The organism is Bradyrhizobium cytisi (genome assembly GCF_008123515.1).
Taxonomy (GTDB): domain Bacteria; phylum Pseudomonadota; class Alphaproteobacteria; order Rhizobiales; family Xanthobacteraceae; genus Bradyrhizobium; species Bradyrhizobium cytisi.
Genome location: NZ_VSSR01000061.1, coordinates 1 through 54,376 on the forward strand (window position 1 = coordinate 1; position 54,376 = coordinate 54,376).

Here is a 54,376-nt window from a genome sequence, read left to right on the forward strand (position 1 = left end):
CATTCTGGATGCGGCAATACGAGGGGTCAAATTTGCAAGCCGATTGACAGTTCACGCTCGGTCGCAGCGGCCGGCAGTGCGGCGGTGATCCGCCGAAAGAGCCCATCGATCGCCTCCAAGCATGCATCGAAAGTAGATCCCGTAAGATGGTCGAGGGCCCAAAAGACGCCAAGAGCATCCGGTCTGCGAGGTGCATTGTACCGGCCCTTCCAGACCACTACCTGCGTCAGCCATTTCAGGAGCTCTTGTTCTGAGCCAGACATTGCGAGTGACGCCAGCTCGGCGAGAGAGACGAGATCATGCTGGCTGATCTTTTCGGAGATCTTCTCGCGTCCGATTAGAGAGGGGTCGCGATCAACAATGATCGCCTTCAGGCCGTTTTCCAACGCATAGCCGTACAAAAGAAAAATTGAAAAAACGTTTGGTTCATCGCACTCGATTTCTGCGTGCTCCACGTCACCTTTATTTAGTTTCTCGGAAGCTACTGTTAGAGCGGTCTCGTAGCGTAGGACGAGCGCTCTTTCCTCACTCGCAAGCACTCCAGCAGATTTGAAGAGATCGCGCGCTTTGACGTACCACGACCGGGGTCTTTGGAAGGCTTCAAAGTTCTGCTTGAGAAAATCTTCGAGGGTGTCCATGACCCGCCGACCTCATCTGCGATTACTTTCGGAGGTAACTCACTCCATGTAACTTTTGTGAGACCGGCGAATATATTGCACTGCCGTCGCGAAGCTGCGGGGCAACAAGTGGTTGAGGTAAGACCGCCGCGGGAAATAACCGTTACGCTTCAACGGTCCCCTACGGCAGGTAAGACCAGCTAAGCCGTTGAACGGACACGAAAGTCCAATATCCTCCGAGCGCATCAAACGCGTAAGTCATTGAAATATAATGTTTCATTTCAGGAAGTTACCCGAGAGCCACCCTTCTGCCGGCGCAACCCGCTGAGATTCTTCAATGACGGCGTCGCCCCGAAATGAAGGCCGATAGCTTCTCTTCAGCGCGTTCCGCGACGGTCGTCGGCGCACCTTCACGGCGTCAGGCCGATCTAGTCTAAGATGACTTCATTTCGAACGATAGAACAGCGCGCGTCCTGTTGGAATGAGCTGGAGTAGAATGTCGTAGTCGCCGACGTTCGCGGTCAGAACAACTAGGCCTAGCTTTTGCGCTTGAAGGAATAGCACGCAATCCTGAAGCGCGCGAAGCTTGCCGTCCTTCTCGTAGGCTTGGAGGCGGCAGAGTACCCCTGATAACAGCGCAGCACGTCCGAGAATCTCGGTGTCCGGCGCAAAGATACGATGTGGTGGCATTGCTCTGATCTGCTTGCCAATCACCTCAATGACCCCAGCGGTTCGCGCGTCTGACGGGTTCAATACGCCGACCGTGTGCATCAATTCCTGGACGGCGATGGTCGAGTGATTGACCTGTCGCTGAGCGATCAGCTCGTCCAAGATCTGAGGCGAACGATTTTGCATCTGATCGATGTAGACGGAGGTATCAAGCAGAAGTCCTTGGCCGACAGTTAGGTTCGGATTGACGAACGGCAGCTCATTGTCACTTCGTCGCGTCAGCGCCTTTTGCGGGTCGAAGCGCGCCCAGCGCCGGGCAGCGTCGAAATCGAATTCCGTCACCTCAAAAACCGAGCTTCAGTTTTGGATCGACCTCGCCGCGAGACCCCTTGAACACATCTGCGAAGTTGTCCTGAAGCGCTATCGTCGCTAGGGCAAACTCGATCAAGTCTGTATCCGTCTTGATGCCCGTCTGCCGTTTGGCCTGCCTCACCAATGCTGGGCTCACCCTGCCGCCGATACGGCCGCCTTTTTTATTCAGGAGGCCAGATCGTTCCGCCGCCAGCATGACCGCTTCGAATCGTGCCTTGCTCACGACAAGCCCGCTGGATGCGGCTCCCCTCTGTTTCGCCAGGAGCGGTGTGCGCTTCTTCGCTGATGCCTTCGCCATGGAATTTCGCCCGTATGTTAGACAAAAATGGATTTTGTCTAACGTAGCGCTTTGCTGCGCCTTCTTCAAGGGGAAGCCTGGAGGGAAGGGGGTCGGATGCAGGAACTGGTCGGATGCCGGTCTCTATTTTAGTCTTCAAAATGCCGGCGTTGACTATCCCGCGAAACCATTGCTTCGTCACGAGTAAGCAGTCGCCGTGCCCAACGGCTCAGAGAAGAAATGTCGCACTGACCGGCACCCGTGAAGTCGACATAGCGAACTCTGCCTTCGTGACCGCTGAAATTGCCTTCCGCGGCGATCAAGACCGACGCCTGCGAGCGGCTTTGCGTAGATCGGCGACCGCCTGGCGCCAAACGTCGCCGTCGCGTCCACCGAAGCGGCGGGCGTAGGCCGGGTGGAAGGTGATGCGTAGCGGGTAGCCTTCAAACTGGAGCTTTGCTTTGCGCATTAGGCGGATCGATTGCGATTCGCCAAACAGGCGAGACGCGGTGCTGCCAAGAGCAACGATCACGCCCGGCCTGGAACGCCGGATGTCACTCAGCACTGCCGCTCCATAATGATCGACTTCCTCTATTGTTGGGCTGCGGTTACGTGGCCTCCGATCTTTCGAATACGCGATCGGTCGAAAAGGTATGGCGTTTGCCAAACGCACCTGTTGGGGGGCGATCCCGGCCTCATTTAGCATCTCGCGCAACGCCCTGCCGGCTGGCCCGACAAAGGGCCTACCCTGCGCGACTTCCTCGGCGCCAGGTGCTTCGCCAACCACGTATAGCCGCGGTCGTCGGAACGGGCCCTCAGGCGCGACGCGACGATGATCGAGATGTGTCCTGGCGACGCTTTCCTTAGCCATCGGTTCCTGCGTCTGGCCTGGCCTGACTATGCAAGGTTCAGGCTCTATCAACCGCGATCCCGTCCCTGATTTCCAAAAAGCGCGCGGCACATCCCGTCTCGCCTGGCGGCCGACAGGGGCGTTAGGAACAACCAACGCCTGGGGATGTTTGGCGCTTCGCGGGTCGAAGGGTGCAGGCTCGTCGACCCGGGTCGTTGTGCCGACAGCCTTTGCGCCTACAAACCTTGAGTTCGCCCATGGAACAAGGCGGCCTTCGTAATTTCACCATTAATTTCGGACCGCAGCATCCAGCGGCCCATGGTGTGCTGCGGCTGGTATTGGAACTTGACGGTGAGGTTGTCCGACGGGTCGATCCTCACATCGGTCTGCTTCACCGCGGAACCGAAAAATTGATTGAAAACAAGACCTATCTGCAGGCGATCGGGTATTTCGACCGGCTCGATTATGTCGCACCGATGAACCAGGAGCATGCGTTCTGCCTCGCAGCAGAGAGACTGCTTGGCCTCGAAGTGCCGCGCCGCGGCCAATTGATCCGCGTGCTGTTCTGTGAAATCGGACGTCTGCTCTCGCATCTTCTCAACATCACGACCCAAGCCATGGATGTCGGCGCGCTTACGCCGCCGTTGTGGGGCTTCGAAGAGCGTGAGAAGCTCATGGTGTTCTACGAACGTGCCTCCGGCGCGCGCATGCACGCAAATTACTTCCGGTTCGGCGGCGTGCATCAGGACCTTTCCCCAAAGCTGATTGACGACATTGAAGCCTTTTGTGATCCGTTCCTTCGCGTGGTGGACGACCTGGATCGGCTGTTGACGCCAAATCGCATCTTCAAGCAGCGCAATGTCGACGTCGGGAGGGTGACGCTGAAGGAAGCCTGGGAGTGGGGCTTTTCCGGCGTGATGGTGCGCGGTTCGGGCGCGGCCTGGGACCTGCGCAAGGCGCAGCCCTACGAATGCTATCCGGAAATGGAATTCGACATTCCGATCGGCAAGAATGGCGACTGCTACGACCGTTATCTGGTCCGCATGGAAGAAATGCGTCAGTCAGTGCGCATCATGAGACAGTGTATCACAAAGCTGCGCGCTTCCGACGGACAGGGTCCGGTCGCGGTGCAGGACAACAAGGTCTTTCCTCCGCGGCGCTCCGAGATGAAGCGCTCGATGGAGGCCCTGATCCATCACTTCAAGCTCTATACGGAAGGGTTTCGCGTGCCGGCCGGCGAGGTCTATGCCGCGGTGGAAGCCCCCAAGGGCGAATTCGGCGTCTACCTGATCTCGGATGGCACGAACCAGCCCTATAAGTGCAAGATCCGCGCACCCTCGTTTGCGCATCTGCAGGCGATGGATTTGCTCAGCCGCGGCCATTTGTTGGCGGACGTCTCCGCAATCATCGGCTCGCTGGACATTGTGTTCGGTGAAATCGATCGCTGACCTCTCGAAGAGGAAACCGCGATGAAAACTGACAAGCAGTGGAAGGGAAGCAGAAATGGTTCATGAAAAACGACCTTTCATCTGCCGCCGAGCGTCCATCATTGGCAGTGCGATCGCGTCCGCGATCGTGTCGGTTGCGACTATCGAGCCGGCACTGGCCGTCAATCCCGCACAACGGGCCCTATCCGGGGACGTGTCCTTGAACTTCATACGTCAGATCGCGGACCGTGAGAGCAATGCCGGCCCGGCTAACTTCGCAGATCTCGCCGAAAGAGTTGTGCCGGCCGTGCTAGCGGTCAGCTCCAAAGCTGCGACGCCCAATTCGTTGCCCGACCAATCATTCGAATTCGGTCGACCCGACGACGACTCGCCGCAAAGCGAGAATCCCGCGCCGGATGCCCCCGATCGCGGTACCGTTCCAAGAACGACACGCACGGTGAATATCGGATCAGGTTTCTTCATTTCGCCTGACGGCTATGCCGTGACCAACAGTCACATCGTGGAGACCAGTGACACGGCGGAGATCCGCACCAGTGACAAGAAGACCTATTCCGCGAAAGTGGTGGGAAGGGATTCCTTGAGCGACATCGCCTTGATCAAGGTCGACGGTCGCAACGACTTCAGCTACGTGCAGCTCGCCGACCAGCCGCCGCGCACCGGTGATTGGGTGCTTACCGCCGGCAATACGTTCGGGCTCGGCGGCTCGGTTACAGCCGGCATTGTTTCGGCGCGTGAGCGCAACATCGGGACTGGTTCTGCGCAGGATTTCATCCAGATCGATGCGCCGATCAACCAGGGCGATTCCGGCGGGCCGAGCTTTGACACGAGCGGCAAAGTCATCGGCGTCAACAGCATGATCATTTCGCCTTCCGGAGGCTCGGTGGGCGTCGCGTTTGCGATACCCGCCGAAGTCGTCAAGACGGTGCTACCGCAACTCAAGGACAAAGGCACGGTGACGCGCGGTTGGATGGGTGTCGAGGTTCAATCGGTCACTGCGGAACTTGCCGACAGCCTGGGCGGAAGCGATCTCCACGGCGCGATCGTGGCAGGCGTTCAAGAGAACGGTCCCGCGGCGAAGGCGGGGCTAAGGACCGGGGATGTGATTACCTCGGTGAATGGGGAGCAAATCAAGAATGCCAGCGAATTGACCAAGAAGGTCCACGGGACGGCGCCGGGCTCTCGGATTCAGGTCACTGCGCTTAGACAGGGAAAAGTGAACCCGTTGAGCGTGACCGTGGGCCAGCTGCCGAGTGAACGCAACGTCTTCCCTAGCATTCCGAGATAGCGGGATTGTAGTCCGTCATTTGTGAGCCGCTCGGCACAAAGAGATCGATGGTGCAAAAATCAGGAGAGCGCGAATGACATTCAGCTTGAAAAGCCCTGCGTTCCACGATGGCGACCGAATTCCCGCAAAATACACGGCGGATGAACAAGACCTCTCACCTCCGCTGGAGTGGTCGGATCCGCCGGCGGGAACCAAGAGCTTCGCCCTCGTCGTTGAAGATCCGGACGCGCCGTCCGGCACGTTTCACCATTGGGGCCTTTACAACATCATGGGCGAACGAACGCTGCTGCCGGAGGGAATCGGCCACGGCGCGAAGACCAAAACGGAGAGGCTCGGAAAGGGCGTCAATGATTTCGGCGAGATGCGTTATCACGGACCCGCCCCGCCGAAGGGACACGGAACCCATCACTACCACTTCAAGCTGGCGGCGCTGGATGTCGAAGCGCTTTCGCGAGCGCCCAAGATGTCCGTTGCCGACATCTGGAAGTCGGCTGAGAAGCACATGCTCGGGCAGGCCGAGCTCATCGGCGTCTATAGCCGGTGACGCAAACGGCGGTTCGCGATTTGAGAGCGTCTACGACTGCGATCCGGAAGCGCCGCTCGCGCTGGCTGCAAGCACGTTGCTCGTGGCGAAGCCCACCGCTACGAGCGGCCACCCAAAGGAGCGGCGGCGCCGTTCTCGCGCATCGATCGCAGATAGTGCTCTGCGTGTTGAAAGTAGTTCTCCGCAGCAATCCGGTCGCCCTTCAAGGCTTCGGCGCGGGCTAGCGCCAGATAGCGCTCGTAGTGTCTTTGAGCATTCCGGGACGAATTGATCGCGATGCCGTTGCGGGCAGCGTGCTTGGTTTTGCGCATCTGAGACTTGCGCGGCATTTTGATGCTGAAGCGCGGCTCGACCGCCCCGCTGAGTGCAGACGTTGTCATGTCCATCCATAAGTCGCCCGGCTGACGCCGCACGATGTTCATCCAAAGTGGGTTGGGGGCAGACGTGGATTGTGGGACGATCATACGTCACCATCCGTCGAAGCTCGCCGCGGCGAGAACCGAAGCGATCCTCATCGACTGCCAACACAGATATAGGAAACCGAGCTACCAATTCAAGCCGCGTGCAGTCCGAGGGACCGCGCCGAACCGTCCGGTGCAGTTCGCGCGAAACATTGCTTACGAAACGAACGGTACCGCCGCCTGGACGTTGCATGAGAAAGTGCAGCACAGGAGACGCGCATGGACCGTCCGTTGATCGTGCCCGCTGGCAGAGGGCTCCTGGACCCCGGAACCGGCAAACCGACGAGCGACGAGTTTTTCGGCGCGGTCAGGGGCGATCTCGCCGACAAGGGTTTCTTTGTCACCGCGGCCGATGATCTCATCACCTGGGCGCGAAGCGGTTCGTTGATGTGGATGACGTTCGGGCTCGCCTGCTGCGCGATCGAAATGATGCAAATGGCGATGCCGCACTATGACGCAGAGCGGTTCGGATTTGCGCCGCGTGCGAGCCCAAGGCAATCGGATGTCATGATCGTGGCCGGCACGCTGTGCAACAAGATGGCGCCGGCGCTGCGCAAGGTCTACGACCAGATGCCGGAACCGCGATATGTGATCTCGATGGGATCATGCGCCAATGGCGGGGGATACTATCACTACTCTTATTCGGTGACGCGCGGATGCGACCGCATTGTTCCCGTGGACATCTACGTCCCCGGCTGTCCGCCGACGGCAGAGGCGCTCCTTTACGGCGTGATGCTCCTGCAAAAGAAGATCCGCCGAACCGGAACGATCGAGCGTTGAGCGCGAACCGCTCCGGGAGGCAGTAGCATATCGATTGCGGCATCGCTGCGCCGGTATCAATCTCTCAATAATCGAGAACCCGTGGTGACGACCGACGTTGTCCGTTCAGCTGTCTTCGAGCAAAAGGACGTAATCATGAGTGCAACAGGCCTCGATGTATTTGACAGAACGATCCATCTCACAAACACGTGGCTGGATGAGATGATGACGTCGCTGCCGCATGACAGGCAGCTTGCATGGCATGCGTTGGGAACGGTGCTCCGAACCATTCGCGATCGGATCCCGGTCAATCTAGCGGCACACCTCGGTGCCCAGCTCCCGTTGCTGGTCCGAGGCGTCTACTACGATCAGTGGCGGCCGAGTGAAGTCCCGAAGGACTGGCGTTCTGCAGCCGAATTTCTCGGGATCATTTCCGCAGAGCTGAGCTCGTTGCGGCCGATCGGCGCAGGCGATGCCGCGCAGGCCACGTTCCGGGTCTTGAACCATCACCTTGACCCAAATCAGGTCGAGAAGGTCCGCCATGCATTGCCTGAAGAGGTGCGGGCTCTCTGGACGGCCGGTCGTCAACAAGGGCAGTCTGCCGCCTAACTGGAACGGGACCACGCCTTCCGCAGAGACGGACGGCCCGCCGGATTCTTCACTTGGGCTTGCCGTCCGTCGAAAGGCCGCATCGCGGTCACCAGTCCGGGCCGATGCCAAAGCTGAAGCCCGGCCCATAGACCCCGATACCCGGCCGGTCGTAGTAGCCACGATCGTAGTAGTCGTATCGCCGCGGACCGTAATAATAGTCGTTTCCAATGATGACGCGGCGATCGCCTCTGGTGTGCCAGCATCGGCCGGCGTCGTCACAAACGAGCCGCGCCTGATGGAGCAAAGGCGAGCCGTCTCCGACTTGAAATTCGTCGGCAGCATAAGCGCTCGACGCTATGAGAGCACCAGCACCGGCGAGCAGCGTCAGGATCATTCGTCTCATGTCCGTCTCCTCTGACTGCACGCCCCGACCAGCGAACGCTCCAGCCAGATGGCTGTTCCAATGAATTGCCGGCTGCCGATTGGACAGAATCCTTGAGCTGCCCGGGGTGGGAATGGAAGACCCGAAGCATCATTATTGGATACGCTGAATGGGTAGGTATTGCGGCCGTGGACGTCCAGCCACATCACCTGTTGGAACCAAGTGCCATTTGGCGACTTCAGCGTCCATATGCGACATCGGCGGAGGCGAGAGATCATGGCGACATGTGAAACCTGCGGCAATGACTATGACAAGACCTTTCAGGTCTCGATGAACGGGAAAGCGCACACATTTGACAGCTTCGAATGCGCCATTCACGCGCTAGCGCCGAGCTGCGATCATTGTGGAATCCGTATCGTCGGACACGGCCTGGAGAAGGCGGGCACTTTTTTCTGTTGCGAGCACTGCGCCCAGGGCGAGGGTGTCAAAGGCCTGCGTGATCGGATCTAGCCCGCGCCATGCGCATCATGGCCCTTCGTTCTGCATCTCGCCTCGAGCGCTCTGCGTCGGGTGGCGACAGCGAACCGGCCGTACGCGTAACGGCAGGTTACTTAGGGAAATCGGATGTTAACATCCATTCTTGTTCATATCGAACCAGACCACGCATCGCGCAACCGCCTTGAATGCGCCGCGCAAGTTGCGCGTCGCTTTAACGCCAGGCTGATCGGTGTAGCCGCAGCTCAGCTGCGGGCACCAGTGGTCGATAACTACGGCGGGGTTGCCATCGCAGCCGAGATGGAGGCAGAAGAGGAGCGCATCCGGACGGGACTCAAAAACGCGGAGGCGGGGTTCCGGAACTCTCCAGCGGTCGGCGGCCTGCAAACTGAATGGCGCTCAGTGGTTGGGGTGCCTGAAGCGGTATTGGTACGCGAAAGCCGTGCGGCCGACGTCATTGTTCTCGGCCGAGCCCCCGCCCAGCTTGGCGTTTTCAGCTTAATGGACCCAGGCGACGTGCTGATGCACGCTCGCCGACCGGTGCTGGTTGTCCCAGACGGAACACGGAGCCTGGAGGCGAAGCGCATCGTCGTCGGCTGGAAGGATGCGCGAGAAGGGCGCCGCGCGTGTCTCGATGCGCTGCCGTTGCTTCAGAGAGCCGACCTCGTATCGGTTGTCGAAGTCGTCGACGAAACTGAAATCGATGCCGCCAAAGCGAGGGTTGCGGACGTTGCGACGTTTCTTGGCCGTCATGATGTCCGCGCAGAAGCGGAAGCGCGTGTGCGCGCGGAACGGTCGGTGGCGGACGCACTCATGCTGGCGGCGGAACAACACGGTGCCGATTTGACGGTCACCGGTGCATATGGACATACGCGGCTACGCGAATGGGTATTTGGCAGCGTCACGGCCGACTTGCTGACACGCAGTCCAAAATGCTGCTTTCTCGCTCACTGATCGGTCAAGAGGCCTGGAATGATTGGCGACATCGATATGGCGCCGGGGCCGAGCTGGTCGAAACCTGCAGCCGCTGGGGGCGAAAAAATTGCGCCGACAGAGGAACGGCAACCTGCGCGCCTCGTTATTCAGTCAGTGAGCGGTCGACGGAATGACAAAGCCAAACCGAGAGGAATGGCAAATCAAGCCAAAGATCGTTTCACAAGCCCCGTCAGCCTACTTCGGTAGCTGGCGGGGTCGTTTCGCGCGATTTGGCGCGACCCCTCAACAGGCTATCCACAGGGATATACCGACTTGGCGCACAGCGCTGGCGGCGGTCGGAGGGGCACCGGGCAAGGCTCCCCAGTGTAGGATGGTTGATCCGTCGCGCTTGGCGCGAGCATCATGACCGGCCATCGCTCGAGGAAGATGCTCAGATCTCCCTGGCTAGCCATATTCCTCGCCGATCCCGTATTCGCGGTAGATCTCGAGCGGATCGAGGTCGGGGAACAGCCGGCATTTGGCCTGGGCGAGATGCAGGCTCACCGCGGCCGGCTCCTTGCCGCTCGACAGCAGCTTGCGGATGTCGTCCATATGCGCGCACGGCTGGTGCTTGGCCTCGAGCTGCTCCAGCGCCACCAGCGCGGTTGCGAGCGCCTCGGTCAGAACCCAGTCGTCGTGGCCAGTGATTCCCTTCTTCGGCATCGGCAGACCCCAATCCGCTGACCTCGAGTGTGGCAGCGGCAGCAGTCTACCGTAGCTTCGGCCGAATCTCCATCGAGCCGCGGCGCGTGGAACACCGCGAGGGGCTGCGCTCTCGCTTGCATTATGGCGGCGCGTGGCTAAAAGGCGGCGGCACGCGGGCGATGGTATCTTTGTTGAAACGAAGTTGGGCTAGACGGGCCTCGCGCGACCTCTCTCGGCTGGAGCCAGCATGGTCTTTCTAAGCTTCGTCTACCGCTTCCTGACCAACTTCGCGTTCATGGCGCTGGTCTATTTCAGCCTGAACTTCATGGAGAAGTACCAGAACCGGGCGATCCTCGCGATCCTGGTGCTGGTCTATAGCGGCATGCGCGCGGCCTCGACGCTGCGCGCGTTCTACTTCTTCCAGAAGATCGAGAAGCTGGAAGCCGAGACCAAGCGCCTGCAGGCGCCGATCAATGACGGCTCGGGCGGAACGAATACGCGCAAGCAGGTCGTGGCCGACGTGGCCCGGCTGCGCCGTGACGGCGAGCTCAAGTCCTATATGGACCTGTTCTTCCTGGCGCTGATCGTGCTGCTCTGCGTCGCCAATATCATGCGGCAGTAACGGCTTTTACTCAGGCGCGCTTCTTCACGCTGGTGGCGACGCGGGTCGGGCGCGGCGAAGTGCTCTTGGCTTGGGCCGCGTGCTTCGGGTGTGCAGCATGCGCGGTTCGCCGTGCCTGCATCTTGGCCGGCTTGCCCTTGCCGGCATGCGGCGCTTCGGCCGCGATCGCGAGCCGCGTTGCGGCGCGTCGCGATAAGGTCGCCGACAGCAGCACATCGACCGAGCCCTCGGGGATCGCGAAGAGATCGCGCCCGGGCGCGGGCAGGGTGGCGGTGACATCGGCCTGAGCCACGGTCTTGCGCGGCAACACCAGCGGTTGGTGCCCGGTCTGCGTGTTGAGATCGGCGAGGCCAGGCGCAGGCAGCGTCGCGGTCTGCGTGAACGCGAAGTTCGGCACGGAAGGCCAGCGCGCGATCGGCGTCGTTTCCGTCGGCGGATGCAGCAGCCACTCCACCGCCGTGGTCGGCGTCGCCGGCTGGTCGGCGGTCGCGGGCACCACATGAACGATGCGATAGCCGCGTGCCTTCAGGTCGCGGATGATCTTGGGCAGCGCCGCCACGGTGCGCGCCTGGATGTCGTGCAGCAGCAGGATCCCCTTGCCCTTCGCCTCCAGCCGCTGGATCGCGAGCTGGTAGACGCGATCGGGCGAGATATGGCGCCAGTCGTCGGCCGGGAAGTCGGCGCTCCAGACCTGGATGCCGCGCGAGATCAGCAGGTTTTCGACGCCCTCGGCGCGCATCAGGCCGGGAATGCGGAAGAACGGCGCGAGCTTGGACGGATCGGTCATCGGAGCCGACGTCCACTCGATGCCGCCGTTGATCTGCGCCTCGGCCTTGTCGAGCGGCATCCGGTCGAAGGTCAGCGGATGGTTCATGCTGTGCGTGCCGACAGTGTGGCCCGCCGCGACCAGCTTGCGCACGCCTTCCGGGTTCGCCTTGGCCTGTTCGCCGATGATGAAGAAGGTCGCCTTGATGCACTCGTCGCCGAGGATCTGGAGCACCTGGTTGGAATTCTTCGGCAGCGGACCGTCGTCGAAGGTCAGCACCACCTCGTGGTCTTTCAGCGGCAGCGTCTCGCGGTACTGCATGGTGCCGATGCGCGGATGCTCATGCGGATCGACGACGAGCGTGCGGGAGGTGCCGAGCGCGCCCGGATGGCCCGGGCATTCGGCGGCGAAGGCCGCCGGCGACGCCGTGGTCAGCAGCCCCAGGAGCAGGACGGTCCACGGTCGCGTCCGAAAAACAACGCTACTGCCGATCATGAACCCGGTCTGCCCTCATCTGCGTTTGCCGCCATAGTAGGTCGGAGCCATCAGGAAACGGTTCAGGCGCAAAGACCTTTCCCCGCCTAGGGGTCCCCCTCAATCTTTGCAGGGCGTAGCATGAACGGAGTGTTAATAGGGCTCAAATCACCCCATCTCGGTCAGCCGTGACATTCCGGCATCAATGCGCGTTGGCGTTCTTCTGTAATGTGACCGCCGGGACCAAATGAACCACGTGAAAGCCGTTCTCCCGCAAATACCGGAGGAAGGCCGGCATCATGGCCGCCGTACGCGCCTGGGGATCGTGGAACAGGATGATGCCCTTGCCGGCGGCGGCTAGGCGTTCGGTGACCAGCTTGAGTTCCTGCTCCGGCGTCATGTCGTTCCAGTCGCTGGCCCAGAGATCAGCCCCGAACACGACGATGCCGCGCGACTGGAGCAGGTCGAGCTGGGCTTGCGTCTGTTCGAAATAGGGGAAGCGGAAGAACGGCGTCGACGGCGTCGTCGTCGAGACCCCGTGCAGCGCCATCTCGTCGGAGGCGATGCCGCGGTCGATCTCGTACTTCGCCGCATCGGCCGGGATCCGCGCCATGTACGGATGCGACCAGGTGTGATGGCCGATGGTGTGACCCTCGCGGGCGATGCGCTTGACGAGGTCAGGATATTCGGCGGCGCTCCGCCCGACCAGGAAGAAGGTCGCGCGCACGCATTCCTGTGCCAGCGCCGCCAGCACCTTCGACGTCATCGGCGGACGCGGGCCATCGTCGAAGGTCAGCACCACCTCGTGATCTGCGAGCGGCAGCGTCTGCGGAAAGCTCTTCAGGCCGACGCGCGGCGTGGTCTTGGCATCGACGCTCAGCACCCGCGACGTGCCGAGCGCATCGCTCCGCGGGCAGTCCGCGGCCTCGACTGAACCAATCGCGGTGAGGGCGGCGAGAGCCGGGCCCACAATGATCGAGGTCCATTTCGGTCGATGCATCTTTGCCATTGCGCTCGCGATTGCCTTGTGGGTATTGCCTGACCGTCAGCCCAAACCATCAACCTGTCAACGGCGAGGCGTACCATGGATGAACATATGGATGACGCCGCTTCCACCGGGTCCTTGGTACTCGACCACGTCCCGATGCGCAATGAAGACGGCGAGATTCGGCATGAATTCGTCGAGGAAATTGCCCATGCGATCGAGGCCGCCGACAGCGCCGCGCTGCGCGCCTGCGTCGCCGATCTGCACGAGGCCGATCTCGGTGATCTCATTGCGGCGCTCGCACCCGACGATCGTGTCCGCCTGGTCGAGCTGACGGGGCGCGACTTCGACTTTTCCGCACTGAACGAGGTTGACGAGAGCGTCCGCGGGGAGATCCTCGACGAGCTGCTGCCCGAGACGGTCGCCGAGGGCGTCCGCGAACTGGAATCCGACGATGCGGTCGAGCTGCTCGAAACCCTCGACCAGGAGGAGCAGGAGGAGATCCTCGAGAAGCTGCCGCTGCGGGAGCGCGTCGCGCTCGAGCGCAGCCTGCTGTATCCGGAGAACTCCGCGGGCCGGCGCATGCAGACCGAGTTCATCGCGGTGCCGCAGGATTTCACGGTCGGGCAGGCGATCGATTACATGCGCGATACGCCCGATCTGCCGGACCGGTTCTACGAGATCTACGTCGTCGACAAGGACCAGCACTGGCAAGGCGCGGTTCCGCTGGATGTGCTCCTGCGCGCGCGCCGCCCGGTGGCGCTTGCCGAGCTGACCGACGAGGATCGCCGCCGCGTCTCCGTCCTGGAGGACCAGGAGGAGGTGGCGCGTATGTTCGGTAAGTATAACCTCGTCGCAGCACCCGTGCTCGACACCCAGGACCGCCTGGTCGGCGTCATCACCGTCGACGACGTGGTCGACGTCATCGAGGAAGAGGCGGACGAGGACCTCAAGGCGCTCGGCGGTGTCACCAGCGACGAAGAGCTCTCGGACACGTTTCTGACCATCGCGCGCGGCCGCTTCAACTGGCTGCTGATCAATCTCGCCACGGCCTTCCTGGCGTCCTCCGTGCTCGGCCTGTTCGAGGGCCAGCTCGAGCAGATGGTGGCGCTCGCCGTGCTCGCGCCGATCGTCGCGAGCCAGGGCGGCAATGCCGCGACGCAGACCATGACGGTCGCGGTGAGGGCGCTCGCGACCCGCGAGCTCGGCTCCTCCAACGCCTGGCGCGTGGTCATCCGCGAGACGCTGGTCGGTCTCATCAACGGCGTTGCCTTTGCTGTGATCACCGGTATCGCCGCGGTGGCCTGGTTCAAGATCCCGGGCCTCGGCATCGTCATCGGGCTGGCGATGATCTGCAACCTCATCGCTGGCGCGCTCGGCGGCATCCTGATCCCGATGGCGCTCGAACGCGTCAGGGCCGATCCGGCGGTGGCGTCGGGCACGTTCGTGACGACGGTGACGGATGTCGTCGGCTTCTTCTCCTTCCTCGGCATCGCCACGCTGTGGTTCGGGTTGAAATAGGTCGCGCCTCCGTTCCGTCATTCCGGGGCGCCGCGCGCTCTCCGCTCGTCATTGCGAGCGCAGCGAAGCAATCCAGAATCCCTCCGCGACGACAGTCTGGATTTGCTTCGTCGCAAGAGCTCCTCGCAATGACGGGGAGAGGGCGGCGTACCGCTCTCGCATCCCGGGCGCCGCGCCTTTAATCCCACCTTAAGCGTGCTGCCGCATGATCCCTCACGCTTGGGGGAATGAGCATGCGGTTGCGGCTGAAGGCGGACGGACGGGTGGTTGAATTGCGGGACGGGCAAGAGTTTCCTGTCCAGCCGGTCGTCTCTGCGGTTGAGCCTCCGCCGGCGGAGGCGGGTTCGCCCGCGGTGCGCGATTTGCGCCGGCGCGCCTGTCTCACCCAGATGGAGTTCGCCGCCAAGCTCGGCGTGCCCGTCGAGACCATCCGCAACTGGGAGCAGGGCAAGCGCGCCCCGCGCGGACCCGCTCGCGCACTGCTGGCCGTGATCGCGCATGCGCCCGACACGGTGTTCCAGGCGCTCGCCAAAGCCTGAACGCCTGACGCGAACCCCCCGTTAGCATTGCGCTGAAGATCCGGCCCCGAGGTCGGCGTCCTCAGTTGCACTCTGGCGGACCGGGCCCATAATGATGCCTGTGATGACACTTGGGGCTGCCGCAACAGAGAGGATTCCTCATGCTGTTCGTGGCGCGAAAATTCCGGCGATCGGGCTGGGGACCTGGGAGCTGAGCGGCCGGACATGCGCGCGCGTGGTCGAGCAGGCGCTGCGGCTCGGTTACCGCCACATCGACACCGCCCAGGTCTATGACAATGAGCGCGAGGTCGGCGACGGATTGCGCGCCTCCGGCGTCCGCCGCGACGACGTTTTCGTCACCACGAAAGTCTGGACCAACCATTTCGCGCCCCACGATCTCGAGCGGTCGGTCAAGGAGAGCCTGGTGCGGTTGCGGCTTCCCGCCGTCGACCTGGTGCTGCTGCACTGGCCCAATTCGCATGTGCCGCTGGAGGAGACGCTGGGCGCGTTGGCGCACGCCAAGCGCATGGGCCTGACACGCCACATCGGTGTCTCCAATTTCACGGTGGCGCTGATCGAGCAGGCGGTCGCGCTGTCACCCGAGCCGCTCGTCTGCAACCAGGTCGAATATCATCCCTATCTGGATCAGGCGAAGGTGAGGGCGGCCTGCGACCGGCATGGGATGGCGCTCGTTGCCTACAGCCCGATCGCGAAGGGCCGCATCAAGGCTGACCAGACGCTCGCCGGGATCGGCCGCGCCCATCACAAGACACCGGCACAGATCTGCCTGCGCTGGCTGGTGCAACAGAATGTGTCCGCGATTCCCAGAACTTCGCGTGTCGAGCGTCTGTCGGAAAACATCGAGATCTTCGATTTCGAGCTCTCCGATGACGAGATGGCGGAGGTCGCGGCACTCGCCAGCCCCAAGGGCCGACTGACCGATTTTGGCTTCGCGCCGAAATGGGATTGAGGGGCTGTTCCGGTATGCTAGGAGCAGGCCGGCAACCCAAGATCGGGCGATGGAACTGCGGAAGATCATACGGACGGACATTGCGGCATCAGCCATCGCGCATCTGACGCTGGTGGTGCTGATCATCGTGATCAGCGAGGTCCATCCGTTTCATTCCGGGCCGCCCGAGACTGTCGCGGTCGATATCGTCACGCCGGAGCAGGTGAAGCAGGAGGAGGCCAAGGCAGAGGAAAAGGCTGAGGAAAAGGCTAAAGAGGAGGCCAAGGAGAGGCCGCCGGAGCCGCTCCCCGAGCTGAGGCTGCCGAAGCTGGATCTCAACGACAAGCCGGACGCCGCGCTGAAGCCTGCGCAGGCCAAGGAGAAGGCGTCACCGCAATCATCGCCGCAGAAGCAGGCCTCGCACGAACCGCAGCAGAAGCAGCCGCAGCCATCGCAGGTGCCGCCGCAACAGCCGCCGCCTCAGCCTCAGGCGGCTCAGCCGCCACCGCCGGCACCGCAGCGGCAGGCCGCGCCGCCAGCCTATCGGGCGCCGGAGCCTGACGTCACCGTCAAATACGGCGTGATGCTGGGCCTGCCGCCCGAATTGCCGCCCGCGCCGAAAGACGCGCCCAAGGATGACGGCGGCGATGCCATGGATTCGATCGGCGCCAGATTGTCGCCCGAGGTCATTGCCGAGCTTCGCCGGCACTTGAGGAGCTGTTCGAAACTTCCGGCCGGGGTCGCGCCGACCGATGCCGTGCGCATCAAGCTGCGGGCGGTGCTCGCCACCGACGGCACGCTGGCGCGCCCGCCGATCCTGATCGAGGCGCCGCCGTCGGCGAAGGGCGTGGCCATCGTGGAATCGGCGATGAGCGCGCTGCAGGCTTGCCAGCCCTACAAGATGCTGCCCGTCGACAAGTACGAGGAATGGAAGGTGATGGACCTGTCGTTCACGCCGGTGGATTTCGGGTCGTAGGCTCGGCGTCGCACCGACGGGCGAAACACCGCAAAACACCTCAGAGGCTGTCAATCCGTCTTTGCAAAAATATTCCACTTTACCGAAATTCGGAAATGGCGTATGTATCGCCCATCCCGGCTCATCCTCGAGGGGCGATCGTACGTCGTCACTGATTGCGAGCCGGAGTTGCGGTGGACGCGGCAGCGTCGGCACGAGAGGTGCGGGCAGGGCGGGTAGTCCCTGTGAGCCCGAAACCGCGTGTGGATGAGCGGCGCTGTCAGTTCGTCTCGCCAACATTCTTGCGGCGCGTGTGCACACTGCCGCGAGACCCTGTGGCATCAGGCGAACATGCGTACGGCAAAACCGTGTGGTCCTGGCCGTCGTCGCTACGGTCAAGCCTGTTGCGGAGGTGTGGAGCGCCCAACCGGGTCAACCGCATCGCTAATCCGCGAGGCGAGGGAGGCCAGAAGGAATTCGGCTCCCGGGAGAGCACGGCATAAGCCGTCAAACCACTGCGCAGGGAAGGCCGAGTGATTGGCACCACCTGTATGCTGCTGTGCGGTTTTCCTGCGCTACATTTTCGCGCAGCGGACCGCGGGTGCGAGGTCAGCACCCGGCCTTCCCTGCGCCCTCTTGGACAAGAGGGCGGAGTGACCAGGCAAAGCTCGGGCGAAATGCGCCGCGAGGGCGCGAAGGCGCGTCTACGATTCAAATGCGAGGGGGAAGAGCAAAGCTGTTGCCTCATACTCCGTCATTGCGAGCGCAGCGAAGCAATCCAGAGTCTTTCCGCGGAGGGATTCTGGATTGCTTCGCTGCGCTCGCAACGACGATGGGGAGAGGTCCGCGCGACAGACTCCGCTCTCGTGCCCCGGACGCAGTGCAGCGTCTCTTCGACGGTGCGCCGCAGAGCCGGGGCCCATGTCTCAGAGCAATCCGTGCGGCGTGGGTCCCGGCTCCGTGCAGCAACGCTACGCGTTGCAGCGCGTCCGGGACGAGAGAGCATCAATGACCTTGCTTCCGTACCTCCCCACCGTCCACCACCACATCCGGCGCCATCGCCGCCCATGCACTGGACGCAAACTGCCGGCGCCAGGTTACGATCACCACGGCCGCCGTGGTCACGAACAGCACCCAGGGGCTAACGAACCAGCCGAGATAGCCGAGCGCGAAGAAGAAGGCGCGCTGGCCGCGATTGAAGTGGCGGCCGGCGGATTCGAACACGCGCGAGGTGCGGTTGACATGGGCCTCGGCCTCCGGCGTGCCGCGCTGGGAGGCGGGCGGCATGCCGCCGAACAGGATCGCGACATAGTTGAACAGGCGATAGGCCCAGGCGAACTTGAAGAAGGCGTAGACGCAGATCAGCACCAGGCCGACGCATTTCAGCTCCCACATTGCGGGCGAGGTGCTGAGGTCGATCGGCAGCTTGCCCAAAATGGTGATGGCGTCGTTGGTCGCATGCAGCAGCGCCAGCGCGCCGCCGAGCGCGAACAGGCTTGTGGAGGCGAAGAAGGCGGTGCCGTTCTGGAGCGAGGCCATGATCTGCATGTCGACCATGCGCGCATCGCGGTCGAGCAGGCGGCGGACCCAGACCTCGCGGTAGCGGTTCATCCGCGCCGACAGGCTGTCGCGGCCATAGGCGGAGTGCTCGAGGGTTGCGGCATAGACCAGCCATTCGATGATGAAGAAGCCGACGGCGGTGATGTCGACCCAATGCCTGCTCATGTCTCTCTCCTCGCGAGGATCGCAACGATTGCCACGCATGCTGGGTTGCGGCAACGATTGATTGGCGGCAGGCAATGGCGTTAAAAGCAGCCGCATAAGAGGACTTACGGAAGGATCAGGACATGGCAGCGCTCAAGCTCGCGATCGGCAACAAGAACTACTCGTCATGGTCGATGCGTCCCTGGCTTGCGCTGCGCGCCAACGACCTCCCGTTCGTGGAGACCGTAATCCCGCTCTACACCGACAATCCTGAGGACAAGGAGCAGATCCTGTCCTTCAGCCGCGCCGGCAAGGTGCCGGTGCTGGTCGATGGCGACATCACGGTGTGGGATTCGCTTGCCATCATCGAGTACATCGCCGAGCGTTATCCGGAAGTGAAGCTGTGGCCCGATGACGTCGCGGCCCGCGCGTTTGCCCGTTCAGTGTGCGCCGAGATGCATTCCGGCTTCATGGCCTTGCGCAACGAATGCGGCATGAACCTGCACCGTCCCGTGCGTCCGGTGACGCTGTCGGCGGACGCCAGCGCCAACGTCGCACGCGTGCAGGAGATCTGGCGCACGTGCCGGACCCGCTACGGCGCCGGCGGGCCGTTCCTGTTCGGCCGCTTCGGCGCGGCGGATGCGATGTATGCGCCGGTCGTGCATCGCTTCCGGACCTACGCCATCGAGGTCTCACCGGAGACCAAGGCCTACATGGATACGATGATGGCGATGCCGGCGTTCCAGGAATGGACCCGCGACGGCCTCGCCGAAACGCTTGTCATCGAAAAATTCGAGACTGTGTAATCGCGAGCATGACGCAGAAGTGGACACAGGTTCTCCGACAAGATCATGCTCACTAGAAATGTGAATGGGCGCGGCTTGACGGCATGGCCGCTCGCAGCGCTCAATCACAGGGAATAATGGAGAGGCGACCGCTATGGGAATTCTGGACTCGCTGGAGAACAATCCCGCGCTGCGCAGCGCGCTTGGCCAGCTCGGCGCCGCCGTTCTGCCGGCCGTGATGAACGAGGTGCTCGGCAGCAACAACCAGGGCGGCCTGGGCGCGATCGTCGCAAAGCTCCAGCAGGCGGGTTTTGGCGACCAGGTCAAATCCTGGCTCGGCAACGGGCAGAACCTGCCGATCTCCGCCGACCAGCTGCGCGCCGTGCTCGGCAACGACACCGTCCGGCAGCTTGCCGCGCGCTACAATATTCCGGTCGACCAGCTGGGCGAGATCCTGGCCCAGGAGCTGCCCAAGGCCGTGGATCAGGCAAGCCCGGAGGGTCATCTGCCTCATGGCGCCTGAGGCCTGGTTCCAGCGGTCTGCAGCCCGGCTCTGTTCCCGTTATCGCCCTGAAAAGACTTCAAAATTGGTAGGTTTGCTATGCTCGCGAGGCTGGTCAAAAACGCCGCATGCGTGCTATACAGTGACTGGGCTTCCAGCCGCCTCGCAGTGGGACCACGGGCGAGGCAGGCGTTGTTTGAGTGAATGGAGAGGGTGTTGAAGCACAAATTCTCGATTGGAACGCGCGTATTGTTCACTGCTAGCAACGTCGCGCGCCCGGCTGCGAGTGGTTCGTACGAGATCATTCGCCTGCTGCCGACGGACGGCGACGACTGCCAGTACCGGATCAAGAGCTCGACCGAAGCGTTCGAACGGGTCGCCAAGGAAAGCCAGCTCGCGCTCTCGTAACGCGCTGACGGCACCACCATTGACATCGCGGATGAATTTGCTCCGCCCGCCGTCAAAAGGCCCCGCTTCGCCTCGACAAATTGGGCCGGGGGGCAGTTGCCGACTCGCGGTGCTCGCTTGACCATTCGCTCTTTGCTCGCGTGAGGGGACATCGCGCATGAACTGGGCATGGGCCTCGTCGCTCGACCAAATCTGGCGCTTGCCGGCCTTTCCGATGTGGATGACGCTGGCGGCTGCCGGCTTCTTCGGATTGATCCTGCTGATCACGCTGCTGCGGGCCGAGAAATCGGTCGCCAACGGTGCGCTGACCGTCATCACGCTGCTCTCGATCGGCATCGCGGTGGCCGCCACCATGCGCGTCTACGGACCCGCGGGGCAGGCCGCGCCGAGCGAAGCGCGCGCGCTAGCCATGGCGAATATAAACCTGCCGGCGCTGTCCTGCCTCGACGATCTCGCCGGTGATGCCGTGGCCGTTGGCTGCGAGAAGGCGCTGTTCGGTGCGCCTGACGCGGCGGCTGCCGCCGTTGCTTATACGGCGGCCCGGATCGATCGGCTGACCGCGCTCGGCGACGTCGCGACCGCCGACATGGGCCTGACACCGGACACGAAGGTGCTGCGCAAGTCGCTGGAGCGCGATCGCTACGGCCTCGTTGCCCAGGTGCTGGTCGTGCGCGACGGCTGCACCCAGTTCGATTGCGCCGCCTTCCGCTCGCTGACCGATCAGCAGCAGGTCGCCGCCCACATGGACGCCCACCTCTACGACATGCTGGTCGCACGCTACGCGCCGACCTGGAATGCCGCCGCGGCGCCGGCGGGGGCCTCGGGCCCGGTCGCCGCGCTGCCGCCGTCGATGCCCACGGGCAAACCGACCAATGCGGAGTTCCCGAGCGCCTCGTCGACGCCGCCGGTGAGCATCATGAATCCTGAGCCGCCGACGGCGGCCACGCGCCAGGGATCGGCCGCCAATGCGGCGGCGGCACCCGCTGCGCCGCCGGCACCACGTGCCCCGGCTGCGACCTCGGCCCAGGCCGCAGCACCGGCTGCGAAGAAGCCGCCGGCGCCGAAGGCTGCGCGCGCGCCCGCGGCCCCGCCGGTTCCGCTCGCGCCGCCGCCGGGCTCGGCTCCCGCGGCTGCGGATAACAACTAGTTCGGCTTTGAAAACCTGTGGCTGGCCCGCTAATGCTGGGCCATGCCACTCCATCTGATCAAGCTTGCCGTCGGCTGTGACTCCGTCAAGGAATTGAAGGGGTGGATCGCCGAGCGGATGCAGACGGCCAAGAAAAAAGGCCTGCCGCGACACCACATCCACATCACCCGCATGGTGCCCAAGCGCGACGCCGAGATTCTCGCGGGCGGATCGCTTTACTGGGTCATCAAGGGCGAGATCGCCGCGCGCGAAAAAATCATCGGCATCGAGCCGTTCCGCGACAAGGACGGCATCGGGCGCTGCCGGATCGTGATGCAGCCGAAAGTGATCTCGGTCTCGCCGCGGCCGATGCGCCCGTTCCAGGGCTGGCGCTATCTCACCGATGATTCCGTGCCGCCGGATCTCGGCAAGTCCGCCGCAGGCGCCATCGCGGCGATGCCGGAGCCGATGCGGCGCGAGCTGCGCGATCTCGGACTGCTGTAGTCGCTAGGTCAATTTTGAGATCAACCTCGGCTATCGCACCGCGATATTGTCGATCAGTCGCGTCGTGCCGAGCTTGGCTGCGACCAAAATCCGCAACGGCCCGTCCCTGCGCGAGGTGACAGGTGCCAGCGTCTCGCCATGACGGAGCTCGAAATAGTCGAGCGCAAAGCCGGCGGCGTTGATCGCCTCCGCGCCGCGCGCCATCGCGCTCGCGATGGCTTCGCCGGCCTGGATCCGCCCGGCGCTGTCCTTCATGGTGCGGTACAGGACGGTGGCGGTCTGCCGCTCCTCGAGCGAGAGGTAGACGTTGCGCGACGACATCGCGAGCCCATCGCGCTCGCGCACAGTGCGGGAGCCGATCACCTTCACGCCAAGGTCGAGGTCGCGCGCCATCTGCGTCACCACCCGCAGCTGCTGAAAGTCCTTCTCGCCGAAGATCGCGACATCCGGCCGGCATTGCGTGAACAGCTTGCCGACGACGGTGGCGACGCCGCCGAAGAAGTGTGGGCGAAAGCGGTCCTCGAGGCCGGCCAGCGCCGGTCCCTCAGGCACGATGCGCGTCGCAAAGTCCTCCGGATACATCGCCTCGACGCCGGGGTGCCAGACGATGTCGACATCCTCGGCCGCAAGCTTGGCGATGTCGGCCTTCCAGGTCCGCGGATAAGCGCCGAAATCCTCGGTCGGGGCGAACTGGGTCGGGTTGACAAAGATCGACACAATGACGCGGCTCGCGCGTCGCTTGGCCAGGCGCACCAGCGACACATGCCCGTCATGGAGCGCCCCCATGGTCGGAACCAGCGCGACCGTGGCCTTTCGCTTGCGAAGATTGTCGACGGCGCGTCGCAGGGCGGGCACCGTGCGGGTGATCAAGGGGCTGCGTGACATCAGGACTCGGGGATCGTTGGGGGCGGCGCGGCGTGCCGCGCTTGCGGCTAACCTTAACAAGCGGCGGTCGTGGACGCCATGCATCGACATGCGGCACAGCATCCCCGCAACGCGGATGTCGCGCCATTGTGGGCCGGATCACAGACGCGACACCGCGACACGATTCACGATGAAGACCCGCGCACTGTGATTTCGTTATCCTGTCACGCATTTCACTTGACCGCAGACGCGGCCAACTCGAAGATATTGTTTAGGGGTGTTGAGGATCGCCATGCTTGTGCAGGCTAGCCAAAGCCAATCCGGCTCGGCGCACGTCGTCGTGCTCGGCAATGAAAAGGGCGGCTCCGGCAAATCGACCACCGCCCTGCACATCGCGGTTGCGCTCCTGAAAGCCGGCCAGCGCGTCGCCACCATCGATCTCGACTGCCGCCAGCAAAGCTTCACCCGCTACATCAACAACCGCTCTGCCTGGGCGCGCCGCACCAAGCTCGACCTCGAGCTGCCGATGCATCGCTGCATCAAGCTCGGCGAGACCATGCAGGTCGCCGAGAACGAGAATTCGGAGTTCCTCCAGTTCATGGAGGCGGTCTCGGCGGTCGAGAGCAGCTTCGACTTCATCGTCATCGATACGCCCGGCACTGACAGCTATCTGATGCGGCTGGCCCATTCGATGGCCGATACGCTGGTCACGCCGATCAACGACAGCTTTCTCGATTTCGACGTGCTCGGCACCGTCGACCCCGCCAATTACGCGGTGACAGGTGAGAGCCATTACGCGGAGATGGTGCGCGACGTCAGGCGCAAGCGCCGCCAGCTCGACGGCTCGACCACCGACTGGATCGTGGTGCGCAACCGCCTGTCGATGCTCGGCTCCCGCAACAAGCAACTCGTCGCCGAGGGGCTGAAGGATCTGTCGCTGCGGCTCGGCTTCCGCTACGTCGACGGCTTCGCCGAGCGCGTCGTCTATCGCGAGTTTTTTCCGCGCGGCCTGACGGCGCTCGACGAGATCGACGAGGCCACGCTCGGGATGCGGCCCAATCTCGGCCATCTCACCGCGCGGGAAGAGGTGACGAGCCTGCTCCGCCAGCTCAAGCTGCCGCTCGATGAACGTGGCCGCCGCCGTGCGGCAAATCGCGCCGAGTGGTTCAGCCAGGTCGACAAGCCGCTCGAGGTTCACGACATCCTCGGCGCCTGATCCAGGCGGTATAAGGCTACTTCCAGCCGGCCAAAACAGCCAGTTCCCGCGGGAACCGCGGTCGTGTTCGGCCGTTTTCATCCCACGTTTACCGCGAAATCGAACCCAATCGAGACGGGTTGCGTCGGATGGTGACCTACACCCTGACGTAGCCGTACAAGAACGCGATGCCCAAGAAACGTGTGCGGCGCACAACGAAAGGGCTGCCAGTTCACAATATTTGGCCTTCCTGTCACGCGGCTGTGACATATATTAGGGAATAGGCGCGAAGGGGCCGAAGAGCTCCTCGAATAACACGATTTTCAACAGGGATCAGGTCGCAGGACCTGAGGCTGAGGACGAAAATGAAGCGTGGAATTGCCGTTCTGGTTTCTGTCGGAGCCCTCTGCGGCGTCGCCTATTTCACGGCGAGCAAGTGGGCCATCAAGCACGAGACCATCACCTTCTACGACGCTTCGCGCGACAACCGTCCCGTGCCTGTCGACATCGCGATCCGTCGCGACAAGGAAATGCAGGCCAACGCCGGCATGATCACCATGCCGGTCGCCGTGATCAATCACGGCAACACCGTCAAGAACACCGAGTACGGCTTCCTCGCCAACATCTTCGCCGCGCGCGGCTACCTCGTCGTCAGCCCGCAGCATGATTTGCCGACCGATCCGCCGATGGTGACCAAGCCCGGCGAGATCTATGTCGGCCGCCTGCCGCAGATCCTGCGTGGTGTCGCCAATATCCATCTGGCAATGCAGGAAATGAAGAAGGTTCAGCCCAACGCCGACTATTCCAGGGTGACGATGGTCGGCCATTCCATGGGCGGCGACATCACGATGTATTTCGCCAAGCAGTATCCGGACGAGGTCAAGAAAGTCGTGACGCTGGACAATCTCCGCGTGCCCTTTGTCACTGCCGGCAAGTTCAAGATCCTGTCGTTCCGCTCCAAGGATCCGCAGTTCAAGACCGATCCGGGCGTGATCCCGACCGACGAGGAGTGCGAGAAGGCCGGTATTCAGGTCGTGAAGACCGACTTCCAGCACAACGACATGCGTGACACCGGTCCGGACGGCGCCAAGAACTCGATTCAGGGTATGCTCGATAAATTCCTGAGCGACACTGACAGCGCAATCGCGCCGGTCGATACCACGTCGTCGCCGCCGAAGGTGCTCGAGCCGGGTCCCGTCGCGCTGATGTCGCCGGCCAAGAGCTGATCAGTCCGACTATCGTTCGAAACACGCTTCAAAGCCTCCGCCAGCTTATGCCTGCGGAGGCTTTGCACATTGACCGGGCAGGGCGCGCTATCCACATTGGTGGTGTGAGACCAAGTGCGACCCCAGATGTCCGGCGATCCCATTAAACCGCGCAATAGCGATGCCGTCTCGGCGAGAGCCGAAAGCGACGGCGCGTTGCCGCAGGCAAAGACCTCGACTTCGGAGGACGTCGCCGCCTTTGTCGCCAAGGCGCGTGCACTGTCGCCGCATGCGCCCGGCGCCAAGGGCCGCCTCATCTTCGCGCTGGATGCGACAATGAGCCGGCAGCCGACCTGGGACATGGCCTGTGCGCTTCAGGCGGACATGTTTCGTGAGGCCGCCTCCCTCGGCAGCCTCGACATCCGGCTCGTCTATTATCGCGGCTTCAACGAATGCCGTGCCACCGGGTGGATTTCGGACAGCGGCAAGCTTGCGACGCTGATGAGCAAGATCGATTGCCGCGGTGGCGACACTCAGATCGGCAGGGTGCTGACCGACGCGCGGCGCGAGGCGGTCGCGTCGGGCGTGCGTGCCGTGGTCTTCGTCGGCGACGCCATGGAAGAGAAGGTCGATGCGCTTTGCGCCAAGGCCGGCGAGCTTGGCATGCTGAAGGTGCCGGTGTTCCTGTTTCAGGAAGGCCATGATGCGCTCGCCGAACAGGCCTTTCGCGAGATCGCGCGCCTGACCGGCGGCGCCTGGTGCCGGTTCGATCCGGGCGCGGCGGCGCAGCTGCGCGAATTGTTGCGGGCCGCTGCGGCCTATGCCGCTGGCGGCCGTGAGGCACTATTGAAGCTGGCGAAGACGGCGAGCGGTGCGGCGCAGCTGATCGGACAGATGAAGTAGCAGATCAAGCCGGCGCTGCCTGCGGCGGAGGCGGTGCGGCGACAGGCGGCAGCAAGCGTCCCTGCACAAACGTGGCCAAGGCTCTTCTGTCAATTGCGGACGCGCGAAACGACGCCATGCTTTTCGACAAGAGGGCGACTATATTCCAGCCATGACCCTGATCGCCGGCCTTGTCGCCGTTATCACGATTTATCTGCTGCTCCAGATGTTCCGCGCCGCCAATCCGGCGGTGCTGGCACGCACCATCAAGGTCGGGGGCGGCGTGGTCGCGCTCGCTGTCGCTGCCTTCACCGGCTTGCGCGGCGAATTGGCAGTGGCGATTCCGCTTGGGCTATTCGGTGCCGGACTGCTCGGCTGGACGCCACTGGCGAATGCGGGCTTCGGGAATATCGGAGGCCTGTTCGGCGGCGGCGCGACGCGCTCGTCCGGCCAGAGCTCGCGCGTACGCTCGCAATTCCTGGACATGCGGCTCGACCACGAGTCCGGCCAGCTCTCGGGCCAGATCGTCGCCGGACCGCACGCCGGGCGTGAGCTCGACGAGCTCGACCTTGCAAGCCTGCTGGCGATGGTCCCGGCATTCGACGCCGAGAGCGTGGCCTTACTTGAAAGCTATCTGGACCGCCGGTTTCCCGCTTGGCGTCAGAACGCGCAGGGCAACGCGGCAGGGGGGCAGCGCCGCACGGCGTCGAGCGGCAAAATGACGGCGGAGGAAGCCTATCAGATCCTTGGCTTGCAGCCTGGAGCGGGGCGCGACGACATCAGCCGGGCGCACAAGTCCCTCATGAAGAAACTGCATCCCGACCAGGGGGGCTCGACGTACCTCGCTGCCCGTGTAAACGAGGCCAAGGATACTCTGCTTCGTACGCATAACGGCTAACTCCGGCACCACGCCACAAACGCCCGTACCGTGTGAGCTCCACTTGCTCTGTTTGCCGTCGCCCCGATGCCCGCCATTGTCGGCGTGGTCGATCCCTTGAGCAAAGTTTTAACCGTAAAGTCTTGACGAGAGGTTGTCGCGGAACAGCCTCCAGCGCTACCGCTTCCCAAAAACAAGAATGCCCGCGCAGGGCGCGGGCATTTCGCTTGGAGGGGTAGGGAAGATCAGTTGCGGACGGTCATGCAGGAGATGTCGGCGCGCTTCAGCGCCTTGCACACCGCTTCGGCCTGGTCCCGCTCGAGCCCGGCAAAGCGGGCGCGGTAGAGCTTGCGATTGTCCCTGGCGACAACAGGCTCGGTGAACGGATCGGCCTTGCTGAGCAGGCCGCGGGCCGAGCTGCGCGCGGCTTCAATTCGCTGCTGGGCCTCGCCCTCGCTCTCGAGCGCGCCGACCTGGACGATCCAGCCGCTATGGGTGGCGACCGGCTTGGCGGCGGCGCTCGTCTGGATCGGCTGCGGCGCCGGATCGGCGGAGGCGAGCCTCGCGACCGGGGCGGGCGCCGGGGCAGCGGCGGTGGCCGCCGGCAGCACGCCGAGGATGCCGTTGCCGGTGCCGAAGCCCGCCGGCTGCTGCGGCATCTCGGTCCGGGTGACCTCGGCCCGGGCGGGCTCCGGCTTGTTGATGATGTCGGCCCTGGCGACGACGGCGCCGGAGGTCTCGGCGACGTCGGTGCGGGGCGAAATCGTGTTGGTGACCTGCGGCGCGACCTGGGTCGGGGCGGCGGACGCGACCTTGACCGCGCCGGCCTTGACCTGAACCGTCTTGACCCGGACCGGCTTCATCGGCTCGGACGAGCCCGGAATGAGGGCGAGCGGCTGGCTCGAGATCACCCCGTTGGTGAGCGGTGCGGGCTCGATCTTGGACTCCATGGGCTTGGCTTCGGGCTTGGGCTGGGCCGGCGGCATCGCGGCGGTCGCAGCTGCAAGTGCCGACAGGCGCGAGGCGGGTCGTGACGCGGCTGCCTCGGGGGCAGGGGCGGCCGCGACCTGAACCGGCGCAGCGGGACGGGCCGGGGTATCCGAAGCGTCGGCAACGTCGGTGCTGGTGTCGGCGCTGTTGCGCTCGGTCACCGCCACGACAGTGTGGTTGGTCGCGCCCTTCTCGAGATTTTCCGCGAGCAGGTTGCGCATGATGGCATCGCGCGAGCCTCCGCTGCGGCCGCCGAGCACGACGCCGATCAGATGGCGGTTGCCACGGCGCATCGAGGTCACGAGGTTGAAGCCGGAAGCGCGGGTGTAACCGGTCTTGATGCCGTCCACACCCTCGACACTGCCGAGCAGGTGATTGTGGTTGCGGATCTGCTCGCCGCGCCAGGTGAACGACGTGGTCGAGAAATAGCGGTAGTAGCGCGGGAAGCGCTCCTGGATGGCGCGGCCGAGCGTGGCCTGGTCGCGCGCGGTCGTCACCTGCTCGTCGTTGGGAAGGCCGTTGGCGTTGCGGTAGACAGTCTTGGTCATGCCGAGCGCGCGCGCCTTGCGCGTCATCATCGCGGCGAAATCGTCCTCGTCGCCGCCGATCGCTTCGGCGATCACAACGGCAGCGTCGTTGGCGGAGCGGGTGACGAGACCCTTGATCGCGTCCTCGACACGGATGGTCTGGCCGGCACGCAGATTGAGCTTGGTCGGATCCTGATCGGCGGCGTGCTGCGACACCGGCATCTCGGTGTCGAGCTTCATCTTGCCGGATTCGAGACGCTCGAACAGCAAGTAGAGCGTCATGATCTTGGTGAGCGAGGCCGGATGGCGAACCCCGTCGGGGCTGGTCGACTGGAGCACTGTGCCGGAATTGCCGTCGACGATGATCGACGCGAATTGCGGGCTGTAGCTTTCGGAAACGTCGCGATGCACACGGTGGTGCGCGTAGTGGCGCCGATAGCGCCGCGCGTCGGCGGCATCGGTCGTGAAGATGACGGCTGTGGTGACCGCGAGAAGCCCGAAAACGCCGACCCGCGCCAAGCGCGAGGAAGACCAGTTGTTACGAAGCATGGAACCCCGTCCCCGTTTGTGACTTGATCACCGGCTCGTGAGGCGAAATTGTGCCCTGCGGACCCGTGATCATTACCTGCTCAGGCTGTCCCTCCGCTGGTGTTCGCCGCGGGGGACGTTGGACCTGAGCCGCTATTCTGGCTAAGGTGATGTTCTCAAACGGCTTTTGACCGTCTGCGCAAGGTGAACACGTCCAGGGAATCAGGGTAGGGGCCCGCGGTTTCCAAAAGCTTAAGGAACCCTTGCAGGAAACCCAGGGAATCTCCGTAACTTGGATTGACTTTTGTGCGTCGCACAAGATTCTTGACTTTTTTGTGCGTTGCACTAATTGTGGGCAGAGTCAGGGAGCCGGGGCTTCCGGACACGAGCCAGGGAAAAGGATTCCAAGATGTTCAAGGTTGAAGACTTTCAGAACTACGGGAAAGAGCATTTCGAGACGTGCGTCGCTTCCGCGACCTCGGTGCAGCACGGCCTCCAGGCGATCGCCAGCGCTTACGGCGACTACACCAAGAAGTCTTTCGAAGACACCAAGTCCTTCGTCGAGAAGCTCTCCGGCGTGAAGTCGCTGGACAAGGCGATGGAAGCCCAGACCGATTTCGCCCGCTCCGCCTACGAGACCTTCGTCGCGGAATCGCAGAAGATCGCCGGCCTCTACAGCGATCTCGCCAAGCAGGCGTTCAAGCCGGTCGAGACGGTCGTGTCGAAGTTCACCCCGGCCGCGCAGTAACGCATTCGAAGATTGCTGGAATCGAAAAAGCCCGGCTGGTTCAGCCGGGCTTTTTTTGCGAGTGGCGGCACGTCAAGAGGTTGGACATGAGGTACCTGGGACGGGCGGCGTCGTCCCGCTTATGATGGTAGGGACAAAGCTCGTTTGACGTGGATACAGGTAGTAGCTGTCGCTGAGCGCAACTGTCCCGCTGATCGTGTAGCCGAGGTTAGGCGTATAGAAGTAGGTCGCCTCACCAAGGATAAGCCCAGCTGTCGTCGGCACCCCCGTCAGGGATGTTGGCAGGGTGATGGTCGTCCCGGCGGTTCTCGCGGTGCCGTTAAGTGACTGGCTCCAGATCACCTTGCCTGTGACGTTATCGCCGGTCGGCTGCACCTCCGAGACGGTCACGAAGGCCTTGGTGACGTCATAGGGTGATAGAACTTTCGACGAGGCGTTGAGAATGCCGGTGACGTCGCTCGTCGTCACACATTTGTTCTGCGACAGGATATCGGCGATGGTATGCACCGTAGCCGTGACCTTGACGTTGATCGAGAGCGCGTTGCCGAGCTCGACTCCGCCCATGCAAAGCAGCAGCATGAACGGTAGCACGATGGCAAGCTCGATGGCTGCCACGGCATTTTCGTCGGCTCGGAATTCCCTCAGGCGCATGGGCAAGCGGGTCATTGATAGGGCTCGTTCTGGAAAGCGGCGGATGCCGTGATCTGGCGATTGCCGTTGGGCAGGTTTGCAAGGGTAAAGCCGAGCGGTCCCATGAAGACCGGCCATTGGTAGATCACCGCCAGGATGACCTTGTCGCTGGGGCCTCCCGGGTTGTAGGGCCAGTTGTTGGCGACACTGCCATCGGCATTGAAAGTTAATGTTGGTGCAGCCGCGCTCAACGCCGACCAGCTGCTCCCCGACTGAACGCTGATCATCAAGTTGTTGCAGTTGAAGATGATACGGACCTGCGAGCAGACCAGGGTCGAAAATTGGGTCTGCGTCATGCCGGCTGCCTGTACCTGGCCGGTCATGACCTGGCGCGCCGACTGCTGCACGACCTGCTGAAGCAGCTGCTGGCCAAAGAAGACCAGGAAGATCTGGATGATTCCAACCAGCAACGCGATGAACACCGGCGCAACCAGCGCGAATTCGACAGCGTTCGCGCCGTCTTCGTCTTTGCGGAAAGTTGCGAACAGCTCGCGAAGGCGTCGCTTTCCGGATATGGCTCGCAACTCGGGCATGACGTTAGCTCAGTTCGTCAGGTGAGGGGCCGTTTCCACGACCAGCAGGAACAGTTTCTTGAGTGCGTCGGTGATGTCGCCGCCTGATTGGACGTCGTAGAACAAGCCGGGCGACGCGCAGGACTTCGCGTTTTGCGCGATCTGTCCGGTCGACGACGAAGGATTGTTGAATGGCGCGATGTAGGAATCGTACCAGTTGTTGCCTGTGAGCGGCAGGTACTCGGTATAAAGCACCGCGATGCGAATTCCCCGGTTCTTGATCGTCGTGCATACCGATGTGTTGATCGGCTGCTGGCACCGATACTTGGAGCCGTTGGCAAGCGGCGTTCCGCTGCAGGACGAGCTCAGCGACACCATCTTGTCATCGACCCCGTCGGTGACGAGGAACACCACTTCCTGAGGTGTATCCCCGGTCTGATTTGACCCTCCGCCGGGGAGAGGCATGAGTCCGTTGACGTTCGTGAGCGCATTTTCGATGTCTGTGCCATAGTCGGTGGTGCAGCTCCCCGAAACGACGCAGTTCTGATGGTCGACGGTGAGAAGCGAGATGTTGTTGGCGGCCGAGGTCGCGGCACTCGACAGGTCGGCGGATGGCAGCCCCGACGGCGCATAAACCGTGTTGAACCCGTAGTCGAATGTATAGATCGCAGCCCTGTAGGTGTTGTTCTGCGCCGCCTGTACGGTTTGCGCGGTGCGCATGAGACTTGCGGTCGCCTGGGCCACGAGGTCGATGCGCAACGTGATGTTCTTGCTGAGTGCGATGCTGAGGTTGTCCTTGGTCGAGGCGCTCGCGCCGCTGTCGAGATTGGGATGCGTTTCATGACAGGCGAACGCGCAGCTCCTCGAGCCGGAGGGCTGGCTCGCGGTCGCGGCTATCATTTTGGTGATATCGTCCGACGTCGCTGCAATTCCCATCGATGGCGAGTCGTCGAGCAGCAGATAGAAGTTGATGTTCGGCGCGCCGGAGGCGCTGGCCGTCGCTGCGCCCCTGATTGGCCACACGGGGGCGCCGAGCAACGTCGGGAAGGCGTTGCTGGAGTTCGCGGTGTAGCTGACGGTCGCAGTGCGCACCAGGCCGGTGTTGCCGACGTTGACCGTCAGGATCGGATTCCCCGTCAGGCCGCCGGCGATTGCGTTTGCCGTTGCATTGAAGATATTCGTGGCGGTCGTCTGTGCGACTGTCGTGCTTTGGGACATCATCGACGGCGTTACGGCCGCGATTGCGGCGGCATCGGCAGCGGCGTCCAGCTGCGATTGCCGGCGTTGGGCCTGGGTGTAATCGAGCGTCATGCCCAACAAATAGATGGTCGGGAACAGCATGATCGCGAAGATGACGGCGACGTTGGCTTGCTCGGCGGCGGCAAAGCGAGCCAGGAGTCGACGAATGCACCGGGCGGCGGGCAGGCGAAACATGACTTTCCCCGAAATCTCTGGTTTGCCTGATTTCGGGGCGCGCGGTTGAAGACCAGGTAAATTTGGCCGTACAAAACCGGGGCCAATTGCGCGCAAAAGGTCGCGCCCCCGCCGCTGAAGGGGTTCCTGGTTAATGTCGGTGAAACCGAGGACGGATTATTTTGGCAAATCGGTCCGGATTGGTTAACCTTGGCCCGGATCGCCCGAACCGGGAATCGGGACCGCCGCGGCCACATCGGCTCGGCCGTCGCACGCTTGCGGCGAGCCGGGGGCGGGCCCATATTCCCTGCAATCGATCCGGCTTCGACCGGGCCGGTTGGAAGCGGCGATCCAACAGGGCGGCGCGCCCGTGCGAGGCTCCCCGGTGCGGGACCGCGCGGCAAGCCGCCATACGCTTCCGTGGGGAATTTGAACGCCTGAGCCATGCCGCAAGTGACTTCCAGACTCGATCCGTCCGCGGCCGCCGCCGCCCACGCTCCCCGAATGAGCAACGATGAGAACCGTTCCGGTGGACCGGCGGGTCCGAACACGTCCGTCATCACCAAGGTCAAGCCAAAGACCAAGCGGCCCAACCTCTATCGCGTGCTGATCCTCAACGACGACTACACGCCGATGGAATTCGTCGTCCACGTGCTGGAGAAGTTCTTCCAGAAGGATGTCGAGGCCGCGACCAAGATCATGCTGCACGTCCATCATCACGGGATCGGCGAGTGCGGCGTGTTCACCTACGAGATTGCCGAGACCAAGGTGACGCAGGTGATGGATTTCGCCCGCAAGCACCAGCATCCGCTGCAATGCGTGATGGAAAAGAAGTAACTGCGCGTTCGAGTCCCGAGCTGTCCAGATCGGTTCTGTTCGTGCGGTGTGTGATGTCAGCGGATACCGCTGCATGATCCGGCGAAAATCGGCGCCGACGCCAATCCTGCCCAAACGGGTAGTTTTGCCCAAATCGGAACGGGTTTTGCATTGAGAATGCGGTGGGGCGCGTAATGCCCACCGAGTCGCGGAACCGGTCTTTTGCCGCGGTCTTGTATAACTATATGTGACAAAGGTTGTTGTTGCCTGACCGGGCGATGGCGATCATGATGGTGGGGGCCATAGAGGACGCGAATGCCGACTTTTTCCCAAAGCCTTGAACAATCCCTGCATCGTGCACTGGCGATCGCCAACGAGCGTCACCACCAATACGCGACGCTCGAGCATCTTCTGCTCTCGCTGATCGATGATTCCGATGCAGCCGCGGTCATGCGCGCCTGTAGCGTCGATCTCGACAAGCTCCGCACGAGCCTCGTCAATTATCTTGAGACCGAATTCGAAAATCTGGTGACGGATGGCGCCGACGACGCCAAGCCGACCGCCGGTTTCCAGCGCGTGATCCAGCGCGCGGTGATACACGTGCAGTCCTCCGGTCGCGAAGAGGTGACCGGTGCGAACGTGTTGATCGCGATCTTCGCCGAGCGCGAGAGCCATGCCGCGTACTTCCTGCAGGAGCAGGACATGACGCGCTACGATGCCGTCAACTACATCAGCCACGGCATTGCAAAACGGCCGGGCGTCTCCGAGGCGCGGCCGGTGCGCGGCGTCGACGAGGAGACCGAGACCAAGGGGGCCGAGGACGCCAAGAAGAAGGGCGAGGCGCTCGATACGTATTGCGTCAACCTCAACAAGAAGGCGCGTGACGGCAAGATCGATCCGGTGATCGGACGCAATTCCGAGATCAACCGCGCGATCCAGGTGCTGTGCCGCCGCCAGAAGAACAATCCGCTGTTCGTGGGCGAGGCCGGCGTCGGCAAGACTGCGATCGCGGAGGGCCTTGCCAAGCGCATCGTCGACAGCGAGGTGCCGGAGGTGCTGGCGGCTGCGACCGTGTTCTCGCTCGACATGGGCACGCTGCTCGCGGGCACACGCTATCGCGGCGACTTCGAGGAGCGCCTCAAGCAGGTGCTGAAGGAGCTCGAGGCGCATCCCAACGCCATCCTGTTCATCGACGAGATCCACACCGTGATCGGTGCGGGCGCGACGTCGGGCGGCGCGATGGACGCATCGAACCTGCTCAAGCCTGCGCTCGCCTCGGGCACGATCCGCTGCATGGGCTCGACCACCTACAAGGAATACCGTCAGCACTTCGAGAAGGACCGCGCGCTGGTGCGGCGCTTCCAGAAGATCGACATCAACGAGCCGACGGTCGAGGACGCGATCGCCATCCTCAAGGGCCTCAAGCCGTACTTCGAGGACTATCACCGGCTGAAGTACACCAATGAGGCGATCGAGGCTGCCGTGCAGCTCTCCTCGCGCTACATCCACGACCGCAAGCTGCCCGACAAGGCGATCGACGTGATCGACGAGTCCGGTGCGGCGCAGATGCTGGTTGCCGAGAACAAGCGCAAGAAGACGATCGGCATCAAGGAGATCGAGACCACGATCGCCTCGATGGCGCGGATCCCGCCGAAGAGCGTGTCGAAGGACGATGCCGAGGTGCTCAAGCATCTCGAGCAGACCCTGAAGCGCACCGTGTTCGGCCAGGACAAGGCGATCGAGTCCCTTGCCGCTTCGATCAAGCTCGCACGCGCGGGCCTGCGCGAGCCGGAGAAGCCGATCGGCTGCTACCTGTTCTCGGGTCCGACCGGTGTCGGCAAGACCGAGGTGGCCAAGCAGCTCGCGGCGTCGCTCGGCGTCGAGCTGCTGCGCTTCGACATGTCCGAATACATGGAGCGGCACACGGTGTCGCGCCTGATCGGCGCGCCTCCGGGCTATGTCGGCTTCGACCAGGGCGGCCTTCTGACCGACGGCGTCGATCAGCATCCGCATTGCGTTGTGCTGCTTGACGAAATCGAGAAGGCACACCCTGACCTTTACAACGTGCTGCTCCAGATCATGGATCACGGCCGGCTCACCGACCACAATGGCAAGCAGGTCAACTTCCGCAACGTGATCCTGATCATGACCACGAATGCGGGCGCTTCGGATCTCGCCAAGCAGGCGTTCGGCTTCACACGCTCGAAGCGGGAGGGCGACGACCACGAGGCGATCAACCGGCAGTTCGCGCCGGAATTCCGCAACCGCCTCGATGCTGTCGTCTCGTTCGGCCATCTCAGCGTCGAGGTGATCGGCACTGTGGTCGAGAAGTTCGTGCTTCAGCTCGAGGCGCAGCTTGGCGACCGCGACGTCACGATCGAGCTGTCCGAGCCCGCCAAGGCCTGGCTGGTCAAGCACGGCTATGACGAGCAGATGGGTGCGCGGCCAATGGCCCGTGTCATCCAGGAGCACATCAAGAAGCCCCTGGCCGACGAGGTGCTGTTCGGCAAGCTCAAGGGCGGTGGCCACGTTCGCGTCGTCCTGGTCAAGGACGAAACCGACGAGACCAAGGAAAAGATCGGCTTCGAGTTCGTCGAGGGCCCGGTCACGCCGAAGCAGGAAAAGCTGCCCGGCGCCCGCAAGCGCCCGCCGGGCAAGTCCAAGCCAGGCGGCCCCGGCGGCTCCAAGGGGCCGACCTCGAAGGGGCCGCTGGTCAAGGCTTGATCGGCGCATCATGAATCGAAAAGGCCGGCTGAAAAGCCGGCCTTTTTGTTGGCATGGCGGTGCCTGAATCTAGGTGCCGGCTTCGGGGGCGGCCGCAGCCGGTGGCCGCGGTTTCCTTGGGGCGGACGGCCGCGCGCGGGGCGCGGGGGACGGCTGCATCGTGACGATGACCGGATTCGGCTTGTGATCGGTTGCGGCGCCCGTCGCGGCATCGACGCCCATGCCGACGACACCGCCAAGCAGGAGATTGCCTGCGAAGCCGGCGGCCCCTCCGGTCTGGATGTCCCGGCCGAGCGGCACGATCTGCGGTTCATAGCCTTCCTTCTGGAAGGCGATGGAGATGTCGGCGTTCCGCTTGACGACCACGGAGCACGGCGTTGTGCAGGTCGTTGGCACTTCCAACCCGCTGACGACGGCTTCAACGCCAGACGGTGTCGATGAAATGCTGATGTTCTCGGTCGTGCCGCGCGTGACAGACGCGCAGCCGCCCAGCATGACGCTGAGCGCCACTATTCCAAATGAACGCATGAAATGCCCCTTGTCCCGGCGCAAATGAAGCGCAACCGGAGCGGGAGAGCAATCCCTCATAGGTCTGGATAGTTAAGCCACGCACAGGTTGCGCCTGGGAGCAACGGGAGCCTGTGCATGAACGCCTGTCATTCGCCCCGCAGGCGCTGGTCGTCCTGGACGCGGACATGCTCGGCGCCGCGCGCACCCGCGGGCGACAGCCGCAGCATGCTCAGCATCGCGCCGCACATGGCAAAGCCAACGCCGGTGAAAAGCGCGATCCGGGTTCCCTCAACGGGATAGCGGCCGAGGAACAGCGCGACCAGCGCAGCTCCGGTGGTTTGGCCGAGCAGGCGTGCCGTGCCCAGCATGCCGCTCGCGCCGCCGGCGCGTTGGCGCGGCGCGGCGGCGATCATGGTGCGGTTGTTGGGCGTCTGGAACAGGCCGAAGCCGGCGCCCGCCAGCGCCATCCGCCAGATCACGTCGAGCGGCGCCGGGCTCGCGGGCAGGACGGCGAGTGCTGCGAGGCCACAGGCGAACAGCGTCAGCCCGATGCCGCCGAGCAGGCCGGCCGGATAGTGCTCGACCAGGCGCCCGGCCAGCGGAGCTGCAAACGCCACCGCGATTGGCCACGGCGTGATCAAGAGGCCCATATGCACGGCCGAGTAGCCGAAGCGGCTCTGCAGGTAGAAGGGGATCGCGACGAAGGCCAGCATCTGCCCGCAGAACGAGGCGATCGAGGTCGCAATCGAGAGCCCGAACACCGGGATGCGCAACAGGTCGACCGGCAGCAGCGGCGACTTCATGTGCGTCTCGCGATAGATGAGCAACGCGCCGGCGACGATCGCGATGGCGAACTGGACGAGCCAAGTGATCGGCGCCTCGCCGTGGCCGACGCTGTCGATCGCGGCGATGCCGACGCCGAAGGTGATCGCCGAGAGCCCCGCGCTCTGCCAGTCGAAGGAATGGCTCGCCGGAATCGTATGCGGCAGGCTGCGCAGGCCGAGGACCAGCGTGACCGCGCCGAGCGGAACGTTGATGGCGAACAGCCAGGGCCAGCTGCCGACTGCGAGAATGCCGGCGGCGAGCGTCGGCCCGACCGCGGCGGAGAAGGCAACGACGAGCGCGTTGAGCCCGATGCCGCGGCCGAGCAGGTTGCGCGGATAGGTAAAGCGAACCAGCGCCGCGTTGACGCTCATGATGCCGGCCGCACCAAATCCCTGGATGATGCGCGCGATGGTCAGCAGCGGCAGCGTATGCGCCAGCGCGCAGAAAGCGGAAGCAAGCGTGAACAGCACGAGTCCGACCAGATAGACGCGACGATAGCCGACGATCTCGCCGAGCGATGCCAGCGGCAGCAGCGAGATCGTGATCGCGAGCTGGTAGCCGTTGACGATCCAGATCGAGAAGGCGGGGCTCGCATTCAGGTCGGCTGCGATCGTCGGCAACGCGACATTGGCGATGGCGCTGTCGACGACGGCCATGGTGATGCCGAGCGCAATGGTCAGGATCGCCTGATTGCGCTGGGGCTGTGGCAGGCCGTCGGCATGCTCGATCGGGACGGACGACATGGTGGAGGCGTGCTTGATTCGAGCCGTGATGATCTCCCGATTAGGAAATTGCGCGATGCATCGCAACCCGGCAGGACACGGACGGTTCCTGTGCCGGAAGCAGGTCTCCCGCTGCCACGGGCATGGATCGGTCAGGCTCTCGCAGGCTCACCAGCGCGATGTCCAGCCGCTGCTGGTAAGCCAACTACACCGGCGGCGGATTGCGGTCGGAGAAGGTCCCCCGCTGGTGCCAGTACGGATAGGGCAACGTCACCTTGCTAGCCGCGTCGAGCGCTTCGATCTGGTCCTTGGTCAAGGACCATCCGACCGCGCCGAGATTTTCGCGCAACTGTGTTTCGTTGCGGGCGCCGATGATCAGCGTCGAAACGGTCGGACGCTGCAGCAGCCAGTTCAGCGCGATCTGGGAGACGCTCTTGCCCGTCTCCTTTGCGACCTCGTCGATGGCCTCGACGACCCGATAGACGTGTTCGTCCGGTACGGGCGGCCCGAAATCGGCGGTCTGGGGCAGGCGGCTCACTTCAGGCTTCGGCTGGCCGCGGCGAATCTTTCCGGTGAGGCGGCCCCATCCGAGCGGTGACCAGACCACGGCGCCGAGCCCCTGATCGAGGCCAAGCGGCATCAGCTCCCACTCATAATCGCGCCCGACCAGCGAATAGTAGGTCTGGTTGGCGACGTAGCGTGGGAAACCGTGCTTGTCGGCAACGCCAAGCGACTTCATCAGGTGCCAGCCCGAGAAATTCGAGACACCGACATAGCGGATCTTGCCGGCGCGCACGAGGGTATCGAGGGTGCTCAGCACCTCTTCGGGCGGGGTGAAGGCGTCGAAGGCATGGAGCTGGAACAGGTCGATATAGTCGGTGCCGAGCCGGCCGAGCGAGCCGTCAACGGCCGCGAGCAGATGCTGGCGTGACGAGCCGATGTCGTTGGGGCCGTCGCCAAAGCGGAACGTGGCCTTGGTCGAGACCAGCACCTTGTCGCGGCGGCCCTTGATGGCTTCACCGAGGACCCGCTCGGATTCACCGAGCGAATAGACGTCGGCGGTATCGAACATCGACACGCCGGCCTCGAGACAAATGTCCAGCAGGCGCCGCGCTTCCGTGGCGTCGGTCGTCCCCCAGGCCGCGAGACGGCCAACGCCGCCGAACGTGCCCGTGCCAAGGCTCAAAGCGGGCACCATGAGGCCGGACCGGCCCAAGCGTCGGTGTTCCATCGAATTGCTCCTCGTGGTCGCTGATTGATTGGCGCGGCCTTGGAAGCAGATCGTAATGCAAGCAGCTGCGTTGTCCTATCGCGCGCTCACATACCCGCCTTGCTTGGAAAATGGCCTAGTCGTGCAGACGCATGTCATCAAATGTTGCGTCTGCGACGCGCGCACCGACCGTCGTCGCAGGAGGTTGCGCTTCGACCCTGGCTGCTGACGATGCGACGCAGGCAGCCTCGCTGTCACGCGCCTGCCGGGGCAGGAGCGTCAAGCCCCAGCCCACCAGGACCAGCACCGCGAGCCGGATCGCGATCACACCCAGCAACAGCTCCGACCCGCTTATCGTCGCGTGAGTCCTCATGCATGCGAACCTGATGCAGACTGCACGACCTGACAATCTGGAATTGGCGAGCATTGCCTTCGCCTGATGCGAAGGCTTGCGATGATGGCTGACCGGAGTGGCTCTCAGTGCGGCAGCTGACTGTGCCGGAAGTCGCGCGGTGACATCCCGAAATGCTCGCGGAAGACGCGGCCGAAATGCGAGACATCGTTAAAGCCCCAGGCGAACGCAATCTCGCCGATGTGGCGCTGGGCGAGCACGGGCGAGGCGAGGTCGCGTTTGCACTGGGCGAGACGCTCGGCCAGCACATGGCGCTGGAACGAAGTGTCCTCGTCGGCGAGGAGATCGTTGATGTAGCGCGAGGAGATGCCGAGCGCGGCGGCGGTCTCGGCGAGCGAGAGGTCGGGGTCGGCGAGGCGTGTGCGGATATGCGCCTTGAGCCGGTAGAGCAGAGCGGAACGATGGGTCGACGACGGCAGCGACGTCCCGCCGAGCCGTTCGCTCAGCGCCATGGCGAGCAGGTCGACGGCTTGCGCGGAGAGGGCGGCGGCGCTGTTGGGCGCGAGCCGGTCCGCGCTCTGGCAGAGGCGGAAGATGAAGTCATAGGCGAGCCGCTCGAGCGGTACGTCGGCCCCGAATGTGATCGCGGTGAGTGTCTCGGTGCCGCCGAGCCGGCGCTGCAACATCTCGCGCGGCACCTTGAAGATGGTCTGGGAGAAGCTGTCCTTGAACTTCAGCTCATACGGACGCGTGGTGTCGTAGAGCGCGAACTCGCCGGGATGAATCACGGTCTCTCGACCATCCTGCACCACGCCGCCATCGCCGCGATGGCCGAGCGCGACGAGAACATAATCCTGATCCGAGCGCGCGATGCGCGAGGGCGTGCGGAAAACGTGCTGACGGTCTGAGCAGACCTCGGAGCAAACGGCCTTGCCGAGCGCGACTTGCGTGACCGAGCCGTGGAAGGCGCTGCCGAGGTCCGACTTGCAGTCGAGCCCGACGAAGACGTCGCAGACGATGTCCTGCCAGAGGGCGAGCCGGCGGTAGCCGGGGCTGCCGTCTGTCGTGAACTGGATTGGCATCTCACAGGCCTCCCTTTCACATCCAGCAAAACCGCATGGTGGCGCAGATCCAGCCTGACCGCAGGCAAGTTCCGTACCGGGGCGGCGATCCTTCCAGTCGAGTTTTTGTTCCGCCGTGGTCGAGCGCGCGGCCGCCCGGCTTGCCTCAATAGACTGCATCGGACGTGATCTCCGATCAACCGGCAATGGAGGCGGCAATGGGCATTGAACATCCAAAATACAAGGTCGCGGTGGTGCAGGCGGCGCCCGCCTGGCTCGACCTCGACGCCTCGATCGACAAATCGATCGCGCTGATCAGGGACGCCGCGGAGAAGGGCGCCAAGCTGATCGCCTTTCCGGAGGCCTTCATCCCCGGCTACCCCTGGCACATCTGGATGGACTCGCCGGCCTGGGCGATCGGCCGCGGCTTCGTGCAGCGCTATTTCGACAATTCGCTGTCCTATGACAGCCCGCAAGCCGAGCGGCTGCGCGATGCGGTGCGTAAGGCCAAGCTCACGGCCGTGATCGGCCTGTCCGAGCGCGACGGCGGCAGTCTCTATCTCGCGCAATGGCTGATCGGGCCGGATGGCGAGACAATTGCAAAGCGCCGCAAATTGCGGCCGACGCATGCCGAGCGCACCGTCTATGGCGAGGGCGACGGCAGCGATCTTGCGGTCCATGCGCGCCCCGACATCGGCCGCATCGGCGCGCTGTGCTGCTGGGAGCATCTCCAGCCGCTGTCGAAATACGCCATGTACGCCCAGAACGAGCAGGTGCATGTCGCGGCCTGGCCGAGCTTCTCACTATACGACCCGTTCGCGCCGGCGCTCGGCGCCGAGGTCAACAACGCCGCCTCGCGCGTCTATGCGGTGGAGGGCTCCTGCTTCGTGCTCGCGCCTTGCGCGACGGTCTCGCAGGCGATGATCGACGAGCTCTGCGACCGGCCGGACAAGAACGCGTTGCTACACGTGGGCGGCGGTTTTGCCGCGATCTATGGCCCGGATGGCAGTCAGATTGGCGACAAGCTGGCGCCAGACCAGGAGGGGCTGCTGATCGCCGAGATCGACCTCGGCGCCATCGGCGTCGCCAAGAATGCTGCCGATCCCGCCGGGCATTATTCGCGGCCCGACGTCACGCGGCTGCTGCTCAACAAGAAGCCGTACAAGCGCGTCGAGCATTTCGCGCTGCCGGTGGATACCATTGAGCCCACGGACATTGCCGCGGCGGCGAGCTGATCGCCGGGATCAAGGGGAGGCACGATCATGGAATCCGCAATTCCTCTGCATCTCGAGACACAGCGCACCCGCCACAAGCGCGTGCCGGAGGATTACCAGCCGCCATACCCATCGTTCGTGGCGCGCTACAGGCCCGCGGTGAGCCGCGTCGTGATGGCCTATTTCGGCCTGCAGTATCGCGGGGCGACGCCGGCGGCTGCGGCGGAAGCGCTCGCAGAAATCGCCGGGCTGTTCGCCGGCGAAGGTGGTCCCTCGCATTGGGACCGCGCGCACTATGTCGACCAGGCCGGCCACGCTAACATTGTCTCGGTGGCCTATTGGGACGACATCGCGCGTTTCGACGTCTGGTTTGTGCCGGCACGCGAGGCGTGGACTGGAAAGCACCGCGACGGCATCGGCACCTTCATCGAGGTGCTGCGTCCCACGGTGGCGCGGCACGAGACGCTGTTCTCCTCGCTCGGCAGGCCCGAAGGCGTCGCGATGATCGCCGACGGCATGAGCGGCGAGGTTCAGGAGCATGCCTATTGGGGCGGCATGCGCGACCGCATTCCGCTGTCGCAGACCGACCCGATGTCGCCGGGCGGCAATCCGGAATTGATCCGTGATGGTGCGCGGCTGCGCGTGAAGGCGAACGACAACCTGTGCCTGATCCGCTCAGGCCAGGACTGGAGCGATACGGAGGCGTCGGAGCGCAAGCTCTATCTCGACGATGTCGAGCCGGTGCTGCGTGAGGGCATGGACTTCCTGCGCGACGACGGGCTTGCGATCGGCTGCTATGCCAACCGCTACATGCAAGTGCTCTCGGCTGACGGCAAGGCGAGTGAAAAATCCTACGGCCAGAGCTGGTGGAAAAGTCTCGCTGCGCTGGAGCGCTGGGCGGAATCGCATCCGACCCACGTGAAAATCTTCGGTGCGGCGATGAAATATCTCTCCACGCTAGGGCCGTCAGCGAAGTTGCGGCTCTATCACGAGGTCACGGTGGCAACTGTCGATGAGCAGTTCTTCGAATATCTGAACTGCCATCCGAAGACGGGGATGCTTGCGGCGGTCGAGACAGTCACCGCCTAGGCGACGCAATGGCCAAGCAGCTCCGGGTGCGCGGCGCAGATGTGATGCGCGCCGGCGTCCCGCAGCTCGGCCTCGCTGCCATAGCCATAGAGCACGCCGATCGCAGTCATTCCGTTGGTGCGGGCGCCGACCACGTCATGGCTGCGGTCGCCGATCATGATGGCGCTGTTTGCATCGACGCGGGCCTCGTCCAGCGCGTAGCGGAGCAGGTCACACTTGTCGACACGCGTGCCGTCGAGCTCGGAGCCGAACACGCGCTCGAAATAGGGTTTTAGGCCAAAATGTTCGACGATGCGGTTGGCGTAGACGGCGGGCTTGCTGGTCGCAACGAACATGCGCTGGCCGGTCGCGGCAATCGTCGTCAGCGTGTCGACAATACCGGCATAGGCCTCGTTCTCGAACAGGCCGATGTTGCTGAAGCGGTCGCGATAGAGCATTAGCGCCTGGTCGGCCAGTGCGTCGGTTCCGGTGAGCTTCTTCAGGCTCGAATGCAGCGGCGGACCGATGCACCAGGTCAGCTCGTCCTCGCTCGGCACTGCGAGGCTCAGCCGCTCGAGGGCGTACTGGATCGAGCGCGTGATCCCGGGCTTCGGGTCGGTCAGGGTGCCGTCGAGATCGAAGAAGACTGTCGCCATCAGGAGCTGGCTCGCGTTGAAATTGCCGTTCCGTTGCTAGTCGGATCGGATATCAAGTCAAGACCCGTTGCATCATTGCTGCTTCGTCCATTCGACGATCGCGGTGGCATCCGCGCCCGCCTGCGCCTCCCAGGCAGTGATCGTGCCCGTTGCGGCCGTTCGGAGCGCCGCGACGAGGGATGGCGGCGCGGGCTCGGCGATCTTGACGCCGTTGTCGCGCATGCGCGCATAATTCTCCGAGGTGCGATGGGTCAGGAGCGCGAGCTGGCTCTGCTCGGTCTCGGCCGCGGCCGCCATCACCTCGCGCTGCGTCGGCTCCGGTAGCGCGGCAAATGCCTCGCTGTGGACGAAGGCGATCGAGACCGGCATCGCGTAGTTGATGGCCGTGAAATAGGGCAGGAAGTCCCACAGCTTGCGTCCCGCGCCGCCGTCGCCGGAGGTGAGGAACGCGTTCAGTTGATGCTCCTTCAGGCCGACAAGTGCTTTGTCCATCGGCAGGAACTGTGCGTTCGCGCCGGCCGCCTTCATCACCTCGCTGGAATTGGCATCGTAAGCCCGCAAATTGAGTTTCGGCAGGTCGTCAGCGCCCGCAAGCGACCGGTCCGACCACAGGCCCGTCGCAGGCCAGATCGTCAGATAGAGCACCTTGAGGCCGTGGGCGGCGAGGGCCTTTTCGTAAAGCGGCCGTGCGCGCGCATTGGCGGCGCGAGCGATGTCGACCGATTGCACCAGGAAGGGTAGCGTCGAGAGGCTGAGCACGGGGTCGAGGCCCGAGAGCGCGCCTGCAAAGGCGTCGCCGCCCGCGATCCGGCCGTCCAGCGCCGCGCGCGGCATTTCGCCCGAGCTGATCTTCAGCTGATTGTCGAAGGCGTTGGTCACGCTCACGAAACCGTTTGTGCGCGCGGCCACGCGATCGGCGAAAGTGCTGAGCCCGATCCCGGATATGTTGTTCTCGGGATATTCGGTGGTCATCCGCCAGTTCACTTGCGCCATGGCTGGCGCGGCGGACAGGATCAATAATGCGAGGGCAAGGATCGCGCGGATCCGTTTGGCGGGGAAGCGCATTGGGAGAAGCAGGTCAGTCAGCATTTATTGGCAACTCGTCGAACCATGGCACGACGCCACGACATGGCAGATCATCTTGTTGCATGCCGCGCCCGCGTGCGCCACGGCGATACTTGGGCACGGCTGACGCGAATTGCATCACGCATCGTCCCCGCACTGCTTGTGTCCGCGACACAGGCGATGGCTTGGGACAGCTCACCCGCAAAGACCAACGTTGCCGTTCCCAGCGTCGAAGAGCTGGCGATGCCGCCTGCGATGCCGGCGGATGGCCGCGAGAGCGACACGCGGGAATCGATCTGCCTGATCGTTGAGGCGGCCGCGCGCGATGCCAAGCTGCCGTTGGAATTCTTCGCCCGCGTGATTTGGCAGGAAAGCCGTTTCCAGGCCGATGCGGTGGGCCCGATGACGCGCAACGGCGAGCACGCGCAGGGGATCGCGCAGTTCATGCCGGGCACCGCGAGCGAGCGCGGGCTTCTCAATCCCTTCAATCCGGTGCAGGCCCTGCCGAAATCGGCCGAGTTCCTGAATGAGCTCCGCAATCAGTTCGGCAATCTCGGCTTGGCTGCGGCCGCCTACAATGCCGGGCCGCGGCGGGTGCAGGAATGGCTCGCCGGCAGTGGTAGCATGCCGGAGCAAACCCGCAACTACGTCTACGCCATCACCGGCGCGACGGTTGACGCGTGGGCCAAGGCCGGCAGCACCGGCAAGGGGCCGCCCAGCTCACCGCCCACGAGCTGCCGCGACCTGATGGCGCTGTTGAAGCGCGCACCGAACCCGTTCGTGGCCGAGCTCGAGCAGCATGTCGAGCTCGCTGCCGCCAGGATCTGGGGCGTTCAGCTCGCGGCGGGCTTCGATCGCAACAAGGCGCTGGCGATGTATTCCCGCGCCGTCACGCGCCTCAGCGCCGTGATCGGCGAGCGCGATCCCAGCCTGTTGAGCTCGGTGATGCGCAGCCGCGGTTCGCATCCCTTCTACCAGGTGCGCATCGGCACCGACACGCGCCCCGAAGCGGACGATCTCTGCAACCGCATCCGGAAAGCGGGCGGGGCTTGCTTCGTGCTGAAGAACCGCGGCGTGGCGGGGTAGGCGATAGCTGGAGCTTTCGCTTTGCGAAGAGCGGATCATAGCCTGCATTGATCTTGCGCTGGGTGCAGCGGTGTGAAAGGACAATCAAGGAGCGAACGCCCCGCGGAGGGTGGGCCTTTTGGAGCTGCTGCAGGTGATTGGGGGCGCGACACACAGAGATCCCATCGGAACGATCCACAGAATTGCTCTGGCATGCGCTTGTATGGTGAGCTTCGTGCTCTGGCTTGCATTGGATTCGGACTTCGCCAACGCCCTGTTTTGGGCTGCGAAGCTGGAGGGGCATCCGATCAGTGGGACCGTCCCGGTGAGCAAAGTCGCAATCTGCCTCGGCTGGAGCTTGTTGGCATTCGGATTAATCTGCCACCGCTACTGGATAGGGACGATCGCTATTTTGGCGCTTTTGGCGGCCACCCTTGTTGGCGAGATCGGCTCCAGCATTGTCGACATCAGGTTTTTTGATCTGCCGGTAGCCAAATCGATCGTTCAGTCGGCGCCGCATGGATTGCTTTATGCTCTCAAGCTGCCATTCATCGCGATTGCCCTTGCCTACTTCATCGTTACCAGGCGTGCCTTCGCCAATGCATATGAGCGGCTCTGCCTGGCAGCCATATTGGGCTTGTGCGCTATCATGGCGTGGACCGGCTTGCTCGATCTGATCTATCCGGGCATCGCATGGCGCTAGCCAGCATTGCGCCGCGCATGCCAGCCCCGCCGCGTGTTTCCTTGACGCGGCCGCCGGCATTGCCCGTTATGCAGGCCCGATTCCACAACCCCGACCGGCCGTCCCTTGGCGTTTCCTCCGCTCAATTCTCCTCAATGGCAAAGTCCGTGGCGCACCTTCGCCTGGGGGCTGCGTTCAATCACGCAGACGATCCTGACGCTAGTGCTGTTCGCGACCTATCTCGGCATCGGCGCGCTCGCCCATGACAGCCATTTCAGCCTGCTCTGGGCGCTGTGCTCGACACTGTTCGTCTGGGCCGGGCCGGCACAGATCATTTTGATTACCACGCTCGGTTCGGGTGCGACCGTCATCCAGTCGGCGATCGCGGTCACTGTCAGCGCGATCCGGCTGTTTCCGATGGTGGTCTCCGTGCTGCCGCTGATGCGCACACCAACGACCAAGCGGCGTGAGCTGTTCTTTGCGGCGCATCTCACGGCCGTGACGTTGTGGGTCGAATGCCATCGCTTCCTGCCGCAAGTGCCGCGCGAGCGTCGCATCGCCTTTGTGAACGGACTTGGCTTCGGTCTGGTCTCGGTATGTCTGACCGCCAACACGATCGGCTATTTCCTCGCCGCCAACCTGACTCAGACATTGGGCGCCGCGATCCTGCTGCTGACGCCGCTATCCTTCCTGTTCTCGACCGCGCGCAACAGCCGCGAGGTCGCCGATGTCGTCGCGCTCGCGCTTGGGGTTCTGCTCTATCCGCTGGCCGCGAAGATGAACTCCGGCCTCGACATCCTCGTCAGCGGCCTTGCCGCGGGCACGATTGCCTATGGCGTGCATTGGTGGCGGGAGGTGCGCGCATGAGCGCCCCGCAACTCATCGGCGACTGGCACGCGCTGCTCTTGCTGTTCGTCGCCGGCGTCATTCCCAACCAGATATGGCGCATGCTGGGCCTGTGGTTCGGCGGCGGTATCGACGAGGGCTCCGAGCTTCTGGTCTGGGTGAGGGCGGTCGCGACCGCGATCCTGGCCGGCGTCATCGCCCAGATCGTGGTCGAGCCATCCGGCGCGCTCGCCAGCGTGCCGGATGCCTTGCGCTACGGCGCGGTCGGCGCCGGCCTCGTTGTGTTCCTGCTGACCCGCCGCTCGATCTTCGCAGGCGTTGTCGCCGGCGAAGTCTTCATGCTGGCCGGCAAGTGGTGGTTGGGCTAAAACCGTCGCGAACAGCCAAGGAACTGGATATATGGTTCGCGAAAACGAACTCCGCGAAGGCGAGGTCGCCATCGAGCTGCCGTCGACGGAAGATGCCGGCCTCGTCTTCATCGGTCGCATCCGCACCCCCTGGACCTCGCGGCTGGAGACGCCGCGCCAGGGCCGCGCCGACGGCCCGGTGTGTCGCCTCGAGATTTTCGAGCCGTTCTTGCCCGCGATCAAGGGCGTCGATTTCTACAGCAATCTCGAAGTGCTCTACTGGCTCGACAAGTCGCGCCGCGACATCGTGCTGCAGAGCCCGAAGAACAACGACAAGACCCGCGGCACGTTTTCGCTGCGCTCGCCGGTCCGGCCCAATCCGATCGGCACCTCGATCGTGAAGCTGGTCGGCATCGAGGGCGGCACGATTCTCGTGCGTGGCCTCGATTGCCTCGACAACACGCCGCTGATCGATATCAAGCCTGATCGCTGCGAGTTCACGCCATTGGCTGCGCCGCAGCCGGGGGACTTTCAGACGGAATAACGATCAGCTCTTCAACGCCGCGATCAGCTTGATCGCATTCTCTTCCAGCACCTTGACGTCTTCCTTGCGGCTCGCGGGCGGCAGCATCGCCACGCCGTCGTGGCGGGGCATCACGTGCATGTGGAGATGAAACACCACCTGGCCGCCGGCGGCCTCGTTGAACTGCTGCACGGTGATGCCATCGGCCTTGAAGGCCTTCATCGCGGCGGCCGCGATCTTGTGCGTGCCGCGGGCGACGTGAGCATAGTCGTCGGGCTTGATGTCGAGGATGTTGCGGGCAGGAGCCTTCGGGATCACCAGCGTGTGGCCGGGCACCCGCGGCATGATGTCGAGGAAGGCGAAGACATGCTCGTCCTCGTAGACCTTGTGGCAGGGAAACTCGCCGCGCAGGATCTTTGCGAAGATGTTGTTCGGATCATAGGCGGTCATGGCGGCGGCTCCCAAGAATTTTGAGCTTAGTTTTGCGCTTAGTGTCACCAGCGATGGCAAACGGTCAAGGCGCCTCGTCGATGCCTTTCCGGAACGGGCCGAGCTCGGCGAGCTCGCGTCCGGCCTCGGCGACATAGGCACGCTCGCGCTTGAGATAATCGTCGATGGCGCGACGCAGGCCAGGATCGGCGATGAAATGGGCAGAGTGGGTGGTCCGCGGCAGGTAGCCGCGCGCGATCTTGTGCTCGCCCTGCGCGCCGGCCTCGACATATGTGAGGCCGCGCTTAATGGCGAAATCGATTGCCTGGTAGTAGCAGACCTCGAAATGCAGGAACGGATGATGCTCGACCGCTCCCCAGTTGCGGCCGAACAGCGCGTCCGAACCGATGAAGTTGATCGCGCCCGCGATCCAGCGCTCGTTGCGGCGGGCCATCACCAGCAGCACGTCCTGGCTCATGGTCTCGCCGATCAGCGAGAAGAACTCGCGCGTGAGATAGGGACGGCCCCATTTGCGCGAGCCGGTCTCCATGTAGAATTCGAAGAAGGCATCCCAGGCGTCCTCGGTGATGTCCTTGCCTGTGAGCCAATGGATGGTGATGCCGGCGGGTAGCGCATCGCGTCGCTCGCGCTTGATCGATTTGCGGTGGCGCGAGTTCAGCGTCGCCAGAAAATCGTCGAAGGTGGCAAAGCCCTCATTGCGCCAGTGGAACTGCTGGTCGGTGCGCTGGAGGAAGCCGTGCTGGGCAAGCAGCTTCCACTCGGCCTCGCGCGCAAAGGTGACGTGCACCGAGGAGGCTTTGCTGACGCCGCACAGCGCCACCAGCCCGCTCGCCAGTGCCTCCGTGATCCGCTCGTGGTCGACGCCGTCGCGGACCAGGAGCCGCGGCCCCGTCGCCGGCGTGAAGGGAACAGAGACCTGCAGCTTCGGGTAATAGCGTCCGCCGGCGCGCTCATAGGCGTCGGCCCAGCCGCGGTCGAACACGTACTCGCCTTGACTATGGGATTTCAGATAGCAGGGCACGACGCCGGCGACACGGTCGTTGATCTTGGCCACCAGATGCCGGGGTCCCCAGCCGGTGCGGATCGTGGCTGAACCCGATTTCTCAACGGCGGAAAGAAACGCGTGAGATACGAATGGGTTATAGGCGGGCTTTAAAAGGCCGAAAGAATTGCCTGGAAGCCTGGATGAGGTTCCCGTGCCATGCCCGTTGCAGGCCTTGCCAGGATTGGCGCAGGCGTCCCAATCCTCTGGCGAGACTTCGCCAATGGACGGTACGGCCTCCAGCGTGATGTCCGATGATCGCATTGCGCCCAAGATCGTGCATTGCAGCAGCGACTTCAAGGGTGGGGAACATCAAGCCTGCGGCACGAAGCCCTCAAAGATCATCTGATCGGCATATTGCCCAACCCGCGCCCGCTGCTCGGGCGTGCGCACGGTCCAGCCGAGCAGGGCGCAGCCGAAGACGTTTCGGGCGATCCAGGGGGCGGGCGCCGGCAGGTGGTCGACCTTGAAGGCGATGAAGTGGGGCTGGGTCTGGAAGCCGTGGCGGAGGTACAGCATGCTGTCGCGCTGCGCTTGCGTCAGGTAGGCCCAGTACTCGTCTTCATAGGTCCGCTGCGCGACGATGCCGCGCGGGCGGGAGGGCAGCAGCTCGCGCAGGGCCAGCACCTGGTCGGGGTCGAAGGACATCCCGACCGCTTGCCCCTGATACGACGCCAGCACCTCGGCCATCCGCTTCACCAGCTTGCGGTCGCCGTCAAAATGGCTCTTCACCTCGATCACCAGCGGCACGCGGCCGGCGACGATGGCGCAGAGATCGCTGAGCGACATCATCCGCTCAGGCGTATCCCTGAACCTGATGGCCTTCAGCTCCGCCGCGGTCTTTGCCACCACCGGTCCGGTGGCCTCGGTGAGGCGGCCAAGCGCGTGGTCGTGGTGGACCATGGCCTCGCCGTCGGCGGAGAGCTGGATGTCGACCTCGATCGAGAAATTGCCCGCAACCGCCGCCTGCACCGCGCCCGGCATGTTCTCGACGATACCGCGGGAGATGTCATGCAGGCCGCGATGGGCGACCGGCCGCGCTGTCAGCCAATCCGGAGCACGCACGATGCCGACCTCAGGCGACCTCGAACACGCCTTCGACCTCGACCGCCGCATCCGCGGGCAGCGAGGCGACGCCGACGGTGGTGCGGGCGTGGCGGCCCTTGTCACCGAAGGCCGCGACCATCAGGTCAGAGGCGCCGTTGAGAACCTTTGGCCCGTCCAGGAAGTCCGGCGCCGAGTTGATGAAGCCGCCGAGACGCACCACGCGCACAACCTTGTCGAGGTCGCCAAGCGCCGCCTTGACCTGTGCGAGCAGGTTGACGGCACAGCCACGCGCCGCCGCAGCACCTTCCTCGATCGAGACGCCAGCGCCCAGCTTGCCCTTGGCGATCAGCTTGCCGGCGGGATCGAAGCAGACCTGGCCGGAGACGAACAGCAGATTGCCGGTGCGCACGAACGGCACGTAATTGGCGACGGGAGTGGGGGCCTCGTGCAGCTTGATGCCCTGTTCCGCCAGTTTCTGCTCGACCGTGCCCGCCATGTCTCGACCTCGATGTCTGAAAAATCATCCGCTCCGGCGGGTCTGGTGACCGCCGGGCGCGCCCTGTTTCGCCCATCATGCCGCCACATGCAAGCAAGCCGATAGGGCGACGGGACGCCGGGGTGAACTGGATTTTCCCGAGGCAGGTCAGGAGGTTCAACGGAGAGGCGCAACTTTACGTGAAACCGCCGCAGTTGCGACGCAATGGAACGGTCATTAAAGTGTCGAATCTGCGCGTCCCCAGGGAACAGACATGGTGCACCTTTTCCGGACTTCATTCGGTCTGATGGCGCTCGCGATGGCCGCCGTCGGCGCCGGTGGCAGCGCGCATGCCGCGAACGGTCCGTTCCTCGCACACCAGGCGCTCTATGATCTGAGCCTGGTCAAATCGCGCTCCAATTCCATCAACAGCGCGCGCGGCCGCATCCTCTACAATTTCGCCGGAAGTGCTTGCGAAGGCTACACGTCCGAATTCCGCCAGGTCTCCGAGCTCGACAGCGGCGAGGGCAAGGTCACGCTCAGCGATCTCCGCTCCAATTCCTGGGAGGACGCCACAGGGAAAAGCTACCGCTTCAAGATCGAGACGCGGATGAACGAGACCGAGGCCGGCCTGGTCGACGGCTCGGCGGAGCGCGACGGCGACCACATCAACGTCAAGCTGAAGTTGCCGGCGCCGAAGAATTTCACCCTCGACGGCAAGATCGTGTTTCCGACCGAGCAGATCCAGCACATCATTGCCGCCGCTAAGGACGGCAAATCGCTGCTCGAGCTCTCCGTCTATGACGGCTCCGACGATGGCCAGAAGGTCTACAACACGCTGACCGTGATCGGTCAGGCGATCCCTGCCGACCGCACTGCTTCGCCAGATCCTTCGACGTCGGACGAGCACATGAAAACGCTGAAGCGCTGGCCGGTGACCGTCAGCTATTTCGACCGCGACGTCCAGCAGAAGGAAGGCGAGCAGACGCCGGTTTATGCGATGTCGTTCGAGCTCTACGAAAACGGCGTCTCCCGCCAGCTCGTGCTCGACTACAACGACTTTGTCATTTCCGGCGCGATGGGCAAGTTCGACGTCAAGGACAGCAAGCCCTGTAATTGAGGGGCCCCGCGCTCTCTCCTTCGTCATTGCGAGCGCAGCGAAGCAATCCAGAATCTCTCGGCGGAAAGATTCTGGATTGCTTCGTCGCAAGAGCTCCTCGCAATGACGGGCTAGCCCTCAATGCCATCTCCGGTTACGCTCCCTCCCAACCACAAACTCCGGGAGCCAGCACCATGCCCAAGCTCGACCATCTGCGCCCCAGCGGCCTGCACCACAATCCCGCTTATTCCCACGTCGTCACCGCCTCCGGCGCGCGCACGATCTACATCTCCGGCCAGGTGTCGGTGGACGAGGAAGGGCGGATCGTCGGCGAGGGCGATCTTGCCGCACAGACCACGCAGGTGATGCAGAATCTCGGCCATGCGTTGAAGGCAGCCGGCGCGAGCTATGCCAACATCGTCAAGATCACGACCTTCGTCGTCGGCTACAAGCCGGAGCTGCGCCCGATCATCGGCAAGGCCCGCTCGGCTTTCTTCGAAGGCATGGAGCCGCCGGCCTCGACGCTCGTCGGCGTCTCCGCGCTTGCGGCGCCGGAGTGGCTGATCGAGATCGAAGCGATCGCAGTCGCGGATTGATGCTGAGCGCCGCCGGCTCACGCTCCCCGCAAAAAATGAAAAACAACCCCATGCACAGTAGGCGGGCGGTGCAAGGGGACCGCAATTCAATGCCAGTACAAATTTCGCATTTAGCGAATTCCATTTGACGCGTCGGGCAAAACAGTGGCACTCTGCCATGCTGGCATTTTCGAAAAGCCCGTAGCCCGTAGATGGGTTGAGCGTTTGCGAAACCCATCGCGCTTGTTTGTTGGTAACGGGCGATCAGTCTGATGATGGCAACGATTTCGGAGAGCGGTGAGCGGGAAGAGATGGGTTTCGCAAGGGCTCAACCCATCCTTCGGACTGACATCTCTTGCAGCAGCATCATTGCGTCGTCGGCCCGGTCGGTCGGCACGAAGAGATGGTCGTGGTGGAAGGCCGAAACTGCATTGGCGCTGATGCTGGATTCGGCGAGCCGGGCCGTGATGGCGGCGAGAAAGCCGACCGCATCGAGCGCGGAGTGAACCGTCAGGGTGATCAGGCGCGAGGCGAATGCGTAGCTTAGTCCTGCCGCTTGCGCCTCGTCACGCAGGATGACCAGCGTCGTCCCTTCCTGCTCGCGGAACATCAGCAGCGGATTGAGCCCTGCTGGAATGCCCTCGTTTGCCGCGATGGTGCAGAACACGAAGGTGCCCGGCTGCAGCTCCGGTTTCATGTGTTTCAGTAGCACGCTGAGATCGCGTTCACCTGTCACAGCCGTTTGTCTCTCGGGAACGGGGCCCGCCGTATCCCGTCATTGCGAGCGCAGCGAAGCAATCCAGAATCTTTCCGCGGTGACAGTCTGGATTGCTTCGCTGCGCTCGCAATGACGATGTGGATGCACTTTGCCATCATTCCTGCGCTTTCTCCGGGCCGTCATATGCGATGCCCCGAATGACGGCGGCGCTGCCGAACTTCTTGCGCAGGCTGTCCACCGCGCGCTCGGCATGCGCGGCGCGGCGGTCGAGCATGTCGGTGTCGTCGGCGGGGGAGCCTTCGCGCAGTGCGCTGACGCCGGCGCCCATCAGGCGGAAGGCGGTGCCGTCGATCTCTTTCGCCAACATCTCGCGGCAGATCGAAAAGATCTTTGCGGCGAGCTGCGTCGGCGCTGCGATCGACTGCGAGCGCGTGCGCTGGCGGAAATCGGCCGTCTTCAATTTCAGCGTGACGGTCGAGCCGGCAAGCTCGCTGCTCTTGAGCCGCGACGACGTCTTCTCGCACAGCCGCCACAGGATCTTTTCCAGCGAGGCGAAATCGCGGATGTCGGTCTCGAATGTGGTTTCGCTCGAAATCGTCTTGGCGCCGCGATCGGCCTCGACACGGCGATCGTCGATGCCGCGGGCGAGCCGCCACAGCCTGCG

60 protein-coding genes (1 of these 60 cut by a window edge) are annotated in these 54,376 nt (G+C 63.5%); 32 read left to right on the top strand and 28 right to left on the bottom strand.

Annotated elements, in window-relative coordinates; genetic code table 11:
- Positions 1-26: 26 nt before the first annotated feature.
- The 4 genes from FXB38_RS31225 to FXB38_RS31240 all read right to left on the bottom strand — a co-directional run bounded on the left by FXB38_RS31225 (position 27) and on the right by FXB38_RS31240 (position 2,806).
- Positions 27-638: a hypothetical protein gene (locus FXB38_RS31225; protein ID WP_148754827.1), complete on the bottom strand. Its 612-nt coding sequence runs from the start codon at positions 636-638 to the stop codon at positions 27-29.
- Between the two features lie 423 nt (positions 639-1,061).
- Positions 1,062-1,628 carry a type II toxin-antitoxin system VapC family toxin gene (locus tag FXB38_RS31230; RefSeq protein WP_148754828.1) on the bottom strand — a complete coding sequence of 189 codons (567 nt, stop codon included), beginning with the start codon at positions 1,626-1,628 and terminating at the stop codon, positions 1,062-1,064.
- Position 1,629: 1 nt separating this feature from the next.
- Positions 1,630-1,956, bottom strand: coding sequence for a hypothetical protein (locus FXB38_RS31235; protein ID WP_246230269.1), 327 nt, complete (start codon positions 1,954-1,956; stop codon positions 1,630-1,632).
- 298 nt (positions 1,957-2,254) lie between these two features.
- Entirely contained in the window at positions 2,255-2,806 is a 552-nt protein-coding gene (locus tag FXB38_RS31240) for a uracil-DNA glycosylase (protein ID WP_148754829.1), read from the bottom strand.
- A gap of 236 nt (positions 2,807-3,042) precedes the next feature.
- Between FXB38_RS31240 and FXB38_RS31245 the strand changes: the two genes are divergently transcribed.
- The 3 genes from FXB38_RS31245 (at position 3,043) to FXB38_RS31255 (ending at position 6,062) form a co-directional block, all read left to right on the top strand.
- The gene (locus FXB38_RS31245) at positions 3,043-4,233 is read left to right on the top strand and encodes an NADH-quinone oxidoreductase subunit D (protein WP_148754931.1); all 1,191 of its coding nucleotides are present in this window, start codon (positions 3,043-3,045) and stop codon (positions 4,231-4,233) included.
- 55 nt (positions 4,234-4,288) lie between these two features.
- Positions 4,289-5,518, top strand: a complete 1,230-nt coding sequence (locus FXB38_RS31250) for a S1C family serine protease (RefSeq protein ID WP_148754830.1) — start codon at positions 4,289-4,291, stop codon at positions 5,516-5,518.
- 73 nt (positions 5,519-5,591) lie between these two features.
- Complete coding sequence (locus FXB38_RS31255) at positions 5,592-6,062, top strand: YbhB/YbcL family Raf kinase inhibitor-like protein (protein WP_148754831.1); 471 nt, start codon at positions 5,592-5,594, stop codon at positions 6,060-6,062.
- A gap of 98 nt (positions 6,063-6,160) precedes the next feature.
- Here FXB38_RS31255 and FXB38_RS45110 read toward each other — a convergent pair whose 3' ends face one another.
- A complete protein-coding gene (locus FXB38_RS45110) occupies positions 6,161-6,526 on the bottom strand; it encodes a DUF4167 domain-containing protein (RefSeq protein WP_430640198.1) in 366 nt (121 codons plus the stop codon).
- Positions 6,527-6,742: 216 nt separating this feature from the next.
- On the opposite strand from FXB38_RS45110, the gene FXB38_RS31265 reads away from it, so the two are divergent.
- The gene (locus FXB38_RS31265; RefSeq protein WP_148754832.1) at positions 6,743-7,303 is read left to right on the top strand and encodes a NuoB/complex I 20 kDa subunit family protein; all 561 of its coding nucleotides are present in this window, start codon (positions 6,743-6,745) and stop codon (positions 7,301-7,303) included.
- 135 nt (positions 7,304-7,438) lie between these two features.
- Positions 7,439-7,891, top strand: coding sequence for a DUF2267 domain-containing protein (locus tag FXB38_RS31270; protein WP_148754933.1), 453 nt, complete (start codon positions 7,439-7,441; stop codon positions 7,889-7,891).
- An 88-nt stretch (positions 7,892-7,979) separates the two neighbouring features.
- Here the strand turns inward: FXB38_RS31270 and FXB38_RS31275 are convergent, their stop codons facing one another.
- Positions 7,980-8,276 carry a hypothetical protein gene (locus FXB38_RS31275; protein WP_148754833.1) on the bottom strand — a complete coding sequence of 99 codons (297 nt, stop codon included), beginning with the start codon at positions 8,274-8,276 and terminating at the stop codon, positions 7,980-7,982.
- Positions 8,277-8,879: 603 nt separating this feature from the next.
- Here FXB38_RS31275 and FXB38_RS31285 point away from each other — a divergent pair.
- Entirely contained in the window at positions 8,880-9,704 is an 825-nt protein-coding gene (locus FXB38_RS31285; protein ID WP_148754835.1) for a universal stress protein, read from the top strand.
- A gap of 426 nt (positions 9,705-10,130) precedes the next feature.
- Here the strand turns inward: FXB38_RS31285 and FXB38_RS31290 are convergent, their stop codons facing one another.
- Positions 10,131-10,388 (bottom strand): hypothetical protein, encoded by a 258-nt coding sequence (locus FXB38_RS31290; RefSeq protein ID WP_148754836.1) that lies wholly within the window; start codon positions 10,386-10,388, stop codon positions 10,131-10,133.
- Positions 10,389-10,617: 229 nt separating this feature from the next.
- Here FXB38_RS31290 and FXB38_RS31295 point away from each other — a divergent pair, with 229 nt between their 5' ends.
- On the top strand, positions 10,618-10,992 hold the full coding sequence (locus FXB38_RS31295; RefSeq protein ID WP_148754837.1) for a hypothetical protein: 375 nt from the start codon (positions 10,618-10,620) through the stop codon (positions 10,990-10,992).
- 10 nt (positions 10,993-11,002) lie between these two features.
- Here the strand turns inward: FXB38_RS31295 and FXB38_RS31300 are convergent, their stop codons facing one another.
- Complete coding sequence (locus FXB38_RS31300) at positions 11,003-12,253, bottom strand: polysaccharide deacetylase family protein (protein WP_148754838.1); 1,251 nt, start codon at positions 12,251-12,253, stop codon at positions 11,003-11,005.
- A 181-nt stretch (positions 12,254-12,434) separates the two neighbouring features.
- Positions 12,435-13,241, bottom strand: a complete 807-nt coding sequence (locus tag FXB38_RS31305) for a polysaccharide deacetylase family protein (RefSeq protein ID WP_148754839.1) — start codon at positions 13,239-13,241, stop codon at positions 12,435-12,437.
- A gap of 75 nt (positions 13,242-13,316) precedes the next feature.
- Here FXB38_RS31305 and mgtE point away from each other — a divergent pair, with 75 nt between their 5' ends.
- The 4 genes from mgtE to FXB38_RS31325 all read left to right on the top strand — a co-directional run bounded on the left by mgtE (position 13,317) and on the right by FXB38_RS31325 (position 17,181).
- Positions 13,317-14,738 (top strand): magnesium transporter, encoded by a 1,422-nt coding sequence (mgtE, locus tag FXB38_RS31310; RefSeq protein WP_148754840.1) that lies wholly within the window; start codon positions 13,317-13,319, stop codon positions 14,736-14,738.
- 227 nt (positions 14,739-14,965) lie between these two features.
- On the top strand, positions 14,966-15,277 hold the full coding sequence (locus FXB38_RS31315) for a helix-turn-helix domain-containing protein (protein WP_148754841.1): 312 nt from the start codon (positions 14,966-14,968) through the stop codon (positions 15,275-15,277).
- A 103-nt stretch (positions 15,278-15,380) separates the two neighbouring features.
- Positions 15,381-16,226, top strand: coding sequence for an aldo/keto reductase (locus FXB38_RS31320; RefSeq protein ID WP_148754842.1), 846 nt, complete (start codon positions 15,381-15,383; stop codon positions 16,224-16,226).
- 49 nt (positions 16,227-16,275) lie between these two features.
- Positions 16,276-17,181 (top strand): hypothetical protein, encoded by a 906-nt coding sequence (locus FXB38_RS31325; RefSeq protein WP_148754843.1) that lies wholly within the window; start codon positions 16,276-16,278, stop codon positions 17,179-17,181.
- Positions 17,182-18,165: 984 nt separating this feature from the next.
- Here the strand turns inward: FXB38_RS31325 and FXB38_RS31340 are convergent.
- On the bottom strand, positions 18,166-18,885 hold the full coding sequence (locus FXB38_RS31340) for a DUF599 domain-containing protein (protein WP_148754845.1): 720 nt from the start codon (positions 18,883-18,885) through the stop codon (positions 18,166-18,168).
- Positions 18,886-19,007: 122 nt separating this feature from the next.
- Between FXB38_RS31340 and FXB38_RS31345 the strand changes: the two genes are divergently transcribed.
- The 5 genes from FXB38_RS31345 (at position 19,008) to FXB38_RS31365 (ending at position 22,189) form a co-directional block, all read left to right on the top strand.
- On the top strand, positions 19,008-19,670 hold the full coding sequence (locus tag FXB38_RS31345; protein WP_148754846.1) for a glutathione S-transferase family protein: 663 nt from the start codon (positions 19,008-19,010) through the stop codon (positions 19,668-19,670).
- A 133-nt stretch (positions 19,671-19,803) separates the two neighbouring features.
- The gene (locus FXB38_RS31350) at positions 19,804-20,172 is read left to right on the top strand and encodes a YidB family protein (RefSeq protein WP_148754847.1); all 369 of its coding nucleotides are present in this window, start codon (positions 19,804-19,806) and stop codon (positions 20,170-20,172) included.
- A 183-nt stretch (positions 20,173-20,355) separates the two neighbouring features.
- Positions 20,356-20,559, top strand: a complete 204-nt coding sequence (locus FXB38_RS31355; protein ID WP_148754848.1) for a hypothetical protein — start codon at positions 20,356-20,358, stop codon at positions 20,557-20,559.
- 157 nt (positions 20,560-20,716) lie between these two features.
- Positions 20,717-21,706 carry a hypothetical protein gene (locus FXB38_RS31360; RefSeq protein ID WP_148754849.1) on the top strand — a complete coding sequence of 330 codons (990 nt, stop codon included), beginning with the start codon at positions 20,717-20,719 and terminating at the stop codon, positions 21,704-21,706.
- A 42-nt stretch (positions 21,707-21,748) separates the two neighbouring features.
- Entirely contained in the window at positions 21,749-22,189 is a 441-nt protein-coding gene (locus tag FXB38_RS31365; protein ID WP_148754850.1) for a DUF1489 family protein, read from the top strand.
- Between the two features lie 30 nt (positions 22,190-22,219).
- Here the strand turns inward: FXB38_RS31365 and panC are convergent, their stop codons facing one another.
- Positions 22,220-23,074, bottom strand: a complete 855-nt coding sequence (gene panC, locus FXB38_RS31370) for a pantoate--beta-alanine ligase (RefSeq protein ID WP_148754851.1) — start codon at positions 23,072-23,074, stop codon at positions 22,220-22,222.
- Between the two features lie 271 nt (positions 23,075-23,345).
- Here panC and FXB38_RS31375 point away from each other — a divergent pair, with 271 nt between their 5' ends.
- From FXB38_RS31375 to FXB38_RS31390, 4 genes are all read left to right on the top strand, one after another.
- Positions 23,346-24,269, top strand: coding sequence for a division plane positioning ATPase MipZ (locus FXB38_RS31375; protein WP_148754852.1), 924 nt, complete (start codon positions 23,346-23,348; stop codon positions 24,267-24,269).
- 344 nt (positions 24,270-24,613) lie between these two features.
- Positions 24,614-25,474, top strand: a complete 861-nt coding sequence (locus FXB38_RS31380) for an alpha/beta fold hydrolase (RefSeq protein WP_148754853.1) — start codon at positions 24,614-24,616, stop codon at positions 25,472-25,474.
- 126 nt (positions 25,475-25,600) lie between these two features.
- On the top strand, positions 25,601-26,356 hold the full coding sequence (locus FXB38_RS31385) for a VWA domain-containing protein (RefSeq protein WP_148754854.1): 756 nt from the start codon (positions 25,601-25,603) through the stop codon (positions 26,354-26,356).
- Between the two features lie 151 nt (positions 26,357-26,507).
- Positions 26,508-27,233, top strand: a complete 726-nt coding sequence (locus FXB38_RS31390) for a DnaJ domain-containing protein (RefSeq protein ID WP_148754855.1) — start codon at positions 26,508-26,510, stop codon at positions 27,231-27,233.
- 224 nt (positions 27,234-27,457) lie between these two features.
- Here FXB38_RS31390 and FXB38_RS31395 read toward each other — a convergent pair whose 3' ends face one another.
- Positions 27,458-29,278: a D-alanyl-D-alanine carboxypeptidase gene (locus FXB38_RS31395; RefSeq protein WP_148754856.1), complete on the bottom strand. Its 1,821-nt coding sequence runs from the start codon at positions 29,276-29,278 to the stop codon at positions 27,458-27,460.
- 388 nt (positions 29,279-29,666) lie between these two features.
- On the opposite strand from FXB38_RS31395, the gene FXB38_RS31400 reads away from it, so the two are divergent.
- The gene (locus tag FXB38_RS31400) at positions 29,667-30,005 is read left to right on the top strand and encodes a phasin family protein (protein WP_148754857.1); all 339 of its coding nucleotides are present in this window, start codon (positions 29,667-29,669) and stop codon (positions 30,003-30,005) included.
- 72 nt (positions 30,006-30,077) lie between these two features.
- Here FXB38_RS31400 and FXB38_RS31405 read toward each other — a convergent pair whose 3' ends face one another.
- The 3 genes from FXB38_RS31405 to FXB38_RS31415 are packed head-to-tail and all read right to left on the bottom strand — an operon-like array spanning position 30,078 to position 32,641.
- On the bottom strand, positions 30,078-30,671 hold the full coding sequence (locus FXB38_RS31405) for a TadE/TadG family type IV pilus assembly protein (RefSeq protein ID WP_148754858.1): 594 nt from the start codon (positions 30,669-30,671) through the stop codon (positions 30,078-30,080).
- A complete protein-coding gene (locus tag FXB38_RS31410; protein ID WP_148754859.1) occupies positions 30,668-31,228 on the bottom strand; it encodes a TadE/TadG family type IV pilus assembly protein in 561 nt (186 codons plus the stop codon). Before FXB38_RS31410 ends, FXB38_RS31405 begins: the two co-directional genes overlap by 4 nt.
- Positions 31,229-31,237: 9 nt before the next feature.
- Positions 31,238-32,641 (bottom strand): TadE/TadG family type IV pilus assembly protein, encoded by a 1,404-nt coding sequence (locus FXB38_RS31415; RefSeq protein ID WP_148754860.1) that lies wholly within the window; start codon positions 32,639-32,641, stop codon positions 31,238-31,240.
- Positions 32,642-33,124: 483 nt separating this feature from the next.
- Between FXB38_RS31415 and clpS the strand changes: the two genes are divergently transcribed.
- Both clpS and clpA read left to right on the top strand, forming a co-directional pair.
- Positions 33,125-33,457: an ATP-dependent Clp protease adapter ClpS gene (clpS, locus tag FXB38_RS31420; protein ID WP_027530069.1), complete on the top strand. Its 333-nt coding sequence runs from the start codon at positions 33,125-33,127 to the stop codon at positions 33,455-33,457.
- Positions 33,458-33,751: 294 nt separating this feature from the next.
- Positions 33,752-36,160 (top strand): ATP-dependent Clp protease ATP-binding subunit ClpA, encoded by a 2,409-nt coding sequence (clpA, locus tag FXB38_RS31425; RefSeq protein WP_148754862.1) that lies wholly within the window; start codon positions 33,752-33,754, stop codon positions 36,158-36,160.
- 69 nt (positions 36,161-36,229) lie between these two features.
- On the opposite strand, the gene FXB38_RS31430 is transcribed toward clpA, so the two are convergent.
- From FXB38_RS31430 to FXB38_RS31450, 5 genes are all read right to left on the bottom strand, one after another.
- Positions 36,230-36,688, bottom strand: a complete 459-nt coding sequence (locus FXB38_RS31430; protein WP_187435277.1) for a peptidase associated/transthyretin-like domain-containing protein — start codon at positions 36,686-36,688, stop codon at positions 36,230-36,232.
- A 128-nt stretch (positions 36,689-36,816) separates the two neighbouring features.
- Positions 36,817-38,238: an MFS transporter gene (locus tag FXB38_RS31435; protein WP_148754864.1), complete on the bottom strand. Its 1,422-nt coding sequence runs from the start codon at positions 38,236-38,238 to the stop codon at positions 36,817-36,819.
- A 184-nt stretch (positions 38,239-38,422) separates the two neighbouring features.
- Positions 38,423-39,448: an aldo/keto reductase gene (locus FXB38_RS31440; RefSeq protein ID WP_148754865.1), complete on the bottom strand. Its 1,026-nt coding sequence runs from the start codon at positions 39,446-39,448 to the stop codon at positions 38,423-38,425.
- Between the two features lie 115 nt (positions 39,449-39,563).
- Positions 39,564-39,800, bottom strand: a complete 237-nt coding sequence (locus FXB38_RS31445) for a hypothetical protein (RefSeq protein WP_148754866.1) — start codon at positions 39,798-39,800, stop codon at positions 39,564-39,566.
- A 104-nt stretch (positions 39,801-39,904) separates the two neighbouring features.
- On the bottom strand, positions 39,905-40,861 hold the full coding sequence (locus tag FXB38_RS31450) for an AraC-like ligand-binding domain-containing protein (protein WP_148754867.1): 957 nt from the start codon (positions 40,859-40,861) through the stop codon (positions 39,905-39,907).
- A 197-nt stretch (positions 40,862-41,058) separates the two neighbouring features.
- Here FXB38_RS31450 and FXB38_RS31455 point away from each other — a divergent pair, with 197 nt between their 5' ends.
- The gene (locus FXB38_RS31455; protein WP_148754868.1) at positions 41,059-42,075 is read left to right on the top strand and encodes a carbon-nitrogen hydrolase family protein; all 1,017 of its coding nucleotides are present in this window, start codon (positions 41,059-41,061) and stop codon (positions 42,073-42,075) included.
- 27 nt (positions 42,076-42,102) lie between these two features.
- The gene (locus FXB38_RS31460) at positions 42,103-43,143 is read left to right on the top strand and encodes a phenylacetaldoxime dehydratase family protein (RefSeq protein WP_148754869.1); all 1,041 of its coding nucleotides are present in this window, start codon (positions 42,103-42,105) and stop codon (positions 43,141-43,143) included.
- Here the strand turns inward: FXB38_RS31460 and FXB38_RS31465 are convergent.
- Both FXB38_RS31465 and FXB38_RS31470 read right to left on the bottom strand, forming a co-directional pair.
- Complete coding sequence (locus tag FXB38_RS31465) at positions 43,140-43,778, bottom strand: HAD family hydrolase (protein WP_148754870.1); 639 nt, start codon at positions 43,776-43,778, stop codon at positions 43,140-43,142. The two genes, FXB38_RS31460 and FXB38_RS31465, sit on opposite strands and share 4 nt — an antisense overlap.
- Positions 43,779-43,850: 72 nt before the next feature.
- Positions 43,851-44,867: a TRAP transporter substrate-binding protein gene (locus FXB38_RS31470; protein WP_148754871.1), complete on the bottom strand. Its 1,017-nt coding sequence runs from the start codon at positions 44,865-44,867 to the stop codon at positions 43,851-43,853.
- A gap of 39 nt (positions 44,868-44,906) precedes the next feature.
- Between FXB38_RS31470 and FXB38_RS31475 the strand changes: the two genes are divergently transcribed.
- The 5 genes from FXB38_RS31475 (at position 44,907) to tsaA (ending at position 48,327) form a co-directional block, all read left to right on the top strand.
- On the top strand, positions 44,907-45,929 hold the full coding sequence (locus tag FXB38_RS31475) for a lytic transglycosylase domain-containing protein (protein ID WP_246230271.1): 1,023 nt from the start codon (positions 44,907-44,909) through the stop codon (positions 45,927-45,929).
- 202 nt (positions 45,930-46,131) lie between these two features.
- Positions 46,132-46,611 carry a hypothetical protein gene (locus FXB38_RS31480; RefSeq protein WP_148754873.1) on the top strand — a complete coding sequence of 160 codons (480 nt, stop codon included), beginning with the start codon at positions 46,132-46,134 and terminating at the stop codon, positions 46,609-46,611.
- Between the two features lie 105 nt (positions 46,612-46,716).
- Positions 46,717-47,457: an AzlC family ABC transporter permease gene (locus FXB38_RS31485; RefSeq protein ID WP_148754874.1), complete on the top strand. Its 741-nt coding sequence runs from the start codon at positions 46,717-46,719 to the stop codon at positions 47,455-47,457.
- Positions 47,454-47,804 carry an AzlD domain-containing protein gene (locus FXB38_RS31490; RefSeq protein ID WP_148754875.1) on the top strand — a complete coding sequence of 117 codons (351 nt, stop codon included), beginning with the start codon at positions 47,454-47,456 and terminating at the stop codon, positions 47,802-47,804. The genes FXB38_RS31485 and FXB38_RS31490 overlap by 4 nt, the downstream gene beginning before the upstream one ends.
- 31 nt (positions 47,805-47,835) lie before the next feature.
- Entirely contained in the window at positions 47,836-48,327 is a 492-nt protein-coding gene (gene tsaA, locus FXB38_RS31495) for a tRNA (N6-threonylcarbamoyladenosine(37)-N6)-methyltransferase TrmO (RefSeq protein ID WP_148754876.1), read from the top strand.
- A 3-nt stretch (positions 48,328-48,330) separates the two neighbouring features.
- Here tsaA and FXB38_RS31500 read toward each other — a convergent pair whose 3' ends face one another.
- The 4 genes from FXB38_RS31500 to FXB38_RS31515 form a co-directional block, all read right to left on the bottom strand.
- On the bottom strand, positions 48,331-48,756 hold the full coding sequence (locus FXB38_RS31500; protein WP_148754877.1) for an HIT domain-containing protein: 426 nt from the start codon (positions 48,754-48,756) through the stop codon (positions 48,331-48,333).
- A gap of 64 nt (positions 48,757-48,820) precedes the next feature.
- Positions 48,821-50,062 carry a GNAT family N-acetyltransferase gene (locus tag FXB38_RS31505; RefSeq protein ID WP_148754878.1) on the bottom strand — a complete coding sequence of 414 codons (1,242 nt, stop codon included), beginning with the start codon at positions 50,060-50,062 and terminating at the stop codon, positions 48,821-48,823.
- A 48-nt stretch (positions 50,063-50,110) separates the two neighbouring features.
- Positions 50,111-50,863 (bottom strand): glycerophosphodiester phosphodiesterase, encoded by a 753-nt coding sequence (locus FXB38_RS31510; RefSeq protein ID WP_148754879.1) that lies wholly within the window; start codon positions 50,861-50,863, stop codon positions 50,111-50,113.
- 10 nt (positions 50,864-50,873) lie between these two features.
- Positions 50,874-51,341 (bottom strand): RidA family protein, encoded by a 468-nt coding sequence (locus FXB38_RS31515; RefSeq protein WP_008130072.1) that lies wholly within the window; start codon positions 51,339-51,341, stop codon positions 50,874-50,876.
- Between the two features lie 253 nt (positions 51,342-51,594).
- Between FXB38_RS31515 and FXB38_RS31520 the strand changes: the two genes are divergently transcribed.
- Together FXB38_RS31520 and FXB38_RS31525 are read left to right on the top strand one after the other, a co-directional pair.
- The gene (locus tag FXB38_RS31520; RefSeq protein WP_148754880.1) at positions 51,595-52,440 is read left to right on the top strand and encodes a cell envelope integrity EipB family protein; all 846 of its coding nucleotides are present in this window, start codon (positions 51,595-51,597) and stop codon (positions 52,438-52,440) included.
- A gap of 173 nt (positions 52,441-52,613) precedes the next feature.
- Entirely contained in the window at positions 52,614-53,015 is a 402-nt protein-coding gene (locus FXB38_RS31525) for a RidA family protein (RefSeq protein ID WP_027559671.1), read from the top strand.
- 307 nt (positions 53,016-53,322) lie between these two features.
- On the opposite strand, the gene FXB38_RS31530 is transcribed toward FXB38_RS31525, so the two are convergent.
- Positions 53,323-53,730: an ACT domain-containing protein gene (locus FXB38_RS31530; RefSeq protein WP_148754881.1), complete on the bottom strand. Its 408-nt coding sequence runs from the start codon at positions 53,728-53,730 to the stop codon at positions 53,323-53,325.
- A gap of 136 nt (positions 53,731-53,866) precedes the next feature.
- Positions 53,867-54,376, bottom strand: partial view of a DNA polymerase IV gene (locus FXB38_RS31535; RefSeq protein WP_148754882.1) — the 3' end only. Its footprint extends 795 nt past the window's final position; 510 of the gene's 1,305 nt are visible here — the last part of the coding sequence; the start codon falls outside the window, past its right edge; it ends in the stop codon at positions 53,867-53,869.

Coding starts and splice junctions, on each gene's coding strand:
- FXB38_RS31225 (WP_148754827.1), bottom strand. CDS start 638: ATGGACACCCTCGAAGATTTTCTCAAGCAGAACTTTGAAGCCTTCCAA.
- FXB38_RS31235 (WP_246230269.1), bottom strand. CDS start 1,956: ATGGCGAAGGCATCAGCGAAGAAGCGCACACCGCTCCTGGCGAAACAG.
- FXB38_RS31240 (WP_148754829.1), bottom strand. CDS start 2,806: ATGGCTAAGGAAAGCGTCGCCAGGACACATCTCGATCATCGTCGCGTC.
- FXB38_RS31245 (WP_148754931.1), top strand. CDS start 3,043: ATGGAACAAGGCGGCCTTCGTAATTTCACCATTAATTTCGGACCGCAG.
- FXB38_RS31250 (WP_148754830.1), top strand. CDS start 4,289: ATGGTTCATGAAAAACGACCTTTCATCTGCCGCCGAGCGTCCATCATT.
- FXB38_RS31255 (WP_148754831.1), top strand. CDS start 5,592: ATGACATTCAGCTTGAAAAGCCCTGCGTTCCACGATGGCGACCGAATT.
- FXB38_RS45110 (WP_430640198.1), bottom strand. CDS start 6,526: ATGATCGTCCCACAATCCACGTCTGCCCCCAACCCACTTTGGATGAAC.
- FXB38_RS31265 (WP_148754832.1), top strand. CDS start 6,743: ATGGACCGTCCGTTGATCGTGCCCGCTGGCAGAGGGCTCCTGGACCCC.
- FXB38_RS31270 (WP_148754933.1), top strand. CDS start 7,439: ATGAGTGCAACAGGCCTCGATGTATTTGACAGAACGATCCATCTCACA.
- FXB38_RS31275 (WP_148754833.1), bottom strand. CDS start 8,276: ATGAGACGAATGATCCTGACGCTGCTCGCCGGTGCTGGTGCTCTCATA.
- FXB38_RS31285 (WP_148754835.1), top strand. CDS start 8,880: ATGTTAACATCCATTCTTGTTCATATCGAACCAGACCACGCATCGCGC.
- FXB38_RS31290 (WP_148754836.1), bottom strand. CDS start 10,388: ATGCCGAAGAAGGGAATCACTGGCCACGACGACTGGGTTCTGACCGAG.
- FXB38_RS31295 (WP_148754837.1), top strand. CDS start 10,618: ATGGTCTTTCTAAGCTTCGTCTACCGCTTCCTGACCAACTTCGCGTTC.
- FXB38_RS31300 (WP_148754838.1), bottom strand. CDS start 12,253: ATGATCGGCAGTAGCGTTGTTTTTCGGACGCGACCGTGGACCGTCCTG.
- FXB38_RS31305 (WP_148754839.1), bottom strand. CDS start 13,241: ATGGCAAAGATGCATCGACCGAAATGGACCTCGATCATTGTGGGCCCG.
- mgtE (WP_148754840.1), top strand. CDS start 13,317: ATGGATGAACATATGGATGACGCCGCTTCCACCGGGTCCTTGGTACTC.
- FXB38_RS31315 (WP_148754841.1), top strand. CDS start 14,966: ATGAGCATGCGGTTGCGGCTGAAGGCGGACGGACGGGTGGTTGAATTG.
- FXB38_RS31320 (WP_148754842.1), top strand. CDS start 15,381: ATGACACTTGGGGCTGCCGCAACAGAGAGGATTCCTCATGCTGTTCGT.
- FXB38_RS31325 (WP_148754843.1), top strand. CDS start 16,276: ATGGAACTGCGGAAGATCATACGGACGGACATTGCGGCATCAGCCATC.
- FXB38_RS31340 (WP_148754845.1), bottom strand. CDS start 18,885: ATGAGCAGGCATTGGGTCGACATCACCGCCGTCGGCTTCTTCATCATC.
- FXB38_RS31345 (WP_148754846.1), top strand. CDS start 19,008: ATGGCAGCGCTCAAGCTCGCGATCGGCAACAAGAACTACTCGTCATGG.
- FXB38_RS31350 (WP_148754847.1), top strand. CDS start 19,804: ATGGGAATTCTGGACTCGCTGGAGAACAATCCCGCGCTGCGCAGCGCG.
- FXB38_RS31355 (WP_148754848.1), top strand. CDS start 20,356: ATGGAGAGGGTGTTGAAGCACAAATTCTCGATTGGAACGCGCGTATTG.
- FXB38_RS31360 (WP_148754849.1), top strand. CDS start 20,717: ATGAACTGGGCATGGGCCTCGTCGCTCGACCAAATCTGGCGCTTGCCG.
- FXB38_RS31365 (WP_148754850.1), top strand. CDS start 21,749: ATGCCACTCCATCTGATCAAGCTTGCCGTCGGCTGTGACTCCGTCAAG.
- panC (WP_148754851.1), bottom strand. CDS start 23,074: ATGTCACGCAGCCCCTTGATCACCCGCACGGTGCCCGCCCTGCGACGC.
- FXB38_RS31375 (WP_148754852.1), top strand. CDS start 23,346: ATGCTTGTGCAGGCTAGCCAAAGCCAATCCGGCTCGGCGCACGTCGTC.
- FXB38_RS31380 (WP_148754853.1), top strand. CDS start 24,614: ATGAAGCGTGGAATTGCCGTTCTGGTTTCTGTCGGAGCCCTCTGCGGC.
- FXB38_RS31385 (WP_148754854.1), top strand. CDS start 25,601: ATGTCCGGCGATCCCATTAAACCGCGCAATAGCGATGCCGTCTCGGCG.
- FXB38_RS31390 (WP_148754855.1), top strand. CDS start 26,508: ATGACCCTGATCGCCGGCCTTGTCGCCGTTATCACGATTTATCTGCTG.
- FXB38_RS31395 (WP_148754856.1), bottom strand. CDS start 29,278: ATGCTTCGTAACAACTGGTCTTCCTCGCGCTTGGCGCGGGTCGGCGTT.
- FXB38_RS31400 (WP_148754857.1), top strand. CDS start 29,667: ATGTTCAAGGTTGAAGACTTTCAGAACTACGGGAAAGAGCATTTCGAG.
- FXB38_RS31405 (WP_148754858.1), bottom strand. CDS start 30,671: ATGACCCGCTTGCCCATGCGCCTGAGGGAATTCCGAGCCGACGAAAAT.
- FXB38_RS31410 (WP_148754859.1), bottom strand. CDS start 31,228: ATGCCCGAGTTGCGAGCCATATCCGGAAAGCGACGCCTTCGCGAGCTG.
- FXB38_RS31415 (WP_148754860.1), bottom strand. CDS start 32,641: ATGTTTCGCCTGCCCGCCGCCCGGTGCATTCGTCGACTCCTGGCTCGC.
- clpS (WP_027530069.1), top strand. CDS start 33,125: ATGAGCAACGATGAGAACCGTTCCGGTGGACCGGCGGGTCCGAACACG.
- clpA (WP_148754862.1), top strand. CDS start 33,752: ATGCCGACTTTTTCCCAAAGCCTTGAACAATCCCTGCATCGTGCACTG.
- FXB38_RS31430 (WP_187435277.1), bottom strand. CDS start 36,688: ATGCGTTCATTTGGAATAGTGGCGCTCAGCGTCATGCTGGGCGGCTGC.
- FXB38_RS31435 (WP_148754864.1), bottom strand. CDS start 38,238: ATGTCGTCCGTCCCGATCGAGCATGCCGACGGCCTGCCACAGCCCCAG.
- FXB38_RS31440 (WP_148754865.1), bottom strand. CDS start 39,448: ATGGAACACCGACGCTTGGGCCGGTCCGGCCTCATGGTGCCCGCTTTG.
- FXB38_RS31445 (WP_148754866.1), bottom strand. CDS start 39,800: ATGAGGACTCACGCGACGATAAGCGGGTCGGAGCTGTTGCTGGGTGTG.
- FXB38_RS31450 (WP_148754867.1), bottom strand. CDS start 40,861: ATGCCAATCCAGTTCACGACAGACGGCAGCCCCGGCTACCGCCGGCTC.
- FXB38_RS31455 (WP_148754868.1), top strand. CDS start 41,059: ATGGGCATTGAACATCCAAAATACAAGGTCGCGGTGGTGCAGGCGGCG.
- FXB38_RS31460 (WP_148754869.1), top strand. CDS start 42,103: ATGGAATCCGCAATTCCTCTGCATCTCGAGACACAGCGCACCCGCCAC.
- FXB38_RS31465 (WP_148754870.1), bottom strand. CDS start 43,778: ATGGCGACAGTCTTCTTCGATCTCGACGGCACCCTGACCGACCCGAAG.
- FXB38_RS31470 (WP_148754871.1), bottom strand. CDS start 44,867: ATGCTGACTGACCTGCTTCTCCCAATGCGCTTCCCCGCCAAACGGATC.
- FXB38_RS31475 (WP_246230271.1), top strand. CDS start 44,907: ATGGCAGATCATCTTGTTGCATGCCGCGCCCGCGTGCGCCACGGCGAT.
- FXB38_RS31480 (WP_148754873.1), top strand. CDS start 46,132: ATGGTGAGCTTCGTGCTCTGGCTTGCATTGGATTCGGACTTCGCCAAC.
- FXB38_RS31490 (WP_148754875.1), top strand. CDS start 47,454: ATGAGCGCCCCGCAACTCATCGGCGACTGGCACGCGCTGCTCTTGCTG.
- tsaA (WP_148754876.1), top strand. CDS start 47,836: ATGGTTCGCGAAAACGAACTCCGCGAAGGCGAGGTCGCCATCGAGCTG.
- FXB38_RS31500 (WP_148754877.1), bottom strand. CDS start 48,756: ATGACCGCCTATGATCCGAACAACATCTTCGCAAAGATCCTGCGCGGC.
- FXB38_RS31505 (WP_148754878.1), bottom strand. CDS start 50,062: ATGCGATCATCGGACATCACGCTGGAGGCCGTACCGTCCATTGGCGAA.
- FXB38_RS31515 (WP_008130072.1), bottom strand. CDS start 51,341: ATGGCGGGCACGGTCGAGCAGAAACTGGCGGAACAGGGCATCAAGCTG.
- FXB38_RS31520 (WP_148754880.1), top strand. CDS start 51,595: ATGGTGCACCTTTTCCGGACTTCATTCGGTCTGATGGCGCTCGCGATG.
- FXB38_RS31525 (WP_027559671.1), top strand. CDS start 52,614: ATGCCCAAGCTCGACCATCTGCGCCCCAGCGGCCTGCACCACAATCCC.